Source organism: Streptomyces sp. TBY4 (assembly GCF_024213195.1).
Classification (GTDB): Bacteria; Actinomycetota; Actinomycetes; order Streptomycetales; family Streptomycetaceae; genus Streptomyces.
On the sequence record NZ_JANAVF010000016.1, the window covers coordinates 1 to 57,671 of the forward strand.

A 57,671-nucleotide genomic window follows, 5' to 3' on the forward strand; every position below is an offset into this window, starting at 1 on the left:
TCCTCGCGGCTCCACGCAGCCGATCACGCCAGGGCACGCTGAACAGACAACGTCACGTGATCATCGCCAGAGCCGAAAAACGTGAACGCTCACAGGTGCGAAAGTCTCCCCGCGCTCCAGAGCGTCAGTGATGCTTCCCCTCTCGAAGAACGGCATGAGGATCTCAACCACATGCATGGGCTGGGGGTAGCCGAGAACGCTGGCCACTGCACGCACGTCCACGATGTTGGGGTGTTTGATCATTTCCATGAGGCCGGGTTCGATTAGACCACCAACATCCTGAAATTCCGATATATCTACACGTTTACCAACAAGCCAATTATTTAGGGTCGAATCCCACCATACGTGTACTTCATGGACTCCAGTTGGCATGCTGTAGAGACACTCGTAGTCCAGGACAAGCCGTCTTCCGCGCTCGCTCACAGTCGCATTCTCCGTCGGTCGAAATCCAGGGTCACCAGTTGTCGCCAGGGGTGGAGTCGACCAAGCCGGCGAGTGCAGCGGCAAAAGCGTCCCCGCGGCCCGGGTTCCAGTACTTGGGTCGTGTGGCGGCACCGATCCGTTCCAGAGGGACGCTGTCAAGCGAGGCGGCCGTGACACCCACCAGCTTGCCGATCTTTTCGGTCGTCCATTCCTCACAGCGGATGCCGTCCTCGTGGCAAGCCAGTTGAGCGAGGGTAACCATGGCGGCGCGGTCAGCGGCCTGCCGGTAGGCCCAGTTGTTGTACTTGCGGGTGGCGACGAGCACGACGAGGTCCGGAGCAAGGACGTGGATGTCCTGGTAGATGCGCCGGTAGGTGTCTCCCGTGCGTTCGTAGCCGTTCAATCCGTCCGCCGGCCCGAGACGCTCTGGCGCTCCAGGCACCAGGCCGACTCCAGGGACCTGTTGGAGAGCGCCGTAGTGGAGTGCGCCGGAGTTTACGGCTATGCCGAGGACTTTCACGTACCACTACTTTCGGGCGGGACGACGTGGTCACGGGGAAGGTGCAATCGTGCCCGGGAATTGCTAGCGGTTCAACTACGTACGAGGTGAAGGCCAGGCCTGACCGCCCGCCTCCGCGTCGACGGGTGACCAAGCCGGACGCGAAGTTGCGGCGTCCACGTAGACGGCTAGTAGGAGTAGGCGTCACACGGGTCCAGCCTATTCGTGGACAGCAAGCCCCTCTGCGGACATCAAGGACGGTCCGAACTGCGGAGATGCGCGGGACTTCCGGTGCGAAGCGTCGAAAGCCGAACCAGCCGCGTTCAGGACAGGCCTGGGCCCTCTCTGGCCACCGGCGACGACCAACAACGGCCCCTCGGATGCTGGTTGGGTTGGGAGTCCGCAGAAGGTCGCCTGGTGGGCTTGGGGCCTCATAACTTCCAGCGGTTGGAGGACACGTGGCCGTGCTCTTCACCGATGCTAGCTTCCCGCATGTACGGACTGCACTCGCATCGGACACCTGGAGCCGCTTCCTCGGTACCTGGGCAGCACCTCACGTCTTCACGCACAACGATGGCGTGGGCAAGCCGAGGTACTTGACCCGCGTCTCCCGCCCACCCCTCCGTGTCGGAAGCGCCTCACCCTCGACGACCCGACATGCCAGTGCAATCGAGGACACGACCCTGTTGTGTCCAGCGCTGACCGAGCTGACATCGTGAACCTACGACCACCCTTCGTTGGGACCGACTTCAGAGTCCGGCTACCAGGAGGGGCTACTCGTACGTCTCCTTCCGCAGGGCGCGGTGCCGCCGGTCGCCCTGGCCGGCGCCATTCACCGCGTTAAGAGACGGGAGCGCCGCACCGTTGTTCCACAGTCCAAGATGATCACGGTGGATGGCCACGACATCGTTCTGCAGGGCACAGCGTTCGGCAGGCCCGCTGAAGTACGTGGTGGTGACGAAGACGGCGACTTCGGCCTTGAAGTGCACTCGCGAGCCCAGTAGGTTGCGGACCTCTCCATTGGAGATCTTCCGCTTCGGGTTGTACCGCTTGCACTGGATCACCATCGTGCGGCCGTCGGGCAGCCGTCCGCTTACATCGGCGCCATCGTCGCCCGTGCGGCCGACGCGGCGGACATCCGTACAACCGTCCCGCCGACAGAGGTCAGCCACGAAGTCCTCGAACTGCGTGCCGTCCATCGCGTCGACCTCGGCGAGCGTCCGATGGCCCGCCCTGATGGATTCCTCGCGGCGCCACCGCCGGTCGTTGCCTCGGACCAGGCGGTGCGTCGTCCACAGCCACCAGCCGCCGCCGACCGCGCCAAGGACCAACACTCCCACTGCATAGGGCCAGATCGTCGACCAGAACGTCAGCAGCACCGCCAATGCGGCTATGCCGCTCCAAACACCTGCTTTGAGCCGGGCCTCCCGACGCTTCCGTGGTGCCGACCGAGGCTTCTTGCGTGCTGCCACCCAGTTCCTCCTCGTCTCCGAGCAGCAGTCTGGGCAAGACGACGCGTGTCAGTAAGGGCACCCGTCGGCCATGGCTCGTTCCCTGCGGCCTCCCACGAAGCAGCCGCGGCCAGCAAGGCGGCCACGAGGGAGACGGTTGCCAGCGCGGTGAACAGGTGTGTGCGGCCGCCGAGTGCGCCCGTCAGGGCGGCTCCGGCCCAAGGGGCGAGGGCTAACCCGATGTGCGCTGGCGCGCTGAGGGCGATCTCCTCCTCCTTCGAGCGAGATCGCCAAGACCGGCTGGGTGCTCTCCGGCCTCACCCTCCGCGACGCGTTCAGCGGGGCCACTCGCGACCTGAACGTCACCGCCGCCCGGCGGTGGGTGCCTGCATCGTCATGTGCCTGTATACGCCCTGTGTGCGCCCCTCTTGCAGCACGTAACTTGCGACGTCGGTCTGACCCGTGGAAGCCGTAGGGGGAACAGGTTGAAGCCAGCCGCTGACGTACTCAAGGATCTCGTCCAGCCGTCGAACATCTCGATCCACTCCAGTTCGGCCTTGGTCGGCAGCGTCGACGACGCCGCAGCCGAGGATGACAAGGCGCGCGAGCAGAAGGAACTCGACCAGCTCCGGCGAAAGCCCGAACTCAGGCCCATCCCCGCGAAGGAGCTGGACCGGACCGTCCAGCTGACGCCCTGGGATGTGCTACACACCCTCGGCCAAGGCATCGCCCTCTCACGGCGGGGCGCCAGCCGTGGACTCGCTGAGCACTGGGGTTCCCTGAAATACAGCCAGGCTCTGGCCGGCAGCATCAACTCGTTCATGACGCTCTCCGCGGAGGGCCGGGAAACGGCCGACTACTACAAGGCGATCCAGTCCGGGGAACTCGGAACCGGCTTCGCCCTGACCCTTGCCCGGCAGCTCCTGAGCCGCCGCTACCCGGACCACTCGGTCTCGATCGTCCCCGCGGACACTGCACTGCGGGCCGGCTGGGCCTTAACCAGTCGCGACGCGGGCCATCGATCTGGCTACCGCTACCGGCCACAGTTCTTCGCCGAGATATGGAAGCCCGGAGAGGCGCCGAGGGTCCTTCCGATCGCCTGCAAGGGCAACCACAGCAACGCCGCCGCCTCTCACATCCAGCTCGCGTCCGCTTCTGCGCACGTCGAGGCGGTCCACATCGGCCCGTGGAACGAGACACCGGCCCTCGTGTTCAGTACGGAACTCCCCACCGAAGGCGTGCTCACGGTGCACGCCTTGCAGGCCCGCGGAACTGGTGGCCGACTGACCGGCTCGATGGATGCCCCCGGCACCCGTCTTGACCACCGTCTTGAGGACGCGAACATCTTCCCGGGCATCCAACCGCCGGCCGAGGGCGAGCGGAAACCGGAGTCGCAGCTCGGCTTCCACGTACAGCCGGAGCACTATGCCTGGTTCCGGCAGGTCCTCGCCCGAACCGCGGCGGCCGGACTGACGGCCTTCGCTGGCGACGGCGCCGCTACGGCCCAGTACCTGACCAAACGGCAGGGCCAGCGCCACTTCACCGACCCCACCCACGCCGCCACCGACAGCGTCCAGGACGCGAACCAACGGCTCCTCGACATCGACTTCGTTGGCACCGACCACGTGTTCCGCCTCAACAGGACCCGGGTCGAGGCCTTCTCCGGGGTCGCGAACGACCTCTTCCGCCACCTCGCGAAAGGCCGTGTCGAGCAGTACCGCACGGAAATCCACGCCCAGCGGAAGAGCTGGCCCCTCCTAGCCTGGGATTCGGAGTGGGACGGCCCCGTATCCGTCCACCAGGACGGCTCTGTGCTCGCCATGCGGGTGTTGCCGCAGGCCTGAGGGCCGCAGGGCCGGTGTCGCTCCTGGACTCAGGGGAGCGACACCAAGGGCGCGGGATGCCACCGACGGCGTTTCGCGTTCTGCTGCCAGCCCTCGACTGCTCAGAGTGCCGCCCGCCCCTTGGCAGGGGCCCAGAAGGCCCTACTCCCGTCAACCGAGCAGCCTTACACCCCGGCATCCCCACCCATGCGCCCCTCTCGATGGACTGCACCATCGGGGCTCCCTGGAACTCGCTCGCGCAACCGGTTCTCCTGAGCTCCCGGCTTGATTGACCCCATGGATACCAAGAACGTCGGGGCACGGGTACCTGGGGTCGACGGATCTCCACGAGGTACTCGCAGGGATCAAGGTGATTCAGCCCACATGAAGCTCATATTCCGCCATTTCCCAGAGACAGGTTGCCCCTGCTACTGCTCATCCCGATCCTGGAACGTTCGCCACCAGCCGGGAGGAGAAAAGTGAACGTACCGCGACGTCACGCGAAGAACCCCGACGTCATCGGCCAGACTGCCAGTCTGATCGGCTTCCTCAAGGAGGTCGTTCAGAGCAGCAACCAACGACTTCGTGATGACCGCCGCTCAAGGGAGCGGTTATGGCTGGTCGCCATGCCCCCCTCGGTACGACGCCCGTCCGACCGACTCGACGGGCTGCTGTTCACGCTTGACCACGTTCCGCAGACATCGCCGCCCCCACTCCCGGCTCTGCTGGACGGATGGGTCTCCACGGAACGCTGCCAGGACGCGGACGGCGGTGACCCTCCGCTCGAAGCTGAGGGACCGGGGCAGGAACTGGTGCGAGCTGCGGACGGCAGCCAGTCCTGGGAACAGGCGGCGGAGCAGACCGTCCGCCGAGAGGATTCCGACGAGGTACTCCGAGCCTACGGTCCCTGGCTGACGCGCTGGCGGAAGTGGGCGGAGAGGGAGCGCGCGGAACGAGCCCTTCGGGAGCTGTACAACCAGGTCTACAGCTGGCACCAGAAGCTGACCCAGCAGGATGATCAGCTAGAACTCGTGCTCGCCACAGGGCTCTTGACTTGGAGCGATCCACGCGGTGACGCCATCCATCGTCACCTGCTCACCCACCGCGTGGAGACCTTGGTAGACCGAAAGACCGCCAAACTCACCGTGCGGCTCATGGCTGAGGGGGCCGTGCGGCTGGAGGATCAATCATTCCTCGACACCGATGACGGCTGGGCGCCCGAACGCTCCGCCGCGCTCACCGAAGAGATCGCGGCCCAGTCGCTGCACCTGCTTGGTTCGGAGGCCTTGGAGCAGTTGGCCCAGTGGCAGGAGCGGGTGCTGCAACGGCCTGTGTCCTTCAGCGCCGAGTGGCAGCCGCCCCGCGAGCCCGAGGCAGGCGCGCGTCTTACGTACGCTCCCGCCCTGGTACTGCGTCCACGGGACCGCAATGCTCTGCTGGGCTTCTACGACCGGATCGCAGACAGCGTGTCCTCCGAGGCACACGCACCTCTGGGTCTCGCCCAGCTGGTGCTGCCGCTGAACTCCGAGGAGCGCGTGAACTGGGACGGTCGAGGGATTCCACCCCTGTTCGGGGACGACCCGCTCTTCCCAGGAAAGACCAACGAACGTCAACGCAGTGTCCTGCGGCGGCTGGAGCACGACACGGGCGTGGTGGTCCAAGGCCCACCTGGCACCGGAAAGACCCACACGATCGCCAACCTGGTCTCCGCGCTGCTGGCGCAGGGGCAGAGGGTCTTGGTGACCAGCGCCCGCGACCAGGCCCTGACGGTCCTGCGGGACAAACTTCCTCCTGCTGTACGGGACCTGTGCGTTCTCCTGCTGAGCTCGGCACGGCAGGACGGGGCGGATGAGCTGGAACGCACGGTCAACGCTCTCACCGATCAGGTCGCCGCGAGTGATCCCGAGCAACTGCAGGACGAGATCCATCGGCTCTCCACCCGCCGGGAGGAGGTACGGGGAAGGATCAGCGCGCTCACCGAGCGGGTGATCGCGCTGCGGGAGGCCGAGGTCTACCGGCACCCGGAGATCGCACCGGGATACGCCGGCACTCTCGCCGCAATTGTGCAGCGTGTGCAAGAAAACGCCGGACACTCCTGGATCGGTCTTGTGCCGGCTGACGGCCCGACCCCGTCTGTCCCGCCGCTGTCCCCCGCGCAAGCGGTGGAACTGCTGAGCCTGCTGCGCGACGGTGCGGCTGAGCCGCGCGCCGGTGGCACTCTGCCAGACCCCGACGGCCTCCCCTCCCCCGAAGCCTTGGCCCAGGCACTCTCAGCCAGCCGCGTCACCGATGAGGGCCTATCCTCCGGAGCGGTCCGCATCCGCGGCGATCTTGCCAGGCTCGACAGCTCTGTCACCGATGAGCTGACCTCTCTCGTGGATTCCTGCCGTACGGCTCTGCACTACCTGGGTCTGTCTCCGCAGGCCACACAATGGGATGAGGACAAGTGGGCCACCAAGGCCCTCACCGACCGACTCTCCCGTGAGAACCTCGCCCTTTGGCGTCGCGTGTCCGGACTTGCCGATCAACTCGTCGCGATCTCCGAGCGGCTGAACGAACAGGGGATGACGCGCGTCACCGTGCCCGGGCAGCTCTCCACGGAACAAGGGGATGCGATGCTCACGGCGGGTTCTGCGCTGCGCGAGCACCTCGTCTCGGGCGGCAAGCTGCGAGTCCGCGGCAGCTTCCGTGCCTCGCGGGCGCAGAAGGCCGCGCAGGACCTCCTCGACACGTGCACCGTGAACGGTCACTCACCCGAAACGCTGGAGGATCTCGACGCCGCCCTTACTCACCTCCGCGCCCGCTCCGCCGTTGCCACGCTTGCGGAGCGGTGGGGTCAAGTGCAGGTGCCCGTATCCGAAGGGCCGCTGGAAGTTCGGCTGGCGTCGCTGACGGAGGCATACGCACGCCTGGAACATGTCGACACGTTCGGCGCCGGCCGCGAGCGCATCGACCAGTTGCTCGTGCATCACGGGATGCACATCGCCCTCACTTCCAGGTCTGCATGGCAGGGCTTCGCCGACGCCCTCACTGCGGTCTCCGGCCGACGAGCGGCGGACGAGGCTACGGCCCAGTTGCTTGCTTGGGAGGAGCAACTGCGCGCACCGGTGGACGGCTCCCACCCCACCACCGAGGCTGTGGCCGCCGCCCAAGCCGTTCTAGAGGAGGACGTCGACCGATACGCCAAGGAACTTGAGGCGCTGCGGGAGGCTCATCGGCGTGAACACCGCCGGCGTCGATGCACCGTGCTACTCGAAAGCGTCCGCCGGGCCCACCCGCTGCTCGCCGACCAGCTGACGCATGACCCTGGTGACCGGGCATGGGAAGCTCGCCTGGACTCTCTGGCGGAGGCGTGGGCCTGGGCCGTGGCCTCGGCCTTCGTCCACCGTCAGCGCACACCGGGACGCGAACGTCAGATCGAAGGCGAACTGGCTCAGTGTGAACGTCATCTGGAGGACATCACCGGTGAACTCGCTGCCACCTGGGGAAGGTGGCACTGTCTGCACCGCATGACGCAAGAGCAGCGGTCAGCGCTCCAGGCCTACCGCAACCACATGTCCTCGTACGGCAAGGGCAAAGGGCGCGGTGCGGGCCGCTACCGTGCCGCGGCGTACGACGCCATGAAGACGGCGCAGGAAGCGGTTCCCGCGTGGGTCATGCCCATCTCCCAGGTCGCCGAGATGGTGCAACCGAGGCGGGACGCGTTCGACGTCGTCATCGTCGACGAGGCCAGTCAGGCAGGCATGGATGCCCTGTTCCTGCTGTGGCTGGCGCCCCGCGTCATCGTCGTGGGGGACGACAAGCAGTGCGCGCCCCCGCTCAGTGGCATGGGCCGACACCAGGCGATCCATGACCGGCTCGTCTCGCACCTGCCGGACATGCCGCCGAGGCTGCGCACGCTGTACGGACCTTCCACCAACCTCTACCAGCTCCTGTCCACCTTCTTCCCGAAGGTGATCCGGTTGGAGGAGCACTTCCGTTGCATGCCGGAGATCATCGGCTGGTCTTCGCAGACCTTCTACAACAACAAGCTGCAGCCTCTGCGCCAGTACGGCGGTGAGCGCCTCGACCCCCTCGTGACCCACTTCGTCGAAGGGGCTGTCACACAGGGGCGCGACAGCAGGATTCGCAACCCGCAGGAGGCCGAGGCCATCGTCGACTGCCTGGCCAGGCTCGTAGCGGACCCTGACTACCGCGACCGGACTATGGGCGTCATCACCCTTCAGGGGTCGATCGGCCAGGTCAAGCTCCTGGAAAAGCTCATCCAGGAACGAATCCCGGCGCCAATGCTTGAGCGCCACCAGATCCGTGTGGGCAGCCCCGCCTCGTTCCAGGGAGACGAACGGCACGTCATCCTGCTCTCGATGGTCGTCACCGATCCGCCGCGTATCACTGGAGGCGCCCGCAGCGAACGGCAGGCATACAACGTCGCCGCCTCCCGGGCACAGGACCAGATGTGGCTCTTCTACTCGGTACCGCCGGACCGATTGAAGAGGGAGGACATGCGACTCAATCTCCTGTCCTATATGGAGAACCCGCCGTCCGCACTTGCCGGCTCCGAAGACATCGGAGAGGTAGCGGGCGATGTGCCGCAGAAGCCCTTCGAGTCGCTCTTCGAGCAGCAGGTCTACCTGCGCCTGAAGGCCCAGGGCTATCACGTCGTCCCGCAGTATCCGGCAGGGAACAAGCGCCTCGACCTCGTCGTCGTAGGGGCACGTGGGCGCCTGGCCGTGGAGTGCGACGGCGACCGGTATCACTCGACACCCGAGCAGATCCGGCATGACCAACGGCGCGACCGTGAACTCCAACGCGTCGGCTGGACGTTCTGGCGGATTCGCGAGAGCGAGTTCCGATTCGACCCCGAGGAGGCGTTGTCCGGCCTGTGGGATGAGCTCGAACGACTTGGCATCCATCCGGCCACATTCGACGGAACCAGTGACCGGACCCGTTCGTCCGCCACACCCACCAGCGTGCAGTGGACCCCCTTCGACCTCTCCTCCGACGAGGGCCTGGCCGACGACACGGCGGAGGCACCCGAGGACCCGGGCACGGATGATCTGGCCAACACGCTCCGCAAGGCAGAAGACAACGAAGTAGACGACGAAACCGACGACAGCACGGAAGGCTCGGCATGACTGCGCAGTCCCCACTCGGCATCCTCGACGCCAACACCCTGGAGGAGCTCGCGCGCGTTATCTGCGGCGATGACCACCTCTACTACCGCAAGGGTTTCGAGATCGCGCGCTTCCTGGAACACGCCGGCTGGCAGCGGGTGCCGGAGTACAACGGCGAGTACAGGATGGAATGGACGGTCGCCCGGCTCAGCGAACGCCGAGAAGAGCCCACCGAGCTGGAACGGGTCCTGCTTCGCCTGGCCGACCCTCGCGAATACCTTGACGAGCCGGACCAGCTCCCTGCTGTTGTCTCCGCGGTCAACGCCTTCCTGGTCTACGAGGGAGCACGCCTGGAGAATCCTGGCGGCCGCCCCCGTCTCGTCGCCTGCGACCCCTCCCTTGCCCACCCGGGTAGCCAGGGTCCTACCGAACTCAGCGCAGCCATGACCGATCTCATCAGTGACCGGAAGATGGCCGCCCTGCTCCAACACCGCTTGGACGAGGCACGCACCTGCTACGCCAATGGCGCTCACGTGGCCGCCATCATCATGCTCGGCAGCCTGCTGGAAGGCGTCATGGTCCATGTGGTGCGCGAACGCGACGCCTCACGACTCGGCAGTACGTCTGCAGACAGGGTGACCCTCGACACTTTGATCAAGACCTGCCACGACGCAGGATGGATCGGTGCCGACGTGGAGCGCTTCTGTCACGAGCTGCGCAAGTACCGTAACTTCGTCCATCCGCGAGCAGAGATCCGCGAGGCCCACACCCCGGATCGCGACACGCTGGACATGTGCTGGCCTGTGGTCAACGCAGTCCTGAACGACCTCGCCGCCTCCCAGCCGAAAGCGACCGTGCCGAAGCCGACCGCCTCGCCACTCCGACCCATGCCTCGGCCATCGCCAGTAGCGAGGCCAGCACGCCGGCCCTGAGGTCGGGACGCAGTTGGTTCGGCCCCCGCCCTGCATTCGAGAGCGGGGCGGTGGGCGAACCCGCGCGCGAGCACGGTGCTGGACGTACTGGCGAACTTGCCGAGTTCCGCCAGGGTGGCAATCACGCTGGATATCGAGTCACCCATCGCCCGACCGGAGCGGCTGGCGACCTCGGACAATGCGCGCCTCCTCCTCGACGAGGCACGGACAGACAACCGACGCCGTGGTCCTCGTTGCCGCCCAGACGCCCCGTCCCGCGGAGTAACTCGGCATACTTCGACTTCGGGTAACTGATACGTGCAAGGGGGCGGTTCGATGTACGGGCGCAGCGAAGAGGAGTGGGCCAAGCTCACCGAAGCCGGCCTGGAGTTTCTTCTCGAGCGGGCCAGGCAGAACAGGCCGACCTCGTACACAGAGCTTAACGCGACCCTTGTCCAGCGCGTCGACACGTCCGGGTTCGACTTCTCCAGGGCCGATGAGCGGGCGGCGATGGGCCACCTGTTGTGGCTGATCGTCGAGCGCAACCGTCCGGAATCCGGCCTGATGCTCTCCGCCCTGGTCTTCTACCTCAACAGCAACGAGGCCGGCCCCGGCTTCTTCGGACTGGCCCAGGAACTGGGCCAGTTGTCCGCGAAGGCATCCCGTAGGCAGAAGGAGGAGTTCTGGGTCGACCAGCTCCGGCAGCTGGAAGAGCGGTACTCCCACACCCACCCCTGATCGTACATTCAAGCGAGAAATCACCCTCGTGGGCGTATCGTGCGACTGTGGGAGACACACAGTCGGCGGGGCTCGGATCGCCACTTGAGTTGGTTGAGACGGCACTGGACGAGATCGCCGCGTCCGTCAGCTTCAGTCGGTTGCCCGGACCCTTGTCCCACACGGCGATTCAGGTGTCCGGAATCGAGTCGCCGAAGGTAACCAGGAGCCTCGGCAGGGTGCTCGTCGGCCTGCTCGTCGGGGCGGTGGAGTGCAACGTCGCTCTTGCGTCCGTACTTCTCGCGGACGGGATCGACGATCGGGCACAACTGGCACGCGATGTTGCCGAATTGATTGGGACCACTAACTCCTTCGTGACCCCTGAGGAAGTCCTCTTCCGTGACACCAAGCGAAACGCCTGGCTCGCGGAGGGGCTGCTCCATGTGCTCCTTGTCCTCCAGAACCGAGATTCGGCCGAGCTTCTCGGCGGACGGGTGCACGCGTTGCGTCAAATACATCCCATTCCGACGCAGCAAGGTTTTGACGCCGTGGCCCTGTATGTGAACGGGGACGGGCTCTCACTCGCCATAGGGGAGAGCAAGGCCTCACGTCAGGACGGCAGCGGCCAGCTAACCCAGGCCTCGAAGATATTCAAGAGTCTCGACTCCGGAGACCACGGACGCCACCTGCGGCAGGAGTTGACAGCCTTGAAAGGGTATCTTCCCGCCGACCTTGCCCTGCAGGTGTCGAAGGCGGTGCTGAACCGAAGATGCTACGTCCCGTCGATCGTCCATGAAAAGCCCTTCGACGCGCAGAAGGAGCGTGTCACCTTGCGGGACTTGGTGCCGCCGCTCGACCGGAAGCGTCTCCTGGCCGTCCGCCTGGCCAACTTTCACGGATTCTTCGATTCCGTCGCCAACGCCATGAGGAACTCTGTGGCGGAGATCGTGGTGTGATGTGTTCAACCGGGGGATAGACACACTTCTCGAAGAGCTGCCGCGAATTGGCGAGTTTGGTGCCACCGAGATTCGACGCATGCTGACGCTCGCCTGGGTCGAGATCGTGGAGGGGCGGGACCTCTCACCGGCGCAGAACGGGCGGACGGCCGAGAGCACCAGAGTCGATGTAGGCGGAAGGCCATTTCCGCCAGGAGACCGAAGGTCTCCGCAGGCGGCATTGCGCAGACTTGCCACAGCTCTGGAAGTCCACGCCGTCCTCGTCCCGGAACTAGCGCCACCCACGGCCCAGGCGTGCGCCTTCGTCGCTGCCGAAGCCCTGTCGATCTGCAACGAACAACCGGACGCAGAAGACGCCACACTGTCATCGTCGCCGTCCCCGCTCGGATCGGCCCGTAGGTACGAGCGCCTGGAAGCCGGGCTGCTCTACCGCATCGCCGGATACGATGCCAACGCCGCGCGATGCGGGGACGAGATCGGCGAACTAGACACGCAGCCCGACTTGGAGTCTCCCGTATCAGAGTGGGCCATGCGCACGTTTCGCGAACTGCTGTCGGCGCGGGTGAGCGGGGACGTCCCCGAACCGCCACCGGTGCCGCACGAGGACGAACGGTTGGAAACCCGCATCCGCGACGCCCTCTGGCGGCGAATGGGTCACGCCGCGCGCCAGCACACGTTGTGGCTCACCCACCAGGCGGGTGCCACTCGAAGCGCGGTCGGAGAGATCCACACGTTGATCTCCCTGCTGCACCCGAATCCGGACGGCCGGAGCGGACAGGCCACCCACCCCGACATCCACCACCTCGCGGTGCTGCTCGCCAAGGCGCTGGAGGAGGACGAGACACGCGCATTGCGCTCGGTGCCGCCACCACCGGACACCGACGGACGGTTTGCCGCGTACGTGAAGAAGCAGGCAACGTCACAGCCCCTGCTGTGGCCCTCGGCGAGGATCTATTCCGAGCGGGCGCTACCAGGGCCCCACGCTCACGCTGTGGTGTGCGTGCCCACCGGGGCCGGCAAGTCGGCGGTGGCGGAACTCGCCATCGCACAGACCCTGCACTCCGGATGGGTGCTCTACCTGGCGCCGACGAACGCGTTGGTGGGCCAAGTGGAGCGCCGTTTGTCCTCAGTGTTCGGTGCTCTGCCGGGTGTGCAGGTACGGGGGTTCCTCGGTGGGGCAGAGTACGCCGTGCTGGGAGGCGAGGACCTCGCCGTCATCGACTCCTGCCAGGTGCTGGTCATGACACCAGAGAAGTGCTCGCTGGCCCTGCGGCAGAATCCGGAAGCCTTCGAGGACCTCAGACTGTGTGTCCTCGACGAGGCGCACCTCATCGAGGAGCCTCACGGACGTGGCGCTCTCACCGAGCTGGTCATCGCCGAAGTGCTGCACCGAGCTCCGCACGTCAGGACCCTGTTCCTGTCAGCGCTGATTGCCAACGCGGACGAACTCGCAGAGTGGCTCACCACGGCGACCGGGGTCGAAGCCGTGCCCATCAGCCACCCGTGGCGTCCCACGAGGACACTGCGCGCCATTGCAGGATTCGACAGGACAGGTAACGAAACCGCTCGCTCCATCGCAGAGAGGGACCTGGCTGCGCTTCCTACCCGTCGAAAGAAGCTCGACTACAAGGCCCCCATATCGCTGCTAGTGGGACTTCAAGGAGCCTGGGCATCCAGCGAACCCGCGGACTACGCGCTGGTCCGGACCCCCCTGGTCTCTCCGAGAGTCCTCCACCGCACGAAGGGGGTGGCTTCGGACGGCGTCTGTCTCCCGATGACCGCGGTCCTCGTAGCCGCCCTGGCAGAGAACGACCACCGTGTCATCGCTTTCCTCCCGCAGAACCGGCACGACTGTTTCACCCAAGCCGTGAAGCAGCCCGGTTCCCCTAGCTGGGTGCCTACCGGTGCCGACGGGGACATCGACGCCCTGCTGGACCTGGCGGACGCAGAGCTGGGTATCGCGTCCGAGCTGAGGGAAACCCTCTCGAAGGGTGTGGGAGTACACACTGGCGCGCTATTGAGGGAGGAACAACGGGCCAGCGAGATGGCCTTCGACCGGGACCGCATACGAGTGCTCTTCGCAACGGGCACGCTCTCGCAAGGCCTGAACCTGCCAGCCACTGCGGTGGTGATCGGCGGGACACGGGTGGGGTTCGACCAGAATGCGTCAGCAACCGAGCGTGAACGCCGCTCACGGACCCAGCTCCTGAACGCCATAGGCCGAGCGGGACGCGCCTACACGTCCGCGCGGTCGATCGCGGTGGTCGTGCCCGGGCGGGCCGCGCACGTGGCGGCTGGCGCCAATGGTGCGCAGGTAGCCAGGGCGGCCGACGCACACTTCCTGACTCAGGAAGACGCCGCAAACGACATCGGAAGCAGGCTCGACAGCCTCATCGAGAAGGTCCTCGGCGGCACTCTGGAAATCGGCACGCTGGAAGGCGAAGAGCAGTCGGCCTTCTCCTTCCTCTCGTTCGCCGTGGGCAGCGGCGACGCACCGGGCGTGATTCGGCGGACGTGGGCGGTGCACAGGGCCGGAGCGACGGACCAGGCCGAACCGATCTCCGATGCCTTGGAAGCCACGGGCGCGGGGTTCCTAGCCCGGGAACAGGTGCCGGACTGGGTGAGCCTCGCCGCGCACCGTGCGGGGCTCGGGCTCCCAGAAGCGTCACATCTCTACCGCCAACTCTTCGCCGAACTGGGCACGCGCGGTGCCCCTGACACGGTGGAAGGCTGGGCGCGCGTTCTCGTCGACGCTCTCACAGCAGTGCCACCGGAGACGGTAGAGAGCCTTCTCCCGCTGACCAACGACTTCCGGTCTACAGCGGTCGAAGGACTGTGGTCCTCCGATTCGGACGAAGCGGCCCGTGGACACCGCGCCTTGGGAGCCACCCTCTCCTCGTGGATGCGTGGAGAGAACTTGCTGTCCGTAGCCGGCCACGCTCTGGGGCCGGGGATTGAGAGAACCGGTGGTCGCGGGCGGAAGATGCCTCTGCCCAAGATCATCGGTCTGACCGACCGCGGATTCGGGTTCAGACTGAGCGTGCTTTCCGGAGCGCTGGGGGCGATCGTCACCACTGCATGCGAATCCGAGCCTCTGCCCGGGCGTTGGGAGCTACCGGAGGCCTGTTCCAGAGCACTCGGGCTGTTGCCATTCGCCGTCAGATGGGGAGCCAACAGCCCAGGTGCCATCGCCTGGACCAGGGCAGGCGTCCGGCCCCGGGTCGTCGCCCACCTGCTGGAGCGGCGCATGCCCCTCACCCCCTCGGCGGTCTGGATGAACGACGAGGAACTGCGCCGACTCGCCGGACGCCACCTCGTGCAGACACCGCAGTGGGTGCTGGACGCCATGGAAGAAGAGCACGAGCGAGAACTCGTGCTGTCAATGCTGCGGGTCCGGGAGCTGAGGTGATGCCACCAAGCGTCGGAAGCGGACGCCCGGATGGGCGCCAACTCCGTCAGGACGCTGCGGCGAGGTGGCGTCGGAGGGTGCCGAAGCCGATCACCGAGCGATCGAACAGGTGAAGCCAGTACCTGGGTAACTACGATTGGTAAGCAAGCACAAAAGCGCCGAACCAGTTCACTGACTCGGTCGCCTCCGCACTTCCTGGTCCGTCTTGGGGAGGATCTGGGGAGAATGAGGCCGCGTTGGGGAGCGGCTGGGGAGGATCGGCCGCACAAATGGGCAACGCGGCGAAAGAGCCAGAAAGGCGGGTCGCCGCAGATCAGAGGGCGTCTCCGGCTATTTCCCCAGGTCAGCGGCGTGAGGGTGACGACTTCAAGAAGATCTCCAGTTGGGCCGCCATCCTCTTTGCACCCACCCTGGTCGGCACCATCTACGGCATGAACTTCGAGGTCATGCCGGAACTCCACTGGGCTGCGGGCTACCCCTTCGCGATCCTCCTGATGGCAGTGGTCTGCACAAGCCTGTACGTCATCTTCAAGAAGCGCGACTGGCTGTAGGAGTCAGTTGATCCCTCACGCACCAACGGGGGGCACCGGCAGCGGTAGCCCGTCAGGCATGCACAAGGCCATCCGCCATCACCAGCCGAACGCGGCGCAGCGCCTGGAGATCGGTCAGGGGATCACCCTCTACGACCAGGAGGTCCGCGCGGAGGCCGGGGAGCAGGCGCCCCGTGACCTTGCCCAGCCCGAGTGCCTCCGCCGCCTCGCAGGTGGCCAGGTCGACGATCTCCTGCGAGGTGCAGCCCAGATGGGCGAAGAACTCGAGACTGGACACGAAGTCATCGAAGACCGCCCGGCTCACGCCCGCGTCCGTGCCGGTGAGCAGCCGCACCCCGCGCTCGCGCATTCGGCGGATCCCGCCGAACATCTCCTCCGCGCGCTCACGTCCGAAGCGCTCGGCGAAGCCGCGCCAGTCGGGGCTGGCCGCCGGACAGACCCCGATGCCCCGGGCGGCGATCTCGTCGACGACGTCGTCGAGGAGCCGGAAGCCGTCCTGGTCGATCCACGTGCAGTGCTCGATCGTGCTCACCCCGGCCTCCACCGCCGCGACGATGCCTGCGGTGCCGTGCGCATGCGCCGCCACGGGGAGGCCGGCACTCGCCGCCTCCTGCACGATGATCCGGAGCTCCTCGGCCGTGAACTGGGGCGCCCAGATCGGCGGCCCGCCCTTGGTGATGCCCCCGCCCGTGGCCATCACCTTGATGAGGTCCGTGCCCCGCTCCACGTTGCGGCGGACCAGCGCCCTGGCGGCGTCCTCGCCGGACACCTCTCCGCCCAGGAACCAGCAGTGTCCGCCGGGTCCCGTCACAGGAGTGCCGGCCGCCAGGACACGGGGTCCGGGCAACCGTCCCGCCCTGACGGCGTCGCGGAACTCCGTCACCAGTCCGTTCCGGTCGCCGAGGTCCCGCACTGTGGTGACGCCGGCGTTCAGCAGACCGAGCGCCCGCTCCGCAATGCCTTTGGCCACCGTCGCATCGTCCGCCTCCCGCAGCGCCGCGACCGGATCGGGCCCCGCGTCCAGAACGAGGTGGACGTGCGCGTCGACGAGCCCCGGCAACAGCGTGCCGTCGGGGTAGTCGTGACGGAGAGTGCGCGCGGGGGCACGGGACTCCACCTCGTGGCGCGGTCCGGTGTCCGCGATGACGCCGTTTCGCACCAGCACGGCGCCGTCCGCCAGGACCTGGCCGTGCGGTCCGATCACCACGCGCCGGGCCGAGATCAGGGTGTCCATCGCCACTCCTCGTTCAGAATTGCGCTGTCAGAGTTTCGGACAGCCGGATCAGTTGCCGTACATCACTCTCCAGACTGCCGTCGCCCTCGCCGGGCAGGGCGACCGGGACGGCCTGGGAGGGCGCATCCTCTCCGGAGGCGTACGCCCGCAACGCGGTCCTCAGATGGCGCGCCGCGACCTCGGGCGTGAGTGGTGCCTCGGCGTCGGCCGTGGCCGCCTCCAGCGCCAGATAGGGACTGATCCGGACGAGCCCGTCCCGGCACTCGATGACACGCCGGTAGTAGCGCCGGTGCACGCCCCGCGGACTCAGCGCGTCCCAGCGGCGACCGCCCCCGGTGCGTTCGAGTGCGTCCTCCGGGAACGCCAGGTGCAGAGCCTCCCAGAGGGGGGCCAGCCTGTGGTAGACGCGGCCGTGGTGCCACCACAGACGGATACTGGCCCAGCGCGTCACCAGCCCCGGGTAGACCACGCCCGCTACGAAGAGGGGGATCGCGAGGTCGAGCAGGAGCTTCGCGCCGGTGATCACCGGGTGGGGCACACCGCCGCCGAGCAGGCGCACGAGCGTCAGGCACTCCCGTACCGCCGAGGCCAGCACCATGCCGGCCAGCGCGGCGGCCACCATCCGCAGCCCGGTCGCCAACGGCCGGCTCGCCAGCCGCGCGTACCGCACCGTCCAGAACAGCGCCGCCGCCAGGGCATACGTGAGGTAGGCGCCGGCCGAGAGGTAGAAGACCGCGACACCAGGGACCCTCATGTCGGCCGTCGCGTACGTGTGGCCCCGCTCGGCGTGCGGCGTCACGGCCATGGCTGCCGAGGCGATCACCGCAGTCGCGGCGAACGGCACCGCATGCCACCGCACCCGCGTCCGGGCCGCGGCCGGGTCGGACGCCGAGTGAATGAAGAAGCACCCCAGGAAGTACACGGCTCCGAGCAGGCAGAGGTTCTGCAGCAGCTTCGCGGTGCCGTCCCCGGCGAGCCCGTCAACGAGGCGGATGACTACGGGCAGGCCGAACGGGAAGGAGAGACCCGCACTGAACATGCAAAGGAAAACCGCGCGCAGCAGCCGGTCGGAAGGATCGCGTACGACCTGCCGCCCCGTCCAGAGCAGCGAGCCGTACAGAACAACGGCGAGCACCAGGGACAGCACGGTCACAACCACCCCTGCCGGTCCGCGAGCGCCGTGTGCACCCGTCGGGCCGAGATGTCACCCGGCGCGCGGGGCGTGACCCGGTCCAGGACCGACGCCCACTCGAGGATGATCGTGGCGACGAGTTCCGCCTCCCGCTCCCTTTCTTCGGCGTAGGAGGTGCGCCGGAGTGCGCGGTTGATCACCTCGATCGAAAGGTCCGGCAGCACCTCCTGCCAGACGGCGTCCTCGGACTCGTCGCTCCCGTGGTCCGCCAGGATGTGCCCGACCTCGTGGAGCACGATGTGGTCCTGGTGCGCCTGGCTGGTCTCCTTCTGGTAGAAGATGAAGTCCGCCTGCGCGCCGGCGATCCACAGACCGTACGGGCCGGGGACGGGCAGCGAGTACGGGACCAGCCGGATCGGCCGTCCGCGGTGTTCACCGAGGAGCCGGCACAGCTCGGGGACCCGCAGTGGAGCGGTGATGCCGAGTTCCCTGAGGATGCTCCGACATCGTTTGCGCAACGTACGCTCGGTCACGGGCCAACTCCGTTGGTGAATCTCCTGGGGCCTGGAAATTCCATCCAATGACGTCAGACCATCATGATCCAGGATGATTCAGGCCATCGTTTCGGCCGGGACCGCCCTCGGCCTGCTCCAGGCGGTAGACCACGTCCAGCAGATCCATCACCTGTTCGCGGTGCTTCTGCGACAACTGACCCGCCCGCATGGCCATCAGCTTCACGTCGCTGCCCTGCGACGCCTCGTGCAGCCGCGCCTGCGCGGCGGCGAGGGCCGAGAGCTGCTCCTCGATGCGCGCGGTGGCCGAGTCGTCCACGAAATAGGCCGTGGAGACTCCGAAGAAACCTGCCAGCGCCTGCAGATGACGCAGCGTCGGATTGGTCTTCTTGCTCTTCCGCAGCTGCCAGATGTAGCTCTGAGAGATCGACACCCCGGTGTCCCGGATGGCGGAGGCCACCTGCTCGTTGCTGTACTCGTGGTCGGGATCCGGTCTGACGGTCTCGAAGAGCCGGTTCAGCTTGTCGGCGAAACCGTGTTCCGGCTCCTCTGGCATGACGCCCCCCCCTGGTCCGGCCAGCTCTGTTTTTCCACTCAGATGAATCGGTGCAACGCCCACTATCGCCACACTGGTTGAAGAGCGTCAAGGTGCGGACTACGGTACAACTGCACCGGCCGTCAACCGACGTGAAAGAACGGTCTGCCCAAGAATCGACATGGGTCGATGCCGGACCTGGGGGAAACGACGAAGGCAGCCATCGGCTCCGCACCGACCACGCGGGAGTCGTCCCTCCGGCTGCCCCCGTCCCCCGCCCCGGCGAGCCGGCGGCGTGGCACGAGTGCTTGAGCACAACGTGAGCCAGAAGGGGGAGCAGCACATGTCAACTGCGTCTGAAACGGGGAACATCCGACGCCACAGCAGTGCCGCCGAGATACCGCTCTACGCCCAGATCCGGGCGAAACTCAGAATGGACATCGCGTCGGGCCTCTACCCCCAGGGGGAGTACCTTCCGCCCGCCGACCAGCTCGGCAAGGAGTACGGCGCCAACAAGAACACGATCCTCCGGGCGCTGCGGATGCTGCGCAGCGAAGGCGTCGTGGACTTCGGGCGCGGGCGCGGCGCTGTCGTCCTGCCGACTTCGCTCCCGGTGGGCCTCGACGACATCTCCGACCAACTCCAGCGGGTCGTCAACCTCGCAGACGTCTCGGGTATCCCGCGCGCCGCCATCATCTCCGCCATCGAACGGATGCCCAGGATGGCCGCCCGCAATGGGAGGGCGGCGCGGCGCGGGCTGCCGGCGGTGCGCGGCCGCAGGCCGGGATGGAGCCAAGGAAGCTGAAGCGGAGAGTGACCAACGGGCCAAGAAGACCAGGCTGATCCCGCACGCCCGGACCGGCGGATCCTTCTCACGCCGGTCCCTCTTCTACCAGGTGGCGGCCCCTGACAAGAGGTGCCGGGTGGCCCGGCCGCCCCGATCGCGGACCGTGTCGGCCACCGGTTGCTCCTTGAGCGGCAGGTGGCCACCGGCCGAGGATCTTTCCAGGCGGCCACCGAAATCCTGGGAAACGGGGTCGCCTCGTCAGAAACCCACGCGAGAATGGATGAAAACCATGGCCAAGAAGGTCTACGAGGTTCCGGCGCTGTCCAAGGCCGGCGACTTCCGCAAGGACACCGGATTCCTGAAGCGCGGACCGCACGAGCCCAAGGTCCGTCTGCCCCTGGGCTGGTAGTCCGATGACAAGCCACGGCGAGGGATGGTTCGCGCTGTTTCCGGACTGTGAGGCCGCCCTCGCCGTGGCCTCCCGACTCGGGATACGCGGGGAACGCACCCTCACACACCCGTCAGGAAGACCGTTCGTGCTGGGCAGCTGGGCCACCTCCGTCCAGGCCCGAAACGACCAAGGACTCTTTGTGGCGCTCATCGGACACACCCCCGTCGGCGCACCCGAACTCACCGCGCACATCGCCGGGGTGCGCGAACCCGGCGCGGTCCACCGAGTCGCCGCTCGCCTCCCCGGAGACTTCCACGTCATCGCCGAGGCACACGGCGAGATCCACGTGCACGGCACCGCCTCGGGGATGCGACGTCTCTTCCACGCCACCGGGGACGGCATCACCGTCGCCGCCAACCGCGCCGACGTCCTGGCCCGGCTGTTCGACGCGCCCGTCGACGAGGACGTCCTCGCCCTGCGACTGCTGGACTCCGTCCCGCACCCGCTGGGTGACGTCCCCCTGTGGCGAGGTGTGCACTCCGTCGTCCCCGGCGAACTCCTGCGCTTCGGCCGCTCCGCCCCCCGGACGGTCCGCTGGTGGCAGCCCCCGCAGGTACAAGTCCCCCTCGCCGAGGGGGCTGAGGCGCTCCGCACGGCGCTGGACGAGGCCGTACGCCTGCGGGTGGACATCGCCGGGAGCGTCAGCGCCGACCTCTCCGGCGGCCTCAACTCCACCACCGTCTGTGCCCTCGCCGCAGGCGTGAGCACCGCACCGTTACCCGCGCTCACCATGCCCAGCAGGGATCCGGGCGACGACGACGTGCACTGGGCCCGACTCGCCGCCGCCGAGATCGACGGCCTGGAGCACATCCTGCTCGACATCGACGAGATCCCACTCTTCTACAGCGGTCTGCTGGACGTGCGCGGACCCGTCGACGAACCCCTCCCCACCATCCTCGACCAGCCGCGCCAGCTCGTCGGCCACGACCGGCTCCTTGCCGGCGGGTCGCGCCTCCATCTCACCGGCATGGGCGGCGACCACGTCCTGTGGGGGCATCCCGCGCACCACCGTGACCTGCTGACCACCCGCCCCCTCACGGCCCTGCGCAGCATCCGCGGCTATCGCGCCCAGAACCGCTGGTCGCTGCGCGAGACCCTGGCCGTCCTCGCCGACAGCCGCCCCTACGGCCGGTGGCTCGCGGACGCCGCCGACAACGTCACCGCCCCCCGGCCCGCCCCGCACAGCCCGGACGTCTTCGGCTGGGACATCCCGCCCCGTCTGCCGGTCTGGGCCACCGCCGACGCCGCCGCCTCCGTACGCCGGAGCCTGCGGGAGGCCGCCCGCACGGCGCAGCCGCGCGGTACCACCCGCGCCCTCCACAACGAGCTCCACACCCTGCACCACGGCACGCGGGCCACCCGCGTCCTGCACCAGGTCGCGGAGCACAGCGGGCTGCCGCTGGCGAGCCCCTTCCTCGACGACCGTGTCGTCGAGGCGTGCTGGTCGGTCCGCTCCGAGGAGCGCGCCACACCCTGGGAGTTCAAACCGCTGCTCAAGCATGCGATGCGCGGCCGGATGCCCGACGCGCTGCTGCGCCGCACCACCAAGGGCGAGGCTTCGGCCGACGCCGCCAACGGGCTGCGGGAGAACCGCGAACGCCTCGCCGAGCTGTGGCGGGACTCGCTGCTCGCCAAGGCCGGACTGGTCGACGCCGACAAGCTCCTGGACATCACCCTGCGGCCCTCGTCGCCCGAACTCCGGCACGGCGGCCTTGACGCCACTCTCGCCTGCGAGATCTGGCTCCGCACCATCTGAAGGGGAACCCATGCAACTGCGTGAGGACGTGTCCGTGGTGGACACCGACTACGGCAAGGTCCTGCTCGACGGCAGTACGGGTGAGTACTGGGAGCTCAATCCGACCGGCAGCTCGGTCCTGGCCGGCCTGATCGACGGCACCCCGGCCGAGGACATCGCCGATGCCCTGTGCGCCCAGTTCGACGTCGACGCGGACCGGGCGCAGGCCGACGTGACCGCCCTGCTCTCCGCCCTGCGCAACGCCCGGCTGGTCAGCCCATGAGCTTCCATCCGGTCCCGGAGACCCACACCGGGACGTCGTTCGCTCAGCGCGCGGGAGCCCGCCTCGCCGTGGCGGTGGGCCGGCCCCTGCTGCTACTACCGCCGGCCCGGCTGGCGCGGGTGCTCGGCGTGGTGTCCCGCGGGGCCCGCCCGGCCGGCCATGAACGGACCTACCGGGCCCGGCAGGCCGTCACCACGGTCAGCGCGGTCTGCGCCGGCCGTGAGGGCTGCCTGCCGCGCTCGGTCGCCACGGCCCTGCTCTGCCGGGCCCGCGGCGAGTGGCCCACGTGGTGCGTCGGCGTCCGGGCCGCGCCGCCTTTCGGAGCCCACGCCTGGGTCGAGGCGGAGGGTCGACTGGTGGGCGAGGAACTGCCCGAGAGCTACTTCCGGAGGCTGATCACCGTGGGCTCCGGGAGCGAGGAGAGGAGCCCTTCATGACCGGCCACTCGCATCCGTCCGGCGCGGCGACCGGAACCGGCCGGGGAACCGAGGGCGAGCCCGGGACCGTGGCGCGCCCGGGGGAGAACCCCGCCGACGGCGCCCGACCGGGCACCCGTGATCTGCTGCGCCTGCTGCGCGGCAGCGGCCGGACCGTGGGGGCCGCGCTCGCGCTGACCTTCGTCGGCACCGCCCTCGGACTGCTCCAGCCGCTGCTGACCATGCGTCTGATCGACCGGGTCTCCGCCGACCGGGCCGTAGCCGCGCTCGGCGTGACGCTGGCCGCTCTCTTCCTCGTCCAGGCCGCCCTCGAGGCGGCCGGTCAGTACCTGTTGGACGTGACCGGCGAGAGCGTGGTCCGGCGCCTGCGCCGCGGGCTCGTCGAACGGCTGTTGTTCGTCCGCCTCCGAGAACTCGACGGCCGGCGCGCCGGCGACCTGCTCTCCCGGGTCGGCACCGACACGACCATGCTGCGGGACATGGTCGCGGGCAGCTTCGTCCAGCTCGTGACCGTCACCATCACCGGAGTCGGCGCCGCCGGACTGATGCTGTGGATCGACCCCGTCATGTTCCTCGTGGTCGCCGGGACGCTGGTGGTCGCCGCCGTCCTCGTCGCGGGCGTGATGGCCGGCATCCGGACCAGCACCGAACAGGCCCTCGCCGGTGTCGGTGCCATGACCGCCGACCTCGAACGCGCCCTCGGCGGCATCAGGACCGTACGGGCGGCCCGCGCCGAACAGCGGGAGGCCGAGCGCATCGGCGCGGACATCGACGCCGCCTTCACCGCCGGCGTCCGATCCGCGAAGCTCGGGTCCGTCGTGGGGCCCGCCATGGAGATCGCGGTCAACGGCTCGTTCCTCCTCGTCCTGCTCGTCGGCGCGGTCCGGGTTTCCGACGGCTCCATGTCCGTCAGCGAACTCGTCGCGTTCCTGCTGTTCGCCACCTACCTGGTCATGCCGCTCGCAGGCCTCTTCAACGCGCTCAGCCTGATCCAGCGCGGCCTCGGCTCGCTCCGCCGGATCGAGGACGTCCTGCGCCTGCCCGTCGAGCAGGACCCGGAGGACGGTACGCCCGTACCGCTTCCTGGCCCTGCCGCGTCGCCCGCGACCCCGCTCCTCGAACTGCGCCGGGTCTCCTTCGCGTACGACGACCGTCCTGTACTGCGCGACGTCTCGTTCTCCGTGCCGCGCACCGGGCTCATCGCCTTGGTGGGCCGGTCCGGCGCCGGCAAGACGACGATCGTCTCCCTCGCCGAGAAGTTCCACGAACCGGACGGCGGACACGTCCTCTTCGACGGTGCCGACGTCAGGGGCGTCGATCCGCGCGACCTCCGGGCCCGTATCGCCCTGGTCGAGCAACACGCGCCCCTGCTGTACGGAACCCTGCGGGACAATCTCGTCTACGCGAAACCCGGGGCGGATGAGAGAGAAATCCGGGAAGTGCTCCGGATGGTGAATCTCGAAGAACTCGTGGAACGTCTGGCGAACGGACTGGAGACAGAAGTCGGCGATCGGGGATTCAACCTCTCCGGCGGCGAACGCCAGCGCGTTGCCATCGCCCGCGCCCTGCTTGCCCGGCCCGAACTCGTACTCCTCGACGAACCCACGTCGCAACTCGACCCCATCAACGAACGGGAACTCACCGACGTCCTGCGGGACATCTCCCGGGAACGCGCCCTGCTCGTCGTCGCCCACCGCATGTCCACCGTCCGGGCGGCCGACCGGATCGTCGTCCTCGACGACGGCCGTGTCGGCGCCGAGGGCACGCACGAACAACTGCTCGCCGAGAACCCGTTCTATCGCAGGCTGACCACCGACCACCTCACGCGGCCGCTCGGCCGGCCCGCCCCAGACAGGAGCGTCGCAGCACCGTGAGCCCCACCACTCCCCGCACCCCCACCACTCCCCGCACCCCCACCGCACCCCACGCAACCGCCGGCGCCCGCGCGCCGGGCGCACCGCACTGGACACCGGCCCTGGAACGGGTCAGCCGACTCACCCCGCGCGAGCAGGAGACCTTCCTCCTGCTCGCCGAAGGGCTCTCCAACGAAACGATGGCCCAGCGGCTGCACGTGACCGAACGGACCGTGCGCGCACATGTCGCCGCGGTCATGGAGAAACTCGAACTCTCCTCACGCCTGACCGTCTGCCTGGCTTCGTACGTGTTCTCCACGGAGCGCGCGGACGCCGGGAACCGGATTGGTCCGTAAAGAGTCCCGAACCGCTATCCGTTCGGAATCCGGGCCCACGGCGAATACTGTCGCCACGGCCAATGGAACGGACGCAAGGAGCTCGACATGATTTCCATGGCGCCGGAAAAACCTCCGGAGCCCCCGGCGAATCAATTCGCCGGGCGGAATGACGAAAGGAAAGACATGTCTGACGCATTCGACCTGGACGCCCGGATCTCCGCCCCTGCCGGCCCCGCCGGCGAGCAGGCGCCCCCGCCGTCCATCTCGGGGATCGCCACCCGCACCGTCTGCACCCGAGTGACCTGCCAGGCCAGCAAGACCTGTGTCTGCACCGCGATGTGCACGGTCTTCTGCGTGGGCGGCAAGTAGCCACGGGCCAACTCCCGACGGGTGCTGCCGTGGTCGAGACACGGCAGCACCCGTCGTCGCAGAGCGAGAGAAGCACGCCGAACAGACAGGGGCTGACCACGATGCACCTCACCCACCACGGTACCGAAACCTGGGCCCGCGTGGCCGACGACGACCTCGTGAGCCGCGCACGGACAGCCGTCCGGCAGGTTCTGAGGGAGACCGCCACCACCGCCCAGGTCGAGGACCTCGCGCTCCGCGCGGCCGAGCAGAGCAACACCGCCGGCGCCTGGTTTCCGCCCAGTCTCACCCACGGCCAGGCCGGTTCCGCGCTGCTCCACCTGTACGCCGCCCGCGCCGGGCTCGGCGACCTGGACACGGCCTCCGGCCACATACGCGAGGCGGTACTCTCCACCCAGACCGAACCTCTGCAGCACCACGGTCTGTTCGCCGGCACCAGCGGCCTCCTCCTCGCCCTCGCGGATGTCACCCGCGACGAACCCCGCTTCCGCCCCAGCCTCGACCGGCTGACGGACCAGCTCGCCGAGCAGGTCCTCGCCGCTCCCCCGCACCGCACCGAACGGGCCGTCAGCGACCTCGACTACGACCTCGTCACCGGCGCGGCCGGCACCCTCGCCCAGCTGAGCTCCGTCCCCGAGCCCTCTGAGCGGGTCGCCGAGGCCGCCGCCGTCCTCACCGACTACCTCATCTGGCTCACCGGACCCGCCGAGACCGAGGGCACCCCCCACCGCTGGCTCATCACGCCCGCGTACTACCCGCCCGTCGGCGACTACCTCGCCAAGTACCCGCACGGGTACCTCAACCTCGGTCTCTCGCACGGCGTCCCCGGCATCGCTGCGGCCCTCGCCGCCGCCTGGGCTGCAGGCAACCGCCGCCCGGGCCACTTCGAGGCCGTCACCGCCCTCAGCCGCTGGATCCGCGCGCAGGCGGACACCGACGCGCACGGCCCCCTGTGGAGCGACGGCAAGCCCGTCGACGAACACGGCCACGAGATCTCCGCCGGATGCGTGCACGACCGGATCGCCTGGTGCTACGGCACCTTCGGCGTCGCCGGCGCCCTCCTCACGGTTGCCGAGGCCACCCGCGACGACGAACTGCGCGCCGAAGCCGTCACCGCCTTCGAGGGCGCGCTCGCCCGCCTCGGGGGCCTCCGGCCACTGTCGCCAACCCTCTGCCACGGCCTCGCCGGACTGGTCATGCTGACACTGGAGTTCGCCCCCTGGAGCGCCGTCGCCCGCGAGCGGCTGCCGGACCTGGTCGGGGACCTCCTCAACCGCCACGAGCCGGACCGCCCGCTCGGTTTCGCCGACCTGGAGGAGCCCGGCAAACCCGTCGACGACCCGGGACTCCTCACCGGGGCCACCGGCGTCGCGCTCACGCTGCTCGCCGCCACCGGCGGCCGGCGGCCCGACTGGTTCCGCGCCTTCCTCGGCCGGTGACGGCCATGACACCGTACGAGCCCGTCGGCTTCTTCCTCCTGCGCTCCCCGACCCTGCCGGCCCGCACCTGGCTCGACGTGACCGCGGACCCCGACGACACCCCGCGGGCCCTCGTCGACCTCGCCCGCCGTCCCGATGTCACGCGCGCTCTGCTCGTCGCCAGCGAGGACATGACCGACAGTCTCGACCGGATCGGCGACCTCAGCGAGAAACGCCTACGCCGGCTGCACTCCGGGCTGCTGCGCTACATCACGCGCATGGCGACCCGGCCCACGCCCTTCGGGGCCTTCTCTGGTGTGGCGATGGGCGAGTTCGGCCCCGGTACCACCGCCCGGCTCGGCCGGCCCGAGGAACACCGGCTGCGCGTGCGCGCCGACATGGGCTGGCTGCTCGGGCTGATCAAGCGCCTCGAGGAATCCGACGACCTGCTTCGCAGGCTCCGGCTCGTGCTCAACCCGATGGCGGACACGGCCGGCGACCGCGTGGTCCTGCCGCAGGCCGACAAGTACGGCCGGCACGACGCCCGTAGCGTGCGCATCCGGGCCACACCCGCCGTCGAGCTCGTCATGCGGACCGCCGCCATCCCCGTCCCGTACGAGCGGATCACCGCCGAACTCTCCGCCGCCTTCCCCGAGGTCACGGCCGAGACCGTCGAGGGCCTGGTCCGGCAGATGTGGGACCTCGGCTTCCTCATCAGCGACCTGAGGCCCCCGCAGACCGCGGAGCGGCCCGAACACCACGTCCTGAAGAGGCTCACCGGCATCCCTGCCGCGCAGGAGACGGCCGACCTGCTCAGCACCATCGCCGACCTCGCCGACCGGGCGGACGACGTCGCCTCCCTGCGCCGGCTCGCCGCCGCACAGCACGACCTCGTCCCCGGACACGACGGCCGCTCCTACCAGGCCGATATGGCGCTACATCTGGACGATCCCGTCCTGAACGCGTCCATCGGCGAGGCCGCGGCCGAGGCCGTAGGCGTTCTGGTGCGCCTGAGCGCCGCCCACGGCAGGCGCAACCACCTCACGCGCTACCGCGAGGAGTTCACCGAACGCTATGGCGAGGGCACCCGCATCCCGGTGCTAGGTCTACTCAGCCCCGACACCGGGCTGGACGCCCCGCCGACCTACACCAACCCGCCGCGCAGCATCGAACTGCCGACGGCGACGCCCGAGCACACCGCCCGGCTGGACGCCCTGCTCGTCGAGTTCGCCCAGCAGGCCTGGTGGGACAGGTCCCTGGAGGTCGAGCTGACCGACGCCTGGCTGGAGCGCCTCGCCCCGCGCGGGCCGGTGCCCGACCCGCCGCCCGCCATGGAGGTCTACCTCCAGCTGCACGCCGCCGACAGCGCCGCCCTCGACCGGGGGGACTGGCGGGCCGTCCTGCGCTACGACAGCCTCACCTACGGTGGCCGCACCTTCGGGCGCTTCAGCGAGCTGCTGGGCGAGCCCACCTCCGAGCGGCTGCGAGGATATGCCCGCGCCGAGGAGGCGCTCTTCCCCGACGTCGCCTACGCGGAGCTCGCGTTCCTGCCTCCGTACGGCCGTGCAGCCAACATCACCCTGCGCCCTGCCGTCCGGCCGTACGAGATCCCCGTCAACACCGCGCCGTCCGTCGGCCCGGACCAGGTCCTCCCGCTCGACGACATCCTCGTCGGCGTCAGTGGGGACCGGTTCCACCTGTGGTCCCGGAAACTCGACCGGGAGGTCGTGGTCGCCCAGCACCACATGCTCAGCCCGACGATGGCGCCGAACGTGGCCCGGTTCCTGCTCGAGGCCTCCCAGGACGGCTGCGTCATGCCCTCCGGCTTCCACTGGGGCCCCGCCGAAGCGGCCCCCTTCCTGCCGCGCGTCACCCGCGGGCAGATCGTCCTGCGCCCCGCGCAGTGGCGGCTCACCGCAGGACCCGCGACCATGGACACCGCGGGCGCGCACGGCAGGGCCGGTCTCGCGGCACCTGCGGCCGGCACACCGTCCGCGCACCCGCTCGACGACCTCGACGGCTGGCGCCGCCGCTGGAACGTGCCCCGTCACGTCTATCTCGTCGAATCCGACCAAAGGCTGCTGCTGGACCTCGACCACCCCGCCTGCCGCGCCGAAATCCGGGCGGAGCTGGACACGCGCGGCACCCTCGTCCTCCATGAGATGCTGCCGTCCTTCGACGGCATGTGGCTCCAGGACACCGACGGTGAGCGCTATGCCGCCGAGGTCGTCGTGCCCGTACTCGCCCGCGACGCGGAACGCGTCACCCGCGCTCCCGTACCGCGGCAAGGCCGCGAGGTGCCCGTGGAGCGTCATCTGCCCGGCGGTGCTTGGACGTTCCTCAAGGTCTACGCGGCCCCCGAGCGGCAGGACGAGATCATCTCCGGCCCGCTGCTCGACCTCGTCGCGGGACTGGGCCACGAAGGGCTCCTGGACCGCTGGTTCTACATCCGCTACGCCGACCCCTTCCCGCACCTGCGCCTGCGGGTCCGCGGCACCGATGCCGACCGTACCCTCACCCACGTCACCGCGTGGGGACGCGATCTCGTCGCCCGCGGACTCGCCCTGGACATCGAACTCGCAGGCTACGCACCAGAGACAGCCCGCTACGGCGGCCCGGAGGTCTTCGACACGGCCGAGCGGCTCTTCGCGGCCAACAGCGAAGCCACCGCCCTGCTGCTGTCGCGACAGCTGGACATCAGGCCCGAGTTCCTCGCCGTCGCCGCTCTGGACACCCTCCACGCCCAGTGGGGCGTGCCGCCGGGCGGCGCGCTCACCCACCACACCGGCGGCCACGACGAGGCCCACGTCCGGGACACCCGGACGCTGTTCCGCGAACACCGCGCCTACCTGTGCGAACTCCTCAGCCCGTGGGAGCGCGACCCGCACGCCGAAGGGCGGGCCCACCGGCTGCTCCTCCAGGAGACGTTCGCCGCGCAGGCCCCCGCCGTCGCCGAGACGGCTGGAGCCGTCCGCGAGGCGGCCCGCCGCGGCCTCCTGGTCGGCTCCGAGGGCGCCATCCTCGCCAGCCTCGCGCACATGCAGATCAACCGGCTCCTCCCGATCGACCTCCAACGAGAGGCCCGCAGCCACGTCCTGTGGGCCCATGTCCGGCGTGCCGTCCGGGGCCGCACGGCCGCGAAGGCGAGGGAGAGCCGATGATCTGGCTGCGCGTCAGCACGCTGTTCTGGCGGCTCAGCCCGCTGCGGGTATCCGCCTTCACCGGCGTCTCCCTCCTCCTCGCCCTCATACCGGCCGCGCAGATCGGGCTGGTCGCCGCCGCCGTGCAGGGTGTGGCCGACGCCGTCACCGGCGACCGGGACGCCGGACGGGCCGCGCTCATGGCGGGCGCCGCCCTTCTCGGGGTGGGCCTCGCCAGCCATGTCCTGGGCACCTGCCTGCAGTACCTCGACACCCTCCTGCGGCTCGAACTCACCGCTCGCATCGGCGAATGGGTGATGCGCAAGGGCACCATGCTCGACCTCCAGCAGTACGAGGATGCCGAGGTCTACGACACGATGCAGCGCGCCTTCCAGGAGAGCAGCGGAGGCCGCGTCTACCAGGTCTTCACCCAGCTCCTGGAGGTCGCGAGGGAGTTGGTCACCCTGGTGACCGTCAGCGTGGTGCTCTTTTCCTGGAGCCCCTGGATCGCCCTGGTGATCCTGCTTTCGCCCATGCCGTCGGTCATCTCGTACATGCTCTTCAGCCACAGGGCGTACGAGATCGAGTACGACCGGACCGCCGACCGGCGACGCGTGTACTACTACCAGCACCTCACCACCACCGACCACTCCTACAAGGAGGTCCGTCTCTTCCAGCTCGGCCCGCACCTGGTGGACCTCTACACCCGGCTCATCCGCGCCTTCTTCGACGTCGACCGCCGTCTCGCCCGCCGGCAGTCCGTGCTCGGCGGCGTCCTCGGTCTCCTCAGCGTCGCCGCCTCCTCCGGCGCCGTGCTCTGGGCAATCCACACCACCACCCACGCCGGGCAGGTCGGCCAGCTCGCCGGCTATCTTCAGGCCGTCGGTTCGATCCAGGTCTCCGCTCACGGCATGTTGCTCGGCATCGCCGCTCTCTACAAGGACAGCCTGTTCCTCGGCAATCTCTTCGACTTCCTCGCCCTGCCCGAGCGTCAGATCAAGGGCGGCACCCGTCCGTTCCCGGACACGCTCCGCAAAGGCATCGAGTTTCGCGACGTGCGCTTCGTCTACCCCGGCACCGGCCGCGTCGTCCTGGACGGCGTCAGCTTCACCCTGCCCGCGGGCGAATGCGTCGCGCTGGTGGGGCAGAACGGCTCCGGCAAGACGACGCTGGTCAAGCTGCTCACCCGGCTCTACGAGCCGACGAGCGGCCAGATCTTCGTCGACGACATCCCGATCGAGGAGTACGACCTCGACGACCTGCAACGCCACATCGGCGTCATCTTCCAGGACTTCATCCGCTACGAGCTGCCCGTCCGCGACAACATCGGCTTCGGCAGCGTCGAAGCCCGCGAGGACACCGGGCGCGTCGCCGAGGCGGCACGGGCCGCCGGCGCCGACGGGTTCGTCGAAGCGCTGCCCCGTGGCTACGACACGACGCTCGGCCGCCACTTCGAGGACGGCCACCAGCTGTCCGGCGGCCAGTGGCAGAAGATTGCCCTGAGCCGAGCTTTCATGCGCCGCGCTCCCGTCGTCGTCCTCGACGAGCCGACGGCCGCCATAGACGCGGAGGCGGAAGCGGAGATCTTCGGCCGGCTCAAGGACGTCGCCCGCGGTGCCACTTCCCTGGTCATCGCCCACCGTTTCGCCACCGTCCGGATGGCCGACCGGATCGTCGTCCTGGAGAACGGCAAGGTCATCGAGGACGGCGTGCACCAAGACCTCCTGAGGGCCGACGGCGTCTACGCCCGGCTCTTCCGTATCCAGGCTTCGGGCTACCTGACCGAAGCCGCGTCCCCCTGAAGGCCGAGTGATGCGCGTATCCGTCCTGTATCCCGCCATGCCGACGGACCCCCGGCACGTCGCCCCCTTCGCCGCGCTCGTCCGCGACGGAGGCGCGGCCCGCCTCTGGCAGGGCCAGTCCCTCTGCACCGACACCCAGCAGGTCTTCGCGTACCTGGCCGGCATGGGCTACCGCGTCCCGGTCGGGACCAGTGTCGCCCTCATGCCGCTGCGGCATCCGCTGGACGCGGCGATCCAGGCCCGGTCCCTGTCCGTCCTCACCGGACACCGCACGGTCATCGGCCTCGGTCCCGCGACCCCCGACGTCGTCGCCGGACTGCACGGAAGGCCGTACGACAGCCCACGCGATGCCTGTGTGGAATACCTGACCGAGGTGCGGCGCCTGATCGGGACCGAGGACGGAGCCGCCGGACCCGGCATCGGCGCCTCCATCGGTCTGCCGGGCCTGCCGCACCCGGGAGTGGAGACCGGGCTCGGTGTGCTCCGGCCGACGCTCGCGCGGGCCGCGGGCCGGGCGGCGGACGCGGCGATCAGCTGGATGACCCCGCCCGGCTACGTCCGCGACACCCTGCTGCCCGCCATGGCGAAGGGCGCGGCCGAGTCGGGCCGCCCGGTGCCCCGCATGGTCACCGTTGTGCATGCCGCCGTCGACCGCCCGGGACGCCACGCCTACCGGCTCGCCTTCGCAGCGGCCCACGTCCACCTCGCCGGGCCGCACTACTGCGACATGCTGCGCCGCGCCGGACTGCGCGTCCACCACAGCCGCCCGGGCCTCGGCGCCCGCGCCCTCGTCGACTCCGGAGTCTTCCTCTACGGCACGCCCGGGAACATCGCCGCGCAGCTGGCCGAATTCGATCGGGCGGGGGTGGACGAAGTTGTCGTCAACGTCGCGGGAGTGTATTCCGAGCATGGCCGACCGGACGCCGTACGGGACCTCAAGGAGATCCTCGCGGCCTGCCGGGAGGCGACGAACTGACCCATGAACGGGTGCGAGAGGCCGGGGCATCACCGCGTGCCGCCCTCCCGCACGCGGTGAGGAGAGGCAAGACGGTGCCCGACGACATCGCCCGATGGCTGAACGAGCACGCCAACCCCTTGAGTACCCTCACCCCCGGCGCGCCGGTGGAGGACCTGAAACCCCTGGGCGAGGCACTGCGGGGGACACGGATCGTCGGTCTGGGGGAATCCACCCACGGCACGGGCGAGTTCTTCCGGCTGAAGCACCGCATCGTGGAGTTCCTGGTCCGTGAGGAGGGGTTCACCACCCTCGCCATGGAGGCCAGCCAGTCCGCCGCCCGCGCACTCGACGCGTACGTCCGGTACGGCACGGGCTCCCCCGAACGGCTCGTCGCCAGGCTGGGCTTCTGGACCTGGCGCACCCGTGAGATGGTCGACCTCGTCGAGTGGCTGCGCGCCCACAACCGCGACCTGCCCGAAGAGCGCCGGATCCGCTTCGTGGGAACCGACCCCCAGCTCTGCGCCGACTCGGTCGAGGCCGTCGCCGCCTTTGTGCGCCGGACGGCGCCCGATCAGGCCGGGCGCGTCAGCGCCCTGGACGTACTGGCCCGGGCCCGCCCGGGCTCGCGTCCGGACCCGGACAAGGCCCTGTTGCGGCGCGCCGAGGAGATCGCCCGCCTCGTCGCGGGCCACGTCGAGCGGTCGGGTCCCGGCGACGACGCCGACGAGGCTCTGGAACACGCGCGGATCCTGGTCCGCGCCGCCGACCTGGTGACCCGGCCCTTCGGTGCCTCGGCCGGCGAGGACGGCGTGCTCGCCGCGCGTGACCGCTACATGGCCGAGGCCGTCGCACGGCTCGTGGACGACGACCCCGAGGCTCGCGTCATGGTCTGGGCACACAACGGGCACATCGCGAAGGGCACGTACGGGGACCAGGTGCCGGCCCTCGGCAGCAGACTCCGCGAACGGTACGGCAACGCCTACTACGCGCTGGCCCTCCTCTTCGGCAAGGGCTCCTTCCTGGCCCGCCGCGGCAACGACCTTCAGCGCCCACCGGCCCGCCACCGCATCGGCACCGGCCTGCGCTCCCTGGAGGCCAGACTCACGCACGCCATGCCCGGCGACTACTACGCGGACCTCCGCGCCGCGGGTTCCCCCACCGACGCCGCGCCCTGGCTGCACGCCCCGCACGCGCAGCGCAGCTTCGGCGCCAACGTCCAACGGTTCCTCTACCGCTTGAACACCGCCCCGCTCGTCCCGGCCGAGGACTACGACGGCATCGCGTTCGTAGCACGCTCGACCTGCTCCCACCTGCTGCCCCCGGCGGAGGACTGAGGTTCTCTCACGGCCACAGGTCGAGCGCGGCGTTCAGAGTGAGCTGCCACATCGGTTCGGCACCGGTGCCGAATGCCGCGGCGAGCCCGTACCCCACGGACGCGTCGTACGGGTCCCTGGCACGCTCGGACTCGCCCGCCGCCTCCCAGTCGACCGACACGCGCCCGTCGCCGCTCGATGTGAAGACGCCGAGCAGCCGCTCGTCCCGCAGCAGCCGGCTGGTGCCGAGAGAGTCCGGAACCAGCAGGTAGCTGCACTCCCGCGCCCCTGAGACGACCTCGACCCGGTACGAGCGCCGGGTCAGGAATCCCTTGGACGGCCGCAGGGTCTCCTCTGCGCCGTCGATGAGCAGAGTGAGGTGCTCGGGGTCGCGCGTCCCGATCGGCACATGGCTCTCCGGCACTGTGTTCGGGGCCCGCCGGATGTCGACCTGCGGCAGACCGTCCCCGCTCACGCCCAGCGTCCCGGCCTCGTGGTCGAGTTCGATCCGGACCGCGCCGAAGAGCGGATCGTCGGCGGGCACGTACGCGTACGGATTCATCGGGACCCTTGCCTCCTGTTCATCCTGGTGATCGTCTTCCGCCAGTCTCGTCCGGACGCCGAGGGCCGGTTCCCTTTCCGGCCAGAGGCGGGCCGGTGGGCAGGAGCGGCGCCACGGCCTGAGCGTCGGGGAGCGCAGCGGTCGGGGCCAGCGGTTGTTTCTCTGTGAACGAGCAGCCGTACCCAGCCACGGATCGCGGTCCCGACCAGCGGCGATCCGTCTTCAGAGTCAGCCGGGGCTGGGGAGAATCTGGGGAGAATGAAGCCGCGTTGGGGAGCGGATGGGGAGGATCGGCCGTACAAACGGGCAGCACCGTGAAAGGGACGGAAAGGCTGATCGCCGCAGATCAGAGGGCCTCTCCGGGCGCTTTCCGCAGGTCAGCGGTGTGAGGGTGACGACTTCAAGAAGGTTTCCTCATGGGCTGCCATTTTGTTTGCTCCCACACTCGTCGGAACCATCTACGGCATGAATTTTGAGTTCATGCCTGAGTTGGGCTGGACCTTCGGATACCCCCTTTCGATCTGCCTCATGGGGGTGATCTGTGCCAGTTTGTACGTAATTTTCAAGCGGCGGGACTGGCTCTAAGCCCCTCGCATGACGCTCAGTCACCCTTCGCACTTCGCTTTCGCATCGCTCACAGATCGGCCCGGAAGCGGCCGTGGGGGGTTTCTGGGGGGAATAGATGCGGGTGATCTCCTCGCCCTGCCTCGGCAAGCCTGTGACCAGCCATTTTTACGCGTCGGCGGGCTCTGGGGGGAATGCGGGGAGAAACGAATGGCGATCGGCACCTTGCGCCCGCCGCAACGAGCCCGCCCGGCTTCCCGTTCAGCGCTCCCCCCAGAGCCCGCCGACCCTGCGGCGCATCACAGACAGCGACCTCCATGCGGTTGCCGTCCCCGACAGACGCCGGGGGCGTGATCGCCTTCCTCACAGGCTTCCGCGGCCTTGGGCCGGGTCGCGCAAGTGCTGCCCCGGCGATGGTGCCCGTCAGCGGCCGGAGTGGTCGATGACGTTGCCGTTGGAGCAGTTGTTGGCGTGGTCGCCGACCCAGTCGCCGAGGGCGGGAACGACGGCAACTTCCTGGAGACAGACGGCGGCTGCAGTGAAGTTCCAGTTGTTCGCGGCGTTGACGCCGCCGCCGAAGTTGGAGTCGTTGTCGGCGTGCGACCACGGGGGCCTCGAGGGCCAGGGCGAGCGCAGGCGTTCCGCGAGCATGAGCCCTGGTCCCAGGACCGGGACCGGGCAACAGGGCTCTGGCACGGGCCCCGGGACGGGACGAGGTGTTCGTCAGTCGATGATTTCCTTGTCCTGTGCCGCTACCTGGGCGATGTCGGGGTAAGGCCGGGGGTAGGGCGTGCCGATGCCGAAGGCGGAGGCCATGGTGTCGGCGAAGGCGGCGGCGATGCGGATCTCGCCGTTGGGGTTGGGGTGGGTACCGTCCCAGGTGTGCTTGGCGGCCACGAACTCCGCGGCCGTCTCCGCGACGTACAGCGGGGACTCCATGGTGGAGAGTTCCTTGACCACGGTGCGCAGCCGGTCGTTGGCCCCGGCGACCTTCAGTGCGAACTCGGGTTCCTGGACGGCACGTGTGGTCTCCAGGACGGTGCCGAAGGCAGCCGCGAGGCGCGGGTTGCCGCGGCGGGCGTTGGTGATGAACTCGCGCAGGTTCGCCTCGAACTTCGGCGGGTCGACGTCGTACCAGACGAGGTCGTTGATGCCGAGGAGGACCAGCAGGTAGTCGGGCTTGTGTTCGGCGACCTTGGCCTCGATCTCCTCCTTCTCAGTCACATAGGGGCGGCCCCACTGGGCGTCGTGGTCGGTGTCGAACTCGGGGTCGGCGTAGGTGTGGTCGCCGTCGCCGACCTCCTGGGTGCGGATGTTGTCCAGGGTGTTCTTCGGGCCGACGAGGTCGAGCTCGACGTGCTGGGAGCGCAGGTGCTTCCAGAGGCGGTAGCGCCAGGTCCAGTCTCCGCTGCTGCCGTGGCTGATGGAGTCGCCGACGATCATGATTGGGATTTCGCGGCCGGAGTTCGGGGCGTCTGCTGGTGAGAGTTCGGGCATCGGGGTGGACCTCTTCGTATGACGACGATGGACAGGGGGATGTCGCCTGTACAACTCCTGCGGTCACCGGGCGGCACGGGCTGTCCACCGAAATGGAAACTTCCCCTGGCCGTCCGGACTCGTCGCTCGCCCGGTGCACTGCGTCGCGGAGCCTGACGACGAGGTCTCCGGGCCCGAGGCACGGATCGAATCGTGATTCCCCCAGAACCAGGACGAGGGGGGCGCCCCGGCCTTCCCGGCGTGGCGCGGCGTCGCCCTCGGTGCCGATTTCTCCCGCGTCCGGCGGGGACCTGGGCCTCGTGGGAGCTCCGGCCGCCTGGCCGGCCTCACGGGCCTGGACCCCGTGAGCTTGCTCAGCGGGGTGAGTCTCCCGGGTGGGGATGACTTCGGTGCTCCTGGAGTGTGGTCGGGGCTCTGGGGAGGGTAAGCACGAGGTAGTCGACTTGAGGCGAGCGGTCGCGCGCGGGTCAGGGCAGGGCTATACGAGGGGGCTCGTGGTGGAGGGACAGTTAACGAATTTCCTGTACCGCAATCCGCAGCTTTACGACGAGGTCTACGCCAACAGCCACCACGTTGATGTCCAGCTGTGCGAGCGGGCCTTCGACCGGTACCTGGGCGGCATGCCGACGACGCTCCTGGACGTCGGCTGCGGTACCGGCGAGGACGTCGCCCACTTTGCCGCCCAGGGCGTGGACGCGGTGGGCGTGGACCTGCAGCCCCAGATGCTTGAGCGTGCGGCCGCGAAGTTCCCCGGCGCCCGCTTCGTCGAGGCCGACATACGCAGTCTGGACCTGGGCCGGTCTTTCGAGGCGATCATCAGCTTCGGCTACGCCATCGCCAACCTCCACAGCGACCTCGACATCGCCGCGGCCCTCCACTCCATGGCCGCGCACGCGAAGACCAGCGCGCTCCTGCTCCTGGAAGCTCTCGCCTTCCAGCCGGACACACCGCTCTCCCTGCCCTCGCAGTTCACCATCGATACCCCGGGCCTGCGCGCCACGGCGCAGGCCCGCTACGAGGTGGACCCGGGCAGCCGCATTCTGCATCGTCGGCGCTCCTGGCGGGACGAGTCAGGGGTGACGACGGCGGAGGACTTCGCCCGGTTCCGGATGCTCTCACCGGAGGAGCTGGAACTGCTGTTGGCAGCGGCGGGTTTCGAACTGCTGGAACTGCATGACCGTGAGTTCCCCGACGGGGAGAGCTTGTCGAGCTCGGTCATGGTGGCGACCAGCCGCTACACCGGAACTCCGTAGCGGCCGCCGTCTGCGGCCTTCCCCAGGGTGCACAGGCGGAGGCGGGACAGGGCACGGATAGCCGGGACTCGCCGACTCTGTCCGCCGAGCACCATCACTTTCTGGTCCGGGCGGGGGTGCAGGACGGACGCAGGCGTGGTCAGTTGGAGTTGTTGTAGCGGGATGTTTCGCGGCTCCAGGCGTTGTTGCCGCTGATCCAGTTCCTGAGGTTGGCCAGGTAGCCGGCGAGGTAGGCGCTCTGTTCGGGGAGGGCGTAGTGGCGGGGGAGGGTGAGGGCGCGGGTTGCTGTGCGCCGGGTTCGAAAAGGGCGGAGTCGACGCCTGCCAGGCAGACGGCGGCGCACCACTGATCATCGACGGCACCCTCGCCGGCATCAGCTCCTGGGGCGACGGCTGCGCCCGGGCCAACAAGCCCGGCGTCTACACCCGCATCACCACCTACAAGGACCACATCGCCGCGGCCGTCCGCTGACCACCCTGTGGTCATGTCTCCCGCCCTGGGGCACGGCCACCGGACGGCAGCAGCGGTCGGCTCACAGCGGCCAACGAGGCCCCCGTCCCGGCCACCTGCGGCGCGCTTCCGAGCCCGAGCCGGGCCGCCCGCACCGCAGTCGGCGTCGGCCGCCCGGATCGCCCGGATCGCCCGACGAGGGTGCCACCAGTTATGCCTTGCGGCTGTTGATGTAGTCGATGGCTGACTGGAGGGTGACGATCCGAGAGGCTTCCGCGTCGGGAATTTCGGTTTCGAATTCCTCCTCCAGAGCCATGATGATTGCCACCATCCTGTCCGTCCCATCATGGGAGTTGGCCGGGCTGCTCGCTCCCAGGTCTTCGATGAAGCGCTTCTCGCTGGTGATCTCTTCCACGGGCACGTTGAGCTGCTCGGCAATGACCGTCTTCGCACGGTCTTCGATGGTCGGCATGTGATGACTCCTTGACTACGGAGCGAACGGAGGTTGGCCCGTCCGGGTTCCGTTGATCGTTCCGAAAGCGGACGAGCGGCACACCGACGGCACGCGGGACTCAACCGAAAGAGTGAGCGGTCGCATTGAGCAGAGCAGGGATCAGGCGTTCTTGCGATTGCCGTGGTCGTCGCAGGGCAGGTCGGCGGCCGGGTGGTTCATGGTGAAGTCACGGGTGGCCTGGCGCTCGACCTCCGCCATAGCCGTCGGCTCCACGTCGATGATGCCGCCGAAGGGCCGGTCGACGTCCCGGATGATGCACAGCGCCGTAGTCAGCAGCGCTGTGATGACGATGAGGGTGATGAGTTGGCCGCGGTTGTTGCGGCGGGGCAGGCAGATGCCGAGGGCGATCACGGTGATGGCCAGGGTGGCGAGGAGGAACCAGAGGATGGCGCTGGGAATGCTGGCCGTCGCCTGGGTGAGGCGTTCTTCCCGTTCCTCGGAGCGCTTGTTGTCGGCGCTGATGAGCATGCCGAAGACCGGCTTGCCCTCCACCTCGCGGAAGACCCGGCGGAAGTCGGTGGACCATACGCTGGGCGCCGGTGAGCCGTGGCCGTCGGCCATGGCGGGCCATTCCTGGGCGCGTACGGCGCGGGCGTAGCAGACGGCGTCCGCTTGGACCTCGGCTCGCTGGGCTGCGGGTGCGTATTCGGCTGATTCGACGAGCTGGTCGACGGCGCGGGCTTCGCCGCGCGCGGCGGTTTCGGCTTTGCCGTAGGAGCCGTTGGCGGTGACCAGGACGAAGGCGAGGAGCAGGACGGTCAGGGTGAGGAGGGGGCCGACGAGGTCTTTGACGGCCATGCCGGTGTCGTCGTCCTCGTTGAGGAGCCGGGGGCGCAGGTAGCGGTTGGCGGCGAGGCCGGCGAGCAGGGCGAGTACGGCGACGACGATGACAAGAGCCACGGGCGGACACCTCCGGGGGAGCAAGTGAGATGACCCCGGCGTGCGGGGCGCCGGGATCATCTCCCGCGCCGCGTACCGCCTCCAACAGCGGAAACGTCCCCTCGCCCCCGAACGAGCGACGCCCTGTGTGCCAGACGCCCCAACCGGCCCCGGCCCCGGCGCCTCAGTCGTAGAGGAGGGAGGCGGACGTGGTGGTCGGGCCTTGGCGGTCGGGTGTGGTGTAGGCGAAGTTGAGGACGGTACGCCGTACCCCCTGGCGTTCGAGGGGGGTGACGCGGTGGGCGGTGAGGTCGCTGCGCAGGAGGTAGCCGTCGGCCGGCCGGTGGTGCACGCGTCGGGCGCCGGGGGCGTCGAGGGCGGCGAGGTCGCTGCGACCGGGGTGGAATTCCAGGACTCCGCCGTCGTCGGGGTGGGGTGGGGCTTCGAGGAAGATGACCAGGGCGAGGGGGTAGTCGTCGGTGTGGGCGCCGTGGGTGTCGCCGGGGCGGTGCAGGACGTTGAGGACGTGGCGTTCTACGGGGTCGTGCACGGCGACGACCGTCTCGTCCAGGAGCGCGGAGAGCAACCGCATGAGGTTCTGGTCCTCGTAGGACTGTGTGATGAGGGGTGAAGTGCGGGCGATGTGCTCTCCGCCGAGGGTGGTCATGTGGCGGGGGCTGTCGTCCATGCACGGCATGCGGAAGTCCCGCCGCACCGCCTCGGCCTCGAGCCGGCCGGCTTCGCTTCCGAGGTCGGCGAGCCCGGTGGGGGTGATGAGTTGGGGCAGGGGGAGGTAGCCGTCGGCGGTGAACTGCCGGCGCAGGGATGTCCAGCGCGGGGATGCGGGCAACGAGAACACGGCCGATGCATCCCTCAGGCCCGGAAGGGACAAACCCGGCCTCGACCATCTGGATGCGTCCGCCCGCCGGACTGACCGGGTCGTCCCCGATCGGTCCGCCGAGCGAACCGCTGCCCGGGGAAGGCCCAGCAGGCCCGCCCACGAAACCGGCTGTCGCGGCCAGGTGTCAGGTAACGGGCCGCGTGGCGTGCGGGCTGCTGACTAGACCTGAGATGTCCCGCTGCAGGGTGGCCTGGAGTGGTCTTGATCGTGGGTTGGAGCGGTGGCTGGATGGCGGGGTCGGCCCGGGTCGGGAGCGGCACGACGGCCGCAGGACCGAGGCGACGGGATGGGGTGATTGTGGCGGTGCGGGGTGTGGACGTGCTGGTGGTCGGGGCCGGGGTGGTGGGCCGTTCGGTCGCGTTTGCACTGGCCTCGGCGGAGCCGACGGTGCGGGTCGTACTGGCCGGTGCGGCCGGCGGCGCGGGAGCATCGCGTGCGGCGGGCGCGATGCTCGGCACTCTCGGCGAGGTCACCGATCTGGCTGCACGGACCCGGCATGGGCGGCTGCGCACCGAACTTGCGGTCACGGCAGCCGCACGGTGGCCGATTTGGCGGCAGCAGGTACGCGACCGCGCGGGCACCGGGGCCCCGCCGGGGGACGGATACGGCTCCGGCACGTTCGTCATCCTGAACGCAGCCTCCTCGGCTCTGGACGACGCCTCCTTCACCGCAATCAGCCGGGCTGCGGCCGAGCACGAGCTGGGGTGTCATGCGACGGTCCCGTCGGACATCCCCGGACATCATCCGCTGGACAACGACCGTGCCCTGCGCGCCTGGTACCTCCCCAAGGAGGGCTTCCTCGACGCCCGGGCCTGGCTGACCACCCTGGATGCCGCCCTGGCCGCCCTCCCGAACGTGACCCGCACACCGGCCGGCACCCTCACCGCCCCGCCTGCCGACGGCTACCTCCTCGATACCCCCGCCGGCGCCTTCCGCGCCCCGCGCGTAGTGGTGGCGGCCGGCGCCTGGACCACCCCGGTCCTCGAAGCCGTGGACCCGCACCTGCCGGTGGTACCGGTCCTGGCCGCAGCCGGAACCGCCCTGACCGTCACCGGGCAGGAACCCCTTCCCGCGGTGATCCGCACTCCCAACCGGGCCTACGCCTGCGGGCTGCACGCCGTCCCGCAGGCAGACGGGTCCCGCTACATCGGCGCCAGCGCCCACCCCAGCCTGACCCCGGTCCCCCGTCCCACGGCCGGAGCCCTGCGCTTTCTCCTCGATGCCGCGCTCGGCCAGCTCGACCACCACCTGGCCACAGCCGGCGTCACGTACACCCATCACGGCAACCGGCCCATCGCCCTGGACGGCCACCCCGTCATCGGCCCCACCCCCAAAGACGGCCTGTGGGTGGCGTCCGGCACCCACCGCGACGGCCTCCACCTCTCCCCGCTCATCGCGACCACCCTGGCCGACGCCCTCCTGGCCCCCACTGGCACCGCCGCGGCCCTGCCCGGGCCGCTCGCCGCGTTCACGCCTTCCCGCCCGCTGATCACGGATCTCACCGCCAAGGAGGCGGCCACCGAGGCCGCAATTCACCACACGGCGCTCGCGGCCGAGGCCCGCATGCGCCCGCCCCTGACCGGGGCGTGGCCCCGGATGCTGGCCGAGTCGTACCAGGTCCTCATGGAGAGCGCGTACGCGGCCATGCCCGACGGGTACGTCCCACCCCCGGACCTTGCCCCCCTGGCCTACGAGGAGAGCGGGCCGGCTCTCGCGGAACTAGCCGCCGCCCACCTGGACCGCCACAGCGCCCATTTCGGGTAGCCGACGCCAGACCCCTGCGTCCGAGGGCACGGCCGCAGCGTTCCGCCGTTCCGCGCCGGGCATGGTCGTGGCCACACCGGCCCGAGGGCGGCGGGGGCGTCCAGGTGCCCGGCCTGGGCGAACTGCGAGGGTGATGGGCTGGTGTCAGGTCAGGAGGAATGCGGCTGCGGTGGTGGCTCCGACGCCGGCACCGGCCGCGGTCTGGGCGACGCTGTGGTAGGTCAGTGCGACGCGGGACCAGCACACGGCCAGGGTCAGGCCGTAGGCGAGGAGCCACCACGGGGAGTGGGTCACGGCGAGCATCGCGGGGATCGCGGAGGCGACCGCGCTGTCGACGCTGATCTTCCAGACGTGGTTGACGGCCAGCAGGACGACGGTCATCGCCCACAGGGCGAGCATCGCGAGGAGGATGCCGGTGGGGGCGTGGCCGAGGATCATGATGATTGAGCCGAGGCCGATGGAGGCCAGGATGACCAAGAAGATCGGGGGCCGTTTGGTGCGGTCGACGATGTTGCGGTCTTCCCAGGTGCCGCGCTTGCGTTCCCACTGGATGTAGGCCGCGGGAATGATCCCGGCGCACAGGGCGCCGAGCAGCCCCCAGGGGATGCCGCTCCAGTTGCCGGCGGCGGCCAGGCCGATGCCCGGCATGCCGGCGAGCAGGACGTTGCGCGGCTGGAGTACGTCCGTGACGGTCCGGGCCACCGTCGTGCGGTCCACCCGCTCGCCCCCCGCAGGGCGGCCGGGCTGCCCGCCCGGCTGGTGTGGGTGTTCGTGTGTGCCCGTAAGCACGGGGCCGTCGGACGGTGTGGCGGTCATGTCCTTCTTCCTCTGCAGCATCGTCGGGCCTACAGTCCCAGCCGCCGCTGTCGTGAGGCGTAACTGTCCAGTGCCTCACGCAGGTCTTCGCGGGTGAAGTCGGGCCACAGCCGCTCGCAGAAGTACAGCTCCGACTGCGCTGTCTGCCAGGTCAGATACCCCGACAGACGCTGCTCGCCCGAGGTGCGGATCACCAGGTCCGGGTCCGCGAGTCCCGCCGTGCCCAGATGGGACGCGAACTCCCCCTCCCACCAGGACAAGTCCCCGCCCGGCTCCTGCGGTTCTCGGTCACGGTACTTTTCCGCCAGGGACCGGGCCGCGGCGACGATCTCCCGCCGGCCGTCGTAGGCCACAGCGATATTGGCCTGCACGCCCTCCACCTGCTCGGTGCGCCGCTGCACGTCCTCGAACGCCTCCGCGACCGAAGCGGGCAACAACTCAAGGGCTCCGATCACCCGGACCCGCCAGCGCTGCGCCTCGGCGAGACGCCCGCACAGGCTGATGAACGACTGGTAGAGACCGGCCAGTTCCTGGGGGCTGCGCTGCAGGTTCCTGACGGACAGGATCCACTGCGTCACCATGGCGACCCCTTCCTCCTCGCACCACTGCAGGACATCAGGGATCTTCCCGATGCCGTAGCGGTGCCCCTCGGGCACGCTGAGACCACGCTGGGCAGCCCAGCGCCGATTGCCGTCGAGAACGAGAGCGACATGCGCCGGCACTTCCGAGCGCACAGAGGCAGTGAGTAGAGAACGTTCGGTCATGGCGGCTCCCAACCAGAGGCAATGAAGAGGACACAAAAGGGAACAGGCCCACGAACAACAAGGACACGGCGCCTTGCGCGACCAGGGGAATCGCTGCTCCAGGAACCCGGCGCCACGGAAGCTGGATCGGGTCACACCGCCAACTGTGCTGAGGAGACAGGTGCAGTGGGGAGAGCCACGTGAGCGCGCGCGTGATCTTCATCCACACGTGTGAATACGCCGCCTCGTGGCAATGGGCGGACACCGCTGTGGGGTGTGTGAGGATCCCCCTCAGCCTCACGGACACGGCACACTTTCACGCCCGGCGCGCAAAGCGCTCAGGCGGCTGCTCACGCCGGGTTCGAGCCGAGCAGCACCGCTCCACCGCACCGTTCACTCTTGCCGCAGAGATCCCAGGGCGACCTGACGTCCGCGAGGATCCATCAATCAACTGGCCGCGCACACCGTACCCGGCCCGAGCCAGTCAGGGCCCAGTACCGGGACAGCAGATCAGTTCCTGGTGGCGTCGAGCCGCGAAGCTCTGGACTTTGGCACTGCCCTTGGCGAGCAACTGCTCGCCAAGGGCATCGGTCACTCCCGCTCTGCAGACCAACGAGGCGCCACCACAGCCGGCACGGGTTGAACATGGCGACGCCCCACTGGCCGAGGGCCCCCGGCGGGGCATCTACGTGGTCGGCTCAGACCGGCTGGATGTTCTCCGCCTGCGGGCCCTTCTGACCCTGCACGACGTCGAACTCGACCTTCTGACCCTCCTGCAGCTCACGGAAACCCTGGGCGGCGATGTTCGAGTAGTGCGCGAAGACGTCAGCCCCGCCGCCGTCCTGCTCGATGAAACCGAAGCCCTTCTCGGCGTTGAACCACTTCACGACACCCGTAGCCATGCTGCTCTCCTCAACGTACGCAGTCGCCGACGCCCGCATACCGCGACCGCCACGCCCGCACCGCGCCGCCCGACCACGGTCCTGGACACCGAACCGACCTGTAACTGCGATCACGGGCGAGCAGCGCTTGCAACCACGACTGCTCCTAGCAACCACGCTATCGCCCCGAGCGCCCGGTGGTTCAGCAGACACGAACACTGGGACGCCGGGGCCCTCTCCGACACCGCCGAAGTCACTTCTCCTCTGCCCGCGCACAGATTCCGAGGCGTCACCTTCGACAAACAGCGCGCGCTGGCCCGTCCTAGGCTCGCTGTCAGCGCTGCTGTTTCGGAAGACCCCACTCGTTCCTCGCACGGCCTTCGGCTCTGGTCCGGCGGATGCGGCGCGACCATTCCGGCAGCCACCAGTTCGCCCGCCCCGCAAGCTGCATAGCGGCCGGCACCAGCAACGCGCGGACGAGGGTCGCATCCAGCAGGACGGTCACCGCCAGTCCGGTCCCCAGCAGTTTCAGCGAGGTGATGCGGGACATGGCCAGGGCGCTCATAGTGATCACCACCACCAGAGACGAGGCACTGATGAGACGTCCGGTGCAGGCCATGCCGTAGACGATCGAGGAACGGCACTCTCCGGTCGCCCTGTACTGCTCCTTGATGCGCGACAGCAGGAAGACCTCGTAGTCCACGGATAGGCCGAGGGCGATGCAGATCGTCAGCAGGAGCATGCTGATCTCCAGCTGCCCGGTAACCGTGAAGCCGCCCATGCCGAGGCGTCCTTCTTGGAAGACGGGGACCATGCAGCCGATGCCGGCGCTCAGGCTGAGTACGGCTAGGGCAACCGTCTTGATGGAGACGAACAGGCCGCCCGTGAAGGACAGCACCACGAGCAGCGCACTGCCCCCGGCCAAGAGGGCGGCCAGCGGAATGCGGCGGGCGAGCTCCGCCTTCGTGTCCGCCGTACGGGCAGTGATTCCGCCGACGACCCGAGGGGCGAAGGCAGGCAGTGCACGAATCCGCTCCAACACGCCTTCGGATGCGGTTGCTTGGGCACCCGAGGGCAGGCGTACGGTCAAGAGCACAGCACCGTCGCGGGCGAACCGGTGGTGTGCCGGAGCCGACGGGGCGATTCGGCTGCCGTCGCGGTAGGAGCCGGTGACCGTGTCCACACCGGAGACGCCGTCGATCGACGACAGCCCACGAGCGTAACGGTCCACCCTCTCAGCGACACCCGCCGCCCGGGGATCGCCCACGCTCAGCACCATGGGCAGTCTGGTCCCGGCAACCTCCGGAAATTCGGTCCTCACGAGCTCACTGGTCTGTCGCACCTGAGTGGACTCCGGCAGTACGCGCTCGTCGGCAACACCGAACTGCGCCTTGTTCAACGGCATCGCGCAGCTCAGCAAGAGCACCGCCGCCGAAGCACCCCACAACACAGGGCGCCTGGTGGCGGCGCTTCCCAGGCGCGCCCACAGCCTGCTGTACCCGGGAACGGTCGGGATCGCCTTGGGCGTGCCCAAGGTCTTGTCCGCCTGGAACGGCAGCACCCTTCGCACCCGGCCGAACAGCCATCGATCCAGTCGTGCGGCAGGAAGCACACTGACCCGCAACAGCACCGGATAGACAAAGACCGCGGTCAATGCGGCGAAGGCGACCACGGCGATGCCACCGGCTGCCAGCGAACGCAGAAACGGCACCGGAAAGACGAGCAGTGCCGCCAGGCAGGCGATGACCGTGGCGGCCGAGAACAGCACGGCATGCCCGGCCGACCGGACAGCCAGGACGACGGCGTCGGCTACCTCCGCTCCGCGCGCCATCTCCTCACGACAACGCATCAGGACCAGGAGGCCGTAATCCACCGAGAGGCCGAATCCGAGTGCCGCTGTGACGTTGACGGCGAAAACGGAGACGGGCATCACGAGCGTTAGTCCGTTCAGCACCGCCAGCGTCGCCGCGATGGAGACGACCGCGATCACCATCGGCAACAACGCCAGGGCGGCCGACCGCAGGGTCACCATCAGGATGAGCAGCACGAAGGGCGCGGCGGCCATCTCGGCACGGCGTAGGTCCTCTCTGCTCAGCCGGACTGCTTCCGCATTGCTCCACACGGGTCCGGTCACGGCCACGGAGACGTTCCCGTGCGTCCCGGCCAGGCGCGGGACGAGGCGCTGCGCCGTGTTGACTGCCTGGGCCCCGGTTCCGGTCAGCTCGACACCGATCAGGGCGTCGTGCTCGTCACGAGACAGCAGAGCGGGCAGTGCCGTGTCCCAATAGCTCCACACCCGTGCCACGCCCGGTTGATCGGCTGCCGCGCGGGCAAGGGCACGGCCCCGGGCAGCCGCCTCGCCGTATTTCATCGAGGTTCGGCCGGAGACCAGGAACATCAAATCGGCGGACCGCTGGTCGAATTCTTCTTCGATCAGACGGTCGGCCCGGTCGGACTCGGTCCCGGTGGCGGTGAACCCGGACGGAGTCAACCGGGATGAACACCCGATCACAGCCGGAAGAAGAGCCAGCCCCAGCACCGAGACCAACGCCAATACCCGCCACGGGTTGCCGCGAATCCACTTCACCGTGAGCATGGGTCGACTTTACCTATAGGAACGTTCCGCTGCCGGGCATATCCGCGCACTTGCGATAGAAAAGGGGCATGAGGACAAAGGTCGACACCTCCGCCGCCGGCAGTCGCGGAAAATCTGGAGAACCGCACTATACGATTTCCGTCGCTCGTGACGAAAATACGATCCTCGAAGCCCAGCAGCTGCGCTTCCGAGTATTCAATCAGGAACTCAAATCGAGATATCACGCGGAGCATGGCCTGGAGATGGACGGAGTTGACCAGTATTGCGATCATCTCGTCGTCCGCCGCGCTGACACCGGTGAAATGGTCGGCATGCACCGCCTCCTCCCGCCCGGGGGTGCCGCGCAGGCGGGCGGCCTGACGTCAGAGGCCCTCTTCGATCTGAGTCCGCATCACGCGCTGAGGCCGGCGCTCGTCGAGCTCACCCGGGTGTGCGTTCACCCGGACCACCGCACCGGTCCTGTCATCGCCATGCTGTGGGCGGGAACGATCCGATACATGACGCGCGGCGGCCACGCCTGGCTCTCAGGACGCATGACCTTCCCCCTCTTCGATGGTGGCGCCCTGGCCGCAGCCTGTCGGGACCACGTGGCGGCCGGCGGTCACATCGCGCCCGACCGCTATCACGTACGCCCCCACACCCCCTGGATGCCCACGGCGAACGACCACCGACCCGGGCTTCCGATGCCGCCCAAACTCCGCGGATACCTGCTTGCCGGCACATGGGTGTGCAGTGAGTTCGCCTACGACTCCCAGCACGACGAGGTCAGTCTCTACCTCCTGCTCTCCCTTGAGAACACCGATCCGCGCCGGCGGCAGTTCCTCATGTCACTGGGAGAACGACTGACCTCCTGACGCCCCTGCGAGAGTTCGCCGTTCGGGCCAGCGGCGCAGCGTGATGCGGTAAAGCGTCGAGGCCTGGCGCATGAAAACGATCTCGCTGGCCCGCAGGTAGGTGCGGTACCGCAGGTAGGCGTCGGGACCGACGAGCAGCTGGGCCTCCTCCCGGGCCTGAAACAGCCGGGAGGACCAGCCGCGCAGGGTGCGGGCGTAGTCCGCGCCGTCCTCTCGCAGTCTGGTGATCGCGAAGTACGGCTCGCACGCGGTGGCGATCTCGGACAGCCGCGGCAGCGCCGATCCGGGGAAGACCTCCCCTGCGAAGAAGTCGGGCACCGACTCGTCGTGTTCCGCATGATCGGTCAGCGCGATCGTTTGGAGGCTGAGCCGACCGAGCGGCGGCAGCCATCCGGCGCAGCGCGCGAAGAAGGCGCGGTAGGCCCCGATCCGTTCGTCACGGGACATGTCCTGATGGGCGAAGTGCTCGAACGCGCCGATCGAGACGATGCCGTCGTACCGCTCTGCCGTCTCGTGGTCCCGCCAGTCCTGGAGCTCGACGTCCACACCGGCCAGCCCGAGCGAGCGCACGTGCGCGTCCTGGTCGGCGCTGAGGGTCAGACCGACCGCCTGCCGGACACCGGCCTCCTCGACGGCCGTCCGCAGCAGGCTCCCCCAGCCGCAGCCGATGTCCAGCAGCCGTCCGCCCGCCGTGACGCCCGCTTGGTCGAGGTGGTACCGGAGCTTGGCGTGCTGTGCCTGCGCCAGCAGGTCCGTGTTCCCGGGCGCGCCCGTGATGCCGTCCCACAGGGCGCAGGAGTACGTCAGGCCCGGATCGAGCCACAGGGCGTAGAAGTCCTTGCCGATGTCGTAGTGGGCCTGGATGTCCGCAGCGGTGGCACCGGTGCGAGGGCGTTGGCCGGTCCGGGTGTTCACGGGCCGCCTCTCTCGTCGTACGAAGTGGATGGGTCCGGGCAAGGGATGAGGGCAGGAGGAGCGGCCGCCCTCATACGGTCGAACAGGCGACTGGAGCGTTCGGCCCTGGTCCGCAGCTCGTCGAGATGGCGGCCGATGCGGTCACGGGCCTGCTCGCCGGCGGGGCCGAGACCGGAGCGGGTCATCACTCCCAGGGCACGCAGCAGTGGCTGGAGCACACGCTGCCTGTGGATGTCGAGGTCATAGATGCCGAACGCGGCGATCCGCATGGCACGCTGCCGGTAGCCGGCAATGGTGGTACTCGGCCACTCGAAGGAGCAGATGACGTCGGCGAGGGCGCAAACCGCGCCGTCGGGGTCCAGTTCCAGCGCGGCGGTGTACACGTCGCGATAGAAGATCATGTGAAGGTTCTCGTCAGCCGCGATCCGCGCGGTCAGCTGACGGGCCACCGGATCGGCGCAGGCCAGTCCGGTGTTGCGGTGGGCCTCACGGGTGGCCAGCTCCTGGACGGTGACGTAGGCCAGACCGTGCAGCAGGGACGTGTGGCCGCTGGTGTAGCCGGTGGACACGTGCCGCATGCGCTGGCGTTCCAGGGCCAGGGGGTCCACGGCACGGCGTGCGTGCAGGTAGCCGCGCAGCGCGTGGGCGTGGCGGTCCTCCTCGGCCGTCCAGCGGTGTACCCAGGTGCCCCAGGCGCCGTCACGGCCGAATTGGGTGGCGATCTCGAAGTGGTAGCTCGGCAGGTTGTCCTCGGTCAGCAGGTTGACCGTCAGTGCGTCCGCCACGACCTCCGGGAGCTCGGACTGGTCGGCCTGCCAGGGGGTGCCGTCGAGGGGACCGTCGAAGTCGGAGGCCCGGCTCCAGGGAATGTAGGCGTGGGGGAACCACTCCGTTGCGTTTGCCAGGTGGCGGTCCAAGAGCGTGGCCACGGTCGGCTCCAGCTCCGCCAGGTGATCGAGGGGGAGGGTCATCACGCAGGCTCCTGATGCGTCGGCCGATTTCAGGGGCGCTGGAACACGAGAGCCGCGTTCTGGCCGCCGAAACCGAAGGAATTGGAGAGCACCGTCTCCAGCCGGGCGGGCCGTGGAACCTTGGTGACGACGTCGAGGTCGATCTCCGGGTCCATCCGGTCGAGGTTGGCGGTGGGCGGGATGAGCTGATGGTGCAGAGAAAGCACCGAGCAGACGGCTTCCACGGCCCCGCTGCCCCCGAGTAGATGCCCCAGGACTCCCTTGGACGCGGTCACGGGAGGCGGGGTGTCGAAGACCCGGCGCAGCGCCGTGGCTTCCGCGATGTCGTTCATCGGTGTGGCGCTGCCATGGGCGTTGACGTGCCCCACGTCGCGCGGTGCGAGTCCGGCACCGTCCAGCGCCGCGTGCATGGCCCGGACCGCGCCGTCGCCCGCGGGGTGGGGGACCGTCGGGTTGTGGGCATCCCCCGAGAAGCCGTAGCCGGTGAGCCTGGCGTACTCCCGGGCCCGCCGGGCCCGGGCGTGCTCGGTCCTTTCGAGGACGAGGACTCCGGCGCCCTCGGACAGGACGAAGCCGTCCCGGTCGACGTCGAAGGGACGGGACGCTCCGGCCGGGTCGTGCACGCGGGTGGACAGGGCGCCCATGCGCCAGAAGAGTGCCGAGCCCAGACGATTGCAGCCGGAGTCGGACCCGCCGGCCACGGCGATGTCGCACGCGCCGGATCGGATCAGCATGCTCGCGATGCCGATGGCGCTGGCACCGGACGCACAGGCGGTGGTGACGCCCAGAGTGGGGCCCAGCGCCCCGAGCATGGTCCCGACCTCGCCGGCGGCCATGTTCGGCAGGCTGCGGGGCAGGACCGTGGGCGACAGAGCCAGGAGGCGGCCCTTCTCCAGGATCTGGCAGGCCTTGATGGTGGTGTCGTGGCTCGATCCCCCGGTACCGATCACCACCGCCACCCGGCTGCCGTCCCACAGCGTGGAGTCCAGCCCTGCGTCGGCGACGGCCTCCTTGGCCGCTGCGTGAGCGAAACGGATGAACCGGTCGGTGCGCCACGCCAGGCCGGGAGCCAGGGCTGGCTCGAGATCGGCATCCGCCACCCTGCAGGAGATCGTCACCGGCAGCCCGTCCATCGACGGATCGTGGGCCGCCGTGGGGACGCCGCCGCAAAGGCGGTCCCAGGTAGCGCCGACACCCACTCCTGCAGGAGTGACCATTCCCAGCCCGGTGACGGCCACGGCGTGGCGGTTCATGCGTCGTTCTTCGCAGCGGCCCCAGCCGTCCGCAGGACCTGGTCCACGGCCGCGACCGCCTGGGAAAGCGTGGTGTCGAGGTTCATCTGCTCGAGAAGGCTTTCCTGGACATCGACTCCAGTCTGCTCTTCGATCACCACGACCAATTCCATCACGGCAATCGAATCGAGCTCCAGATCCGAAAACCTGACCGACCCGTCCAGTTTCGTCGGATCGATCTGAAAATGCGACTGAAGGAGATCCTTCAGTCGCGCCTCAGTGAATTCTTCGACGATCTGAGAGCCCATGAAAAACCACCACTTCCGTTACCTCTCCGGCGTTTCCGGTGAGGGCGCCCCTCACTCCTACCACGCCCGCGATCCCCTGAAGAAGTCATTTCTAAAGCGTATACAGAAGTGTTCATTCGTATGCAGCAATTTCCGGGTGCAGGTGGTCGCGCGGCCTTGATGACCTCGCGGGGACGGCTCGGGGCCACGGCAGGGGCCGACAGCAGAGGGGACGTAGAAACGGGCGACGAGGGCCGTGGCCAGGCTCAGCCGACGGGAGCGCGGTGGCGGAAGGATGCGACCGCGATGGTGCGCCTGGTGGTGGCCTCGCTGATGGCGAGGTCGCTCTTCTGGTGGACCGGGTCGTCGGGATCGTACGAGGTGCGCAGCGCGACGGTGAGGGTGGCATCCAGGTCGGCATTGGCGAGGTAGCAGATGCGGGCGTCGAGGAGTGTGCGGTCGAGGAAGGCGCGGTCGGTGCCACCGGAGGCCCGCCATTGGTGGAGCTGAGCACGCTCCACAATGGGGAAGAACGCGGCGAAATAGAGCAGGCCGACCCCGTTGACATCGCAGACGACATCGACGGGGTGTTCCAGGACGAGGTCGGGTGCCGAACGGGGCCAGTGGGAGCGCTCGGAGTCGGGGAAGACCCCGAGGTCGCGGGCGCGTGCGCAAAGGTGGCGAGGGCTGTCCGCGTGGGGCAGATGCACGTGAGTGAAACCAACCGGTGCGCTGCGCACGAGCGCGACGTTGCTGCGGGGATCGCTGCGCGAGACCCACACGTTGAGGTTCTCGACGTACAGGCAGTCCGGGCGAGGTCGGCTGGACATCTCGTCCGCGTCGAAAGGCAGCGGCGGCTGCCCCTCTGCTGTGATCCGGCGGATCCGGTGCACCGTCACCACGGACAGGCGACCGCTGTTGAAGACCAGGGAGTCGACCTCGATGCGTTCGCCGAACGTCAGATTACGGGGATGGAATCGGGAACCGGAGGTGAGGCGGTAGTAATAGAAGGCAAGGTAAGACGGTAGTCCCCGTGCGTCGCGGGCGTTGAACACGTCCAAGCCGCACACCATGCTGACGGTCTGCCACGTCCAGTCGCCCACGCACGCGACCAGGTTCTGCAGGGGCCCACACATCCCAGGTTGCACGATCATCGTCCGGCGCACCGACGCCGGGCCGGTCCGTTCCACCTTACAGAAAGGCACAACGACGTCTGGAGGAGCCAGCACATCACTCACCACAATCCCTCTTCCAGACCCGAGGCCCAGGGACGCCGGTACAGGGGCGTCGGAACCTGCGAAAACGAAGATCGTCCCTGCACCCCTCCAAGTTCAAATCTCCTGCCGCTAAATGGGTTACCACGGCATCGAACCAGCCAGGCGCCGACGAAACTCCGGAAGGCCGCTACGCCATGCTCATCCATCCCGACTGCGACGATCCCGACCGGCTCCTGCTGGCCGCGCAGTGCATGGTGGCCCTGTTCGCGGTGGACGACTACTACTGCGACGACGAGCGCACCGGATCGGATTCCGCGCTGGTGGGAAACCGTTTCACCCTCGCCCAGAGCGCCCTGGACCCCGCCCACCTGGTGGGCGGCTGGGGATACCAGGAGCAACTCGAGCTGGCACTCACCTCGGATCCCGTCCTGGTGGCGCTGCGCTCCTACATCGGCAACGTCGCGAGCATCGCCACCCCCGCCCAAGTGGGCAGGGTCCGCCACGAGACCGTGGCCATGTTCGTGGCCATGAACGGCGAAGCCGGCTGGCGGACCACGAAGACGACCCCCGCAGTGTGGGAGTACTTGGCTGCACGGCAGGTCAACAGCTTCCTGCCGTGCATGACGCTCATCGACGTGATCGGCGGATACGAGCTGCCCGCCACGCTCTACAGCCACCCGCCGGTACGCCGGGCGACCATGCTCGCGGCCAGCACGAGCATCATCCTCAACGACCTGTACTCGATGGCCAAGGAGTCCGAACCCGGTATCGGCGATGGCGGACTACCCGACGTCATCGCCGCCGAACAGGGCTGCACCACCCATGAAGCGGTCCGCCTGAGCGCCGCTTACCACGACGAACTCGTCCGCGAATTCGAAACCGCACACCGCGAACTCACCGCCACGATCCCCTCACCACAACTCTGGCGCTACCTCACCGGACTCCACTCATGGCTCGGCGGAAACCACGAATGGCACGCCACCACTGGCCGCTACGCCACGGGAACCTGCGACCGCAGTCTGTGAGGTCGGACGCACCCTCGGAGAAGCGTTGCGCGCCGCGGGTGTGCTGGAGCAGATCGCCGCCTGGGTGGGCGAGGAGACCACCGGCCCGCTGTGTGACAGCGGTATGTCCGCCGAAGCGGTGGCCAACGCGCTCGGAACCGCCCACTCCAAGGCCCTGCTCCTGCTCCTCACCGCGCGAGGACAGGTAATGGCACGCACCACAGCGTCCGCACGCGACTGGACGTCCGCGTCCCGGGACGCGACCGCGGTCGTCCTGATCAAGTTTCGATGTGGGCGACCGCGACACGGTGCGCTGTGCGGTGACGAAGTACAGGACGCGGACGTTTTTCCGCCAGTGACGGTTAGCATGCGCTTCGGCCTGCCGGGCTGATGCCGCCGCCGCGCTGCCACGCCTGCACGGGCGCCGCGCCCGCGCGGACGGTTCGTGCAGTTCAGCCCCGGCGGTGCACGAGCGGAGTGTTCGCGCCATCGTCGGGTTCCAGCCGTTCCCACGGGAGTGCCCGCCCCATGGTGATCTCCGATGGAACGCTCTGACCAGGAAGGCAGCGTGCCGTCCTGTGAGGAGAGACCATGTCCGACGCCACGCCCAGCCCCGAGAGCACCGACCTCGGCACGATCCCCGGATCCGGCGACGGCCCCGCAGCGCCCGCTCTGGGATCGATCCCGGTCACCGAGATCCACCCCGAAGCCGACAGCGGCTTGACCGTGGTGGCCCCGGCCGATGTGAAGACGGAAGACGTGGGCCTCTTCAGCGTCCGCTATAAGGGACTGGTGCCCACGCTCGTCCTCACGGGCGGCACGATCGCCCCTTCCCTGATCACTGTCGTGGATGGATCCGGGAACGTCCTGGCCGAGTACGAGGCACGCCCTGCCCCGAAGCGGATCACGAGCCGGATGCTTCCCGACGACCAGAACGACCTCGTCTGCGCCACCCCCGACTGCAAGCCCATCAGCCTGGCCAAGTAGGCGGCGAGCACCTTGCCGCTGCCGGCCCCGGGCACCCCTTCGAGGGAGTCCGGTTCGCCGCGACCTGGGGAAGCCGTGACGTTCCGCCCCCAACTGGGGGCGCAGGTGAGCGCCGACCGAGCCGTGAACCGGGCGGCGTCACCCGCTCCGCTCGCCGGGCGCGGCGGAACGTACCAGCAGATCCCCGGTCAGCCAAACCGGGGAATCGCCGGATCAGGCTCCGGACACAGGCCCATCACGCCACGGCGTACTCTCCGAAAGTAGTCGCCTCGCGCTCCAGGTCCCGCTCGGACCGAAGCGTCAACTCCAGGGCACCGGTGTCGTGATGACCGAGCCCTGTCACGTCACGGGCGAAGCCGGGCACAAGGTCGAGCTGGCGCCCAACTGCGATCAGGCCGTAAGGCAGGGCCAGGTTCCCCCGAGATGTTGCGGTAGCGAACCAGGTGCCTGAACGTGTCCCGGCGGTCGAGCAGACACGCGGAATGAGTTTGGGCCTTCTCCTGATCGTCACCGTACGTGTTCAGGAGAGGAGTTCGAGGGCTCTGTCGGAACCAGGGTCACGCCGAGTCCAGCACCCACGACAAAGCCGCCTACCATGCGAGGTTCGTCCTCGCGCGGAAGGCGGCTTTTGGCGCTGATGCATCATCAGAAAACGCATCGGGTGTGCGTCAAAACGTGCGTCACGAGCTTCGAATCTGCGTCAAGATATCGCCCGTAACGCCCACAGCGCACATAACGCACACTGCCCTAACCTGCAGGTCAGAGGCCCTTCCCGATGGATTCAAGGATCGCCACGCACTCGACATGATGGGTCATCGGAATAAGATCTAACAAAAACAGGTCAAAGGAAAGCGCAGGTCAGCGGCCCGTGATGCGCAAATTGGACAGGCCGTCCGTGTGCGTTACGTGCAGAGTGGGCGCTATGTGCAGCATGCTGACGCTCTTTGCCCACCTCTGGTCACGGCAAACGGGGCCCTAAGCTACCCAGGAAGCTGGTCAGGCACGAAGGCGGCACCGCCGGCTCCACGCGGGTGTCCGGAGAGAACCATGCCGGTCTGGCTGACGGTCCTACGCCCGCGCCAGAACTCTCGGCGAGACGCTCGCTCCGTCTCTCTGCGTGTGCTGCCGCGCCCCTCCAGCAAGGTTGGGATCTTGGTCGGCGGTACTTCCGGGAGGCGAAGCGCCCTGGCCCGGCCCGGTCAGGTGCCTGGAACGGCGTGGCAAGCGTGCCACGCGCCCTGCTCCGGCGCGGCGCCTGGGAGCGCATGCATCGCGGGTATGCGCACCGCAGGGCCACGGTTTCAGGCATGCTGGTGAGCATGAGCAGCAGGTACGCACAGCTTCGGCCGTACACCCTGCCGAGCTCGCTCGGGGAGCTGATCGGGCCGGTGGACGGCCTTGTGCTCCTGCCCCGGCACCTGGACTGGGGCCCGCACTACGAGTACGACCTGGCCGACGAAGCCGACGTACTGCTGATGTATGAGCGGGTCATCCGCGAGGCGCAGACGCCCGACGACCTGCACGCCCACCTCAATGCCGACGTGCTGCGGAGCCACTGGCGCGCCCTGTTCCTGCCCCGCCCGGCGAGAGCCGCGTGGGAGGCTGGCTTCCCCGAGCTCGCCAGCGCGTCGGCGGCGGCCCCGTAGTGGAAGATCTGCACCGTCGGCTGATCCACATTGGTCTGGAAGCGCTCGCCGAGGACTTCGGCTACCGACTCGCGGGCGGACACGCCGTCCAGGCCCATCAGTGACGACGTCGACCTGTTCACCCCGATCGTACGCGCCGAAGGTGAGCTGCCGCAGGCAATCGCACGGCTCGCCGAGGCCTACCGGACCGCCGGGTACCTGGTCCAAGTGACCCAGCAGGCACAGGTCTATGCCCGCCTACGTGTCACGGATCCCGACTCCGGCGCGCAGTCCACGGTGGAACTGGTCGGCGACCTGCTCCACCGGTCGAATCGGACCTCGGCCCGGTCCTCCACTTCGACGACCTGGCCGCGGCCAAGAGCGGGGCTCTGTTCGGCCGCACCGAAGCCCGGGATGCCATCGACGTCAACACGCTTCTGAAGGCACCGCTTCCGGTCGGCCCACTTGTCCTGGCGGCCCGATTGGCTGTACGGGTGCTCGATCATCAGAATCTGCGCCCGCTCCGGATCCTCGGACAGCGGAAATTTCCGCTTGATGGTCACCGTGTACCTGAAGTCGCCTACGACCAAGTCCAGCCCGCCCTCACGCTGGGAGGGACGAGAGGGGATGTATGTGCCGTCGTACCCATGGGCCCGGCTGTGGTAGTTCTCGTCCATCGGGTGCTCGCGTACCGCATAGCCGCGTTTCACCGCTTCCGCGCACAGGCCCTGGAGCAGGCGCAGGGCCCTGCTCCGAAGCGTCGCGGACACGGCGAGCCGGCGCCGGTCTTCCTTGAGGGCAGCCACCACCGGGTGAAGAGAGCACAGTCGGGCGGGCACAGGGACGAGCGGCGCACTCTCCGGCCTCGCGCTCTTCGCGTTGCGATGCGGCCCGTCTTCGAGGGAGATCTGAAGGTCGCGGTTCCACAAGCGGAGCCTCTCGATGCGCTTCCCCGGCGGCGTGAGGTTGTACCGCTTCGCGTAGTCGACGGCCCGCCGGTATTCGGCT

At 68.7% G+C, this 57,671-nt stretch carries 50 protein-coding genes and 2 pseudogenes (1 of these 52 running past the window's edge); 29 read left to right on the plus strand and 23 right to left on the minus strand.

Going from position 1 to position 57,671, the window contains the following annotated elements; genetic code table 11:
* Positions 1-60: 60 nt before the first annotated feature.
* From NLX94_RS30040 to NLX94_RS30050, 3 genes are all read right to left on the minus strand, one after another.
* The gene (locus NLX94_RS30040) at positions 61-423 is read right to left on the minus strand and encodes a hypothetical protein (RefSeq protein WP_254386262.1); all 363 of its coding nucleotides are present in this window, start codon (positions 421-423) and stop codon (positions 61-63) included.
* Between the two features lie 31 nt (positions 424-454).
* A complete protein-coding gene (locus NLX94_RS30045; protein ID WP_254386263.1) occupies positions 455-826 on the minus strand; it encodes a hypothetical protein in 372 nt (123 codons plus the stop codon).
* Between the two features lie 869 nt (positions 827-1,695).
* Positions 1,696-2,394, minus strand: coding sequence for a restriction endonuclease (locus tag NLX94_RS30050; protein WP_254386264.1), 699 nt, complete (start codon positions 2,392-2,394; stop codon positions 1,696-1,698).
* Positions 2,395-2,858: 464 nt separating this feature from the next.
* On the opposite strand from NLX94_RS30050, the gene NLX94_RS30060 reads away from it, so the two are divergent.
* The 7 genes and pseudogenes from NLX94_RS30060 to NLX94_RS30090 form a co-directional block, all read left to right on the plus strand.
* Positions 2,859-4,217, plus strand: a complete 1,359-nt coding sequence (locus NLX94_RS30060; protein WP_254386265.1) for a hypothetical protein — start codon at positions 2,859-2,861, stop codon at positions 4,215-4,217.
* 458 nt (positions 4,218-4,675) lie between these two features.
* Positions 4,676-9,331 (plus strand): AAA domain-containing protein, encoded by a 4,656-nt coding sequence (locus NLX94_RS30065; protein ID WP_254386266.1) that lies wholly within the window; start codon positions 4,676-4,678, stop codon positions 9,329-9,331.
* Entirely contained in the window at positions 9,328-10,242 is a 915-nt protein-coding gene (locus NLX94_RS30070) for a DUF4145 domain-containing protein (protein WP_254386267.1), read from the plus strand. Before NLX94_RS30065 ends, NLX94_RS30070 begins: the two co-directional genes overlap by 4 nt.
* 315 nt (positions 10,243-10,557) lie before the next feature.
* Positions 10,558-10,959 (plus strand): hypothetical protein, encoded by a 402-nt coding sequence (locus NLX94_RS30075; RefSeq protein WP_254386268.1) that lies wholly within the window; start codon positions 10,558-10,560, stop codon positions 10,957-10,959.
* A gap of 47 nt (positions 10,960-11,006) precedes the next feature.
* The gene (locus tag NLX94_RS30080) at positions 11,007-11,894 is read left to right on the plus strand and encodes a hypothetical protein (RefSeq protein WP_254386269.1); all 888 of its coding nucleotides are present in this window, start codon (positions 11,007-11,009) and stop codon (positions 11,892-11,894) included.
* A 79-nt stretch (positions 11,895-11,973) separates the two neighbouring features.
* On the plus strand, positions 11,974-15,303 hold the full coding sequence (locus tag NLX94_RS30085) for a DEAD/DEAH box helicase (RefSeq protein WP_254386270.1): 3,330 nt from the start codon (positions 11,974-11,976) through the stop codon (positions 15,301-15,303).
* Between the two features lie 365 nt (positions 15,304-15,668).
* Positions 15,669-15,854: pseudogene (locus NLX94_RS30090) on the plus strand (CorA family divalent cation transporter); the annotation flags it as partial.
* Between the two features lie 52 nt (positions 15,855-15,906).
* Here NLX94_RS30090 and NLX94_RS30095 read toward each other — a convergent pair.
* The 4 genes from NLX94_RS30095 to NLX94_RS30110 all read right to left on the minus strand — a co-directional run bounded on the left by NLX94_RS30095 (position 15,907) and on the right by NLX94_RS30110 (position 19,288).
* Positions 15,907-17,088, minus strand: coding sequence for an amidohydrolase family protein (locus NLX94_RS30095; RefSeq protein WP_254386271.1), 1,182 nt, complete (start codon positions 17,086-17,088; stop codon positions 15,907-15,909).
* Between the two features lie 13 nt (positions 17,089-17,101).
* Positions 17,102-18,235, minus strand: a complete 1,134-nt coding sequence (locus NLX94_RS30100; protein WP_254386272.1) for an MAB_1171c family putative transporter — start codon at positions 18,233-18,235, stop codon at positions 17,102-17,104.
* Positions 18,236-18,237: 2 nt separating this feature from the next.
* Positions 18,238-18,753: a hypothetical protein gene (locus tag NLX94_RS30105; RefSeq protein ID WP_243339093.1), complete on the minus strand. Its 516-nt coding sequence runs from the start codon at positions 18,751-18,753 to the stop codon at positions 18,238-18,240.
* Positions 18,754-18,814: 61 nt separating this feature from the next.
* The gene (locus NLX94_RS30110) at positions 18,815-19,288 is read right to left on the minus strand and encodes a helix-turn-helix domain-containing protein (RefSeq protein WP_243339092.1); all 474 of its coding nucleotides are present in this window, start codon (positions 19,286-19,288) and stop codon (positions 18,815-18,817) included.
* Positions 19,289-19,610: 322 nt separating this feature from the next.
* Between NLX94_RS30110 and NLX94_RS30115 the strand changes: the two genes are divergently transcribed.
* The 13 genes from NLX94_RS30115 (at position 19,611) to NLX94_RS30175 (ending at position 34,172) form a co-directional block, all read left to right on the plus strand.
* A complete protein-coding gene (locus NLX94_RS30115; RefSeq protein WP_254386273.1) occupies positions 19,611-20,072 on the plus strand; it encodes a GntR family transcriptional regulator in 462 nt (153 codons plus the stop codon).
* A 271-nt stretch (positions 20,073-20,343) separates the two neighbouring features.
* Complete coding sequence (locus tag NLX94_RS30120) at positions 20,344-20,463, plus strand: keywimysin-related RiPP (protein WP_107069644.1); 120 nt, start codon at positions 20,344-20,346, stop codon at positions 20,461-20,463.
* A 181-nt stretch (positions 20,464-20,644) separates the two neighbouring features.
* On the plus strand, positions 20,645-22,261 hold the full coding sequence (locus tag NLX94_RS30125; RefSeq protein WP_254386274.1) for an asparagine synthase-related protein: 1,617 nt from the start codon (positions 20,645-20,647) through the stop codon (positions 22,259-22,261).
* Between the two features lie 10 nt (positions 22,262-22,271).
* The gene (locus NLX94_RS30130) at positions 22,272-22,523 is read left to right on the plus strand and encodes a lasso peptide biosynthesis PqqD family chaperone (RefSeq protein WP_254386275.1); all 252 of its coding nucleotides are present in this window, start codon (positions 22,272-22,274) and stop codon (positions 22,521-22,523) included.
* The gene (locus NLX94_RS30135; RefSeq protein WP_243339088.1) at positions 22,520-22,960 is read left to right on the plus strand and encodes a lasso peptide biosynthesis B2 protein; all 441 of its coding nucleotides are present in this window, start codon (positions 22,520-22,522) and stop codon (positions 22,958-22,960) included. Before NLX94_RS30130 ends, NLX94_RS30135 begins: the two co-directional genes overlap by 4 nt.
* Positions 22,957-24,834, plus strand: a complete 1,878-nt coding sequence (locus NLX94_RS30140; RefSeq protein ID WP_254386276.1) for an ABC transporter ATP-binding protein — start codon at positions 22,957-22,959, stop codon at positions 24,832-24,834. Before NLX94_RS30135 ends, NLX94_RS30140 begins: the two co-directional genes overlap by 4 nt.
* Positions 24,831-25,169 (plus strand): LuxR C-terminal-related transcriptional regulator, encoded by a 339-nt coding sequence (locus NLX94_RS30145; RefSeq protein ID WP_254386277.1) that lies wholly within the window; start codon positions 24,831-24,833, stop codon positions 25,167-25,169. Before NLX94_RS30140 ends, NLX94_RS30145 begins: the two co-directional genes overlap by 4 nt.
* A 165-nt stretch (positions 25,170-25,334) precedes the next feature.
* A complete protein-coding gene (locus NLX94_RS30150; RefSeq protein WP_243339085.1) occupies positions 25,335-25,520 on the plus strand; it encodes an FDLD family class I lanthipeptide in 186 nt (61 codons plus the stop codon).
* A 101-nt stretch (positions 25,521-25,621) separates the two neighbouring features.
* Positions 25,622-26,959 carry a lanthionine synthetase C family protein gene (locus NLX94_RS30155; RefSeq protein ID WP_254386278.1) on the plus strand — a complete coding sequence of 446 codons (1,338 nt, stop codon included), beginning with the start codon at positions 25,622-25,624 and terminating at the stop codon, positions 26,957-26,959.
* A 5-nt stretch (positions 26,960-26,964) separates the two neighbouring features.
* The gene (locus NLX94_RS30160) at positions 26,965-30,099 is read left to right on the plus strand and encodes a lantibiotic dehydratase (RefSeq protein WP_254386395.1); all 3,135 of its coding nucleotides are present in this window, start codon (positions 26,965-26,967) and stop codon (positions 30,097-30,099) included.
* A complete protein-coding gene (locus NLX94_RS30165) occupies positions 30,096-31,880 on the plus strand; it encodes an ABC transporter ATP-binding protein (RefSeq protein ID WP_254386279.1) in 1,785 nt (594 codons plus the stop codon). The genes NLX94_RS30160 and NLX94_RS30165 overlap by 4 nt, the downstream gene beginning before the upstream one ends.
* Positions 31,881-31,890: 10 nt before the next feature.
* Positions 31,891-32,856, plus strand: a complete 966-nt coding sequence (locus tag NLX94_RS30170) for an LLM class flavin-dependent oxidoreductase (RefSeq protein WP_254386280.1) — start codon at positions 31,891-31,893, stop codon at positions 32,854-32,856.
* A 74-nt stretch (positions 32,857-32,930) separates the two neighbouring features.
* Positions 32,931-34,172, plus strand: a complete 1,242-nt coding sequence (locus tag NLX94_RS30175) for an erythromycin esterase family protein (RefSeq protein ID WP_254386281.1) — start codon at positions 32,931-32,933, stop codon at positions 34,170-34,172.
* Positions 34,173-34,179: 7 nt separating this feature from the next.
* On the opposite strand, the gene NLX94_RS30180 is transcribed toward NLX94_RS30175, so the two are convergent.
* Entirely contained in the window at positions 34,180-34,713 is a 534-nt protein-coding gene (locus NLX94_RS30180; protein WP_254386282.1) for a hypothetical protein, read from the minus strand.
* A 402-nt stretch (positions 34,714-35,115) separates the two neighbouring features.
* Here NLX94_RS30180 and NLX94_RS30185 point away from each other — a divergent pair.
* Positions 35,116-35,298 (plus strand): annotated as a pseudogene (locus NLX94_RS30185) (CorA family divalent cation transporter); the annotation flags it as partial.
* A 402-nt stretch (positions 35,299-35,700) separates the two neighbouring features.
* Here the strand turns inward: NLX94_RS30185 and NLX94_RS30190 are convergent.
* Complete coding sequence (locus tag NLX94_RS30190) at positions 35,701-35,928, minus strand: hypothetical protein (RefSeq protein WP_254386283.1); 228 nt, start codon at positions 35,926-35,928, stop codon at positions 35,701-35,703.
* A 72-nt stretch (positions 35,929-36,000) separates the two neighbouring features.
* On the minus strand, positions 36,001-36,720 hold the full coding sequence (locus NLX94_RS30195) for a GDSL-type esterase/lipase family protein (RefSeq protein ID WP_254386284.1): 720 nt from the start codon (positions 36,718-36,720) through the stop codon (positions 36,001-36,003).
* 551 nt (positions 36,721-37,271) lie between these two features.
* On the opposite strand from NLX94_RS30195, the gene NLX94_RS30200 reads away from it, so the two are divergent.
* Positions 37,272-38,027, plus strand: a complete 756-nt coding sequence (locus tag NLX94_RS30200) for a class I SAM-dependent methyltransferase (protein WP_254386285.1) — start codon at positions 37,272-37,274, stop codon at positions 38,025-38,027.
* A gap of 282 nt (positions 38,028-38,309) precedes the next feature.
* Positions 38,310-38,498 (plus strand): trypsin-like serine protease, encoded by a 189-nt coding sequence (locus NLX94_RS30210; protein WP_308402580.1) that lies wholly within the window; start codon positions 38,310-38,312, stop codon positions 38,496-38,498.
* Positions 38,499-38,688: 190 nt separating this feature from the next.
* Here the strand turns inward: NLX94_RS30210 and acpP are convergent, their stop codons facing one another.
* The 3 genes from acpP to NLX94_RS30225 form a co-directional block, all read right to left on the minus strand.
* A complete protein-coding gene (gene acpP / locus NLX94_RS30215) occupies positions 38,689-38,949 on the minus strand; it encodes an acyl carrier protein (protein WP_254386286.1) in 261 nt (86 codons plus the stop codon).
* 141 nt (positions 38,950-39,090) lie between these two features.
* Positions 39,091-39,891, minus strand: coding sequence for a hypothetical protein (locus NLX94_RS30220; RefSeq protein ID WP_254386287.1), 801 nt, complete (start codon positions 39,889-39,891; stop codon positions 39,091-39,093).
* Positions 39,892-40,054: 163 nt separating this feature from the next.
* Complete coding sequence (locus tag NLX94_RS30225; protein WP_254386288.1) at positions 40,055-40,729, minus strand: hypothetical protein; 675 nt, start codon at positions 40,727-40,729, stop codon at positions 40,055-40,057.
* Between the two features lie 354 nt (positions 40,730-41,083).
* Here NLX94_RS30225 and NLX94_RS30230 point away from each other — a divergent pair, with 354 nt between their 5' ends.
* Complete coding sequence (locus tag NLX94_RS30230) at positions 41,084-42,535, plus strand: FAD-dependent oxidoreductase (RefSeq protein WP_254386289.1); 1,452 nt, start codon at positions 41,084-41,086, stop codon at positions 42,533-42,535.
* A 144-nt stretch (positions 42,536-42,679) separates the two neighbouring features.
* On the opposite strand, the gene NLX94_RS30235 is transcribed toward NLX94_RS30230, so the two are convergent.
* The 4 genes from NLX94_RS30235 to NLX94_RS30250 all read right to left on the minus strand — a co-directional run bounded on the left by NLX94_RS30235 (position 42,680) and on the right by NLX94_RS30250 (position 47,571).
* Positions 42,680-43,252 carry a hypothetical protein gene (locus NLX94_RS30235; protein ID WP_254386290.1) on the minus strand — a complete coding sequence of 191 codons (573 nt, stop codon included), beginning with the start codon at positions 43,250-43,252 and terminating at the stop codon, positions 42,680-42,682.
* Positions 43,253-43,380: 128 nt separating this feature from the next.
* Positions 43,381-44,115, minus strand: a complete 735-nt coding sequence (gene uppS / locus NLX94_RS30240) for a polyprenyl diphosphate synthase (protein WP_254386291.1) — start codon at positions 44,113-44,115, stop codon at positions 43,381-43,383.
* A gap of 677 nt (positions 44,116-44,792) precedes the next feature.
* Positions 44,793-44,996 carry a cold-shock protein gene (locus NLX94_RS30245; protein ID WP_254386292.1) on the minus strand — a complete coding sequence of 68 codons (204 nt, stop codon included), beginning with the start codon at positions 44,994-44,996 and terminating at the stop codon, positions 44,793-44,795.
* Positions 44,997-45,309: 313 nt separating this feature from the next.
* Entirely contained in the window at positions 45,310-47,571 is a 2,262-nt protein-coding gene (locus NLX94_RS30250; protein WP_254386293.1) for an MMPL family transporter, read from the minus strand.
* A gap of 68 nt (positions 47,572-47,639) precedes the next feature.
* Here NLX94_RS30250 and NLX94_RS30255 point away from each other — a divergent pair, with 68 nt between their 5' ends.
* Positions 47,640-48,425: a GNAT family N-acetyltransferase gene (locus NLX94_RS30255; RefSeq protein WP_254386294.1), complete on the plus strand. Its 786-nt coding sequence runs from the start codon at positions 47,640-47,642 to the stop codon at positions 48,423-48,425.
* Here the strand turns inward: NLX94_RS30255 and NLX94_RS30260 are convergent.
* The 5 genes from NLX94_RS30260 to NLX94_RS30280 form a co-directional block, all read right to left on the minus strand.
* Entirely contained in the window at positions 48,399-49,340 is a 942-nt protein-coding gene (locus NLX94_RS30260; RefSeq protein WP_254386295.1) for a cyclopropane-fatty-acyl-phospholipid synthase family protein, read from the minus strand. The genes NLX94_RS30255 and NLX94_RS30260 overlap by 27 nt on opposite strands.
* Positions 49,337-50,311, minus strand: a complete 975-nt coding sequence (locus NLX94_RS30265) for an acyl-ACP desaturase (protein ID WP_254386296.1) — start codon at positions 50,309-50,311, stop codon at positions 49,337-49,339. Before NLX94_RS30265 ends, NLX94_RS30260 begins: the two co-directional genes overlap by 4 nt.
* 29 nt (positions 50,312-50,340) lie before the next feature.
* Positions 50,341-51,564 (minus strand): beta-ketoacyl synthase, encoded by a 1,224-nt coding sequence (locus NLX94_RS30270; RefSeq protein ID WP_254386297.1) that lies wholly within the window; start codon positions 51,562-51,564, stop codon positions 50,341-50,343.
* Positions 51,561-51,851, minus strand: a complete 291-nt coding sequence (locus NLX94_RS30275; protein WP_254386298.1) for an acyl carrier protein — start codon at positions 51,849-51,851, stop codon at positions 51,561-51,563. Before NLX94_RS30275 ends, NLX94_RS30270 begins: the two co-directional genes overlap by 4 nt.
* A 245-nt stretch (positions 51,852-52,096) precedes the next feature.
* Entirely contained in the window at positions 52,097-53,068 is a 972-nt protein-coding gene (locus tag NLX94_RS30280) for an LnmK family bifunctional acyltransferase/decarboxylase (RefSeq protein ID WP_254386299.1), read from the minus strand.
* Positions 53,069-53,241: 173 nt separating this feature from the next.
* Between NLX94_RS30280 and NLX94_RS30285 the strand changes: the two genes are divergently transcribed.
* The 4 genes from NLX94_RS30285 (at position 53,242) to NLX94_RS30300 (ending at position 56,684) form a co-directional block, all read left to right on the plus strand.
* Positions 53,242-54,072, plus strand: coding sequence for a terpene synthase (locus NLX94_RS30285; RefSeq protein WP_254386300.1), 831 nt, complete (start codon positions 53,242-53,244; stop codon positions 54,070-54,072).
* A gap of 40 nt (positions 54,073-54,112) precedes the next feature.
* The gene (locus NLX94_RS30290) at positions 54,113-54,442 is read left to right on the plus strand and encodes a hypothetical protein (protein WP_254386301.1); all 330 of its coding nucleotides are present in this window, start codon (positions 54,113-54,115) and stop codon (positions 54,440-54,442) included.
* Between the two features lie 200 nt (positions 54,443-54,642).
* Positions 54,643-55,038: a hypothetical protein gene (locus NLX94_RS30295; RefSeq protein WP_254386302.1), complete on the plus strand. Its 396-nt coding sequence runs from the start codon at positions 54,643-54,645 to the stop codon at positions 55,036-55,038.
* Positions 55,039-56,357: 1,319 nt separating this feature from the next.
* Positions 56,358-56,684, plus strand: coding sequence for a hypothetical protein (locus NLX94_RS30300; protein WP_254386303.1), 327 nt, complete (start codon positions 56,358-56,360; stop codon positions 56,682-56,684).
* Between the two features lie 227 nt (positions 56,685-56,911).
* Here NLX94_RS30300 and NLX94_RS30305 read toward each other — a convergent pair whose 3' ends face one another.
* Positions 56,912-57,671: the 3' portion of a hypothetical protein gene (locus NLX94_RS30305; protein ID WP_254386304.1), read on the minus strand. Its footprint extends 305 nt past the window's final position; only the last 760 of its 1,065 coding nucleotides appear in the window; the start codon falls outside the window, past its right edge; it ends in the stop codon at positions 56,912-56,914.

Bases quoted from the DNA above. Each gene is read 5' to 3' on its own strand.
- NLX94_RS30070 (WP_254386267.1), top strand. From the start codon at position 9,328: ATGACTGCGCAGTCCCCACTCGGCATCCTCGACGCCAACACCCTGGAG.
- NLX94_RS30075 (WP_254386268.1), top strand. From the start codon at position 10,558: ATGTACGGGCGCAGCGAAGAGGAGTGGGCCAAGCTCACCGAAGCCGGC.
- NLX94_RS30085 (WP_254386270.1), top strand. From the start codon at position 11,974: ATGCTGACGCTCGCCTGGGTCGAGATCGTGGAGGGGCGGGACCTCTCA.
- NLX94_RS30095 (WP_254386271.1), bottom strand. From the start codon at position 17,088: ATGGACACCCTGATCTCGGCCCGGCGCGTGGTGATCGGACCGCACGGC.
- NLX94_RS30110 (WP_243339092.1), bottom strand. From the start codon at position 19,288: ATGCCAGAGGAGCCGGAACACGGTTTCGCCGACAAGCTGAACCGGCTC.
- NLX94_RS30115 (WP_254386273.1), top strand. From the start codon at position 19,611: ATGTCAACTGCGTCTGAAACGGGGAACATCCGACGCCACAGCAGTGCC.
- NLX94_RS30120 (WP_107069644.1), top strand. From the start codon at position 20,344: ATGGCCAAGAAGGTCTACGAGGTTCCGGCGCTGTCCAAGGCCGGCGAC.
- NLX94_RS30130 (WP_254386275.1), top strand. From the start codon at position 22,272: ATGCAACTGCGTGAGGACGTGTCCGTGGTGGACACCGACTACGGCAAG.
- NLX94_RS30135 (WP_243339088.1), top strand. From the start codon at position 22,520: ATGAGCTTCCATCCGGTCCCGGAGACCCACACCGGGACGTCGTTCGCT.
- NLX94_RS30140 (WP_254386276.1), top strand. From the start codon at position 22,957: ATGACCGGCCACTCGCATCCGTCCGGCGCGGCGACCGGAACCGGCCGG.
- NLX94_RS30150 (WP_243339085.1), top strand. From the start codon at position 25,335: ATGTCTGACGCATTCGACCTGGACGCCCGGATCTCCGCCCCTGCCGGC.
- NLX94_RS30155 (WP_254386278.1), top strand. From the start codon at position 25,622: ATGCACCTCACCCACCACGGTACCGAAACCTGGGCCCGCGTGGCCGAC.
- NLX94_RS30160 (WP_254386395.1), top strand. From the start codon at position 26,965: ATGACACCGTACGAGCCCGTCGGCTTCTTCCTCCTGCGCTCCCCGACC.
- NLX94_RS30165 (WP_254386279.1), top strand. From the start codon at position 30,096: ATGATCTGGCTGCGCGTCAGCACGCTGTTCTGGCGGCTCAGCCCGCTG.
- NLX94_RS30170 (WP_254386280.1), top strand. From the start codon at position 31,891: ATGCGCGTATCCGTCCTGTATCCCGCCATGCCGACGGACCCCCGGCAC.
- NLX94_RS30180 (WP_254386282.1), bottom strand. From the start codon at position 34,713: ATGAATCCGTACGCGTACGTGCCCGCCGACGATCCGCTCTTCGGCGCG.
- NLX94_RS30190 (WP_254386283.1), bottom strand. From the start codon at position 35,928: ATGCTCGCGGAACGCCTGCGCTCGCCCTGGCCCTCGAGGCCCCCGTGG.
- NLX94_RS30195 (WP_254386284.1), bottom strand. From the start codon at position 36,720: ATGATCGTCGGCGACTCCATCAGCCACGGCAGCAGCGGAGACTGGACC.
- acpP (WP_254386286.1), bottom strand. From the start codon at position 38,949: ATGCCGACCATCGAAGACCGTGCGAAGACGGTCATTGCCGAGCAGCTC.
- uppS (WP_254386291.1), bottom strand. From the start codon at position 44,115: ATGACCGAACGTTCTCTACTCACTGCCTCTGTGCGCTCGGAAGTGCCG.
- NLX94_RS30245 (WP_254386292.1), bottom strand. From the start codon at position 44,996: ATGGCTACGGGTGTCGTGAAGTGGTTCAACGCCGAGAAGGGCTTCGGT.
- NLX94_RS30250 (WP_254386293.1), bottom strand. From the start codon at position 47,571: ATGCTCACGGTGAAGTGGATTCGCGGCAACCCGTGGCGGGTATTGGCG.
- NLX94_RS30255 (WP_254386294.1), top strand. From the start codon at position 47,640: ATGAGGACAAAGGTCGACACCTCCGCCGCCGGCAGTCGCGGAAAATCT.
- NLX94_RS30265 (WP_254386296.1), bottom strand. From the start codon at position 50,311: ATGACCCTCCCCCTCGATCACCTGGCGGAGCTGGAGCCGACCGTGGCC.
- NLX94_RS30270 (WP_254386297.1), bottom strand. From the start codon at position 51,564: ATGAACCGCCACGCCGTGGCCGTCACCGGGCTGGGAATGGTCACTCCT.
- NLX94_RS30275 (WP_254386298.1), bottom strand. From the start codon at position 51,851: ATGGGCTCTCAGATCGTCGAAGAATTCACTGAGGCGCGACTGAAGGAT.
- NLX94_RS30285 (WP_254386300.1), top strand. From the start codon at position 53,242: ATGCTCATCCATCCCGACTGCGACGATCCCGACCGGCTCCTGCTGGCC.
- NLX94_RS30295 (WP_254386302.1), top strand. From the start codon at position 54,643: ATGTCCGACGCCACGCCCAGCCCCGAGAGCACCGACCTCGGCACGATC.
- NLX94_RS30300 (WP_254386303.1), top strand. From the start codon at position 56,358: ATGAGCAGCAGGTACGCACAGCTTCGGCCGTACACCCTGCCGAGCTCG.